Source organism: Nocardioides sp. NPDC092400 (assembly GCF_040684155.1).
In the GTDB taxonomy this organism is placed as follows: Bacteria; Actinomycetota; Actinomycetes; order Propionibacteriales; family Nocardioidaceae; genus Nocardioides.
Map to the genome: position 1 here is coordinate 57,672 of NZ_JBFBFJ010000006.1, position 54,535 is coordinate 112,206.

Consider the following 54,535-nt stretch of genomic DNA (forward strand, 5'->3'; position numbering starts at 1 on the left):
ATGTAGAGCACGGCGGCGGAGAGCAGCGAGACGGTGTTCGCCGCGAGGCGGGTCACCTTCGCACGCTTCCAGCCGGTCTCGACCGCGACGCGCATCGACTTGCCCTCGCGCATCTCGTCCCGGATGCGTTCGAAGAACAGGATGAAGGAGTCGGCGGTGACACCGACCGCGATGATCAGGCCGGCGATGCCCGGCAGGGTCAGCGTGAACCCGGCGGTCTCGCTGAGCAGCAGCACCAACGCGTAGGTGATCAGCGCGGCGACCGCCAGCGAGCCGAGGACCACGATGCCGAGCCCGCGGTAGTAGACCAGGCAGTAGAGCATCACCAGGCCGAGGCCGAGGCCACCGGCCCAGAGGCCCGCCGAGAGCTGGTCACCGGCCAGCGAGGGGCCGATCGTCTCGGCCGACACGTCGTCCTGGAAGGCGATCGGCAGCGCGCCGAACTTCAGGCTGGTCGCCAGGCTCTTGGCCGTCGACTCGGTGAAGTCGCCGTAGATCTGCGCCTCGCCGTTGGTGATCACGGCGTCCATGCCGGGCGCCGAGAGCACCTGGCCGTCGAGCACGACGGCGAACTGGCCGTCGTTGTTGAAGAGCTTGCGGGAGATGTCCGCGAAGGTCTCGGTGCCCTCACCGTTGAAGCTGAGCTGGACGACCCAGTTCACCTGGCCCTGCGGGATCGCCGCGCCGGCGTCAGTCAGCTGGGTGCCCTCGATGGCGGCGGGAGACAGCAGGTACTTGATGACCTGGCCGCGCTCGCCGGTGTCGCAGGTGACGAGGGGCTTGGCCGGGTCGTCGACGACGTTCGGCGCCGAGCCGTCGGCCGGGCAGGTGAAGTCGTTGTAGGCCTTGATCGCGGCCTCGTTCGGCGCGTCGGTCCAGGCCAGCGGGTCACCGGCGTCCGGGCCGCCCTCGGGGGCCGGGGTCGGGGCGTTGCTCGCCTCGTCGCTCGGCTCGGCGCTCGGGCTCTCCGAGCCGTCGGCCTGGGAGGGCTTGGCGGCGAAGCCGACCGGCGGGCGGTTGCTGCTGCCCTGCTGGCCGCCGTCGCCGTTCCCGGCACCGCCGTTGCCGGCACCACCGTTCCCGCCGGCGTTCGGGTCGACCTGGACCGTGCCCTCGGGGAGGCTGTTCGGGTCCAGGGCCGGCGCGCCGCCACCGGTGGCGCACGGCCCCGGGGCGTCCTCAGAGCAGGCCACGAGCCGGAACCGCAGCTGCGCCTGGCGCTTGACGGTGTCGAGCAGGTCGCGCCGCGAGCTGCCCGGGATCTCGACGACGATGATGTTGTCGCCCTCGGTGACCACGTCCGCCTCGGTGACACCGCTGCCGTTCACGCGGTCGTCGATGATCTGGCGCGCCTGCTCGAGGCTGTCGGCCGGCGGGTCCTCGTCGTCGGCGACCAGCGTGATCCGGGTACCGCCCTGGAGGTCCAGGCCGAGCTCGGGCTTCCAGCTGCCGCCGAGGGTCACCAGTCCGTAGAGGAGCACCAGGCCGAGGAAGAACACCCCGAGGGTGCGTCCCGGACGGGGCTTGCGTGCCATGTGTCAGATCTCCTTCGGCTCGTCGGCGACGGGCCCTGGCTGTGCGACGGTCCCGATCGCGCCGCGGGCGACGGTCACGACGACCCCCTCGGCGATCTCGATCCGGGCGGTGTCGTCGGAGAGCTCGCGGATCGTGCCGAGGAAGCCGGAGGTCAGGACGACCTCGTCACCCACCTCCAACGACGACTGCATGCGGACGAGTTCCTTCTGGCGCCGGGAAGCCGGCCTGATGAGCAGGAGCCAGAAGAGGAGTGCGATGCCGACCAGGGGCAACAAGGAGGCGAGCTCCGGCACGACGAGACCTCTCGAGCGATGATGGGGAGGCCGCGCACCCGGGCGAGTCCCGGGGCGGCCGACGAGGAAGCATACCTACGGCCTCGCCCGCACGGACGAATCCCGCGGACCGGCAGGTCGCCGCGGACACGCCGGGCGCGGCGGCCGCGGGACGGCCCCCGGGCTCACTCCTCGAAGAGCGTCGGCTCCCCCGTGGACGGCGGGACGGCGAGCCCGAGGTGCTCCCAGGCGGCGGGTGTGGCGATCCGGCCGCGCGGCGTACGGGCCAGGAAGCCGTTGCGGACGAGGAAGGGCTCGGCGACCTCCTCGACGGTCTCCCGCTCCTCGCCCACGGCGACCGCCAGGGTCGAGATGCCGACCGGTCCGCCGCCGAACCGGCGGCACAGGGCGTCGAGGACCGCGCGGTCGAGCCGGTCCAGGCCCAGCTGGTCGACCTCGTAGAGGTCCAGCGCCGCCTCGGCGACCGTCCGGGTGACCACGCCGTCGGCGCGGACCTGCGCGTAGTCGCGCACCCGGCGCAGCAGGCGGTTGGCGATGCGGGGGGTGCCCCGCGAGCGGGAGGCGATCTCGGCGCTGCCCTCGTCGGTCAGCTCGACCCCGAGCAGCCCGGCGGAGCGGTGGACGATCAGGTCGAGCTCGTGCGGCTCGTAGAACTCCAGGTGGGCGGTGAAGCCGAACCGGTCGCGCAGCGGACCCGGGAGCAGCCCGGCCCGGGTGGTCGCCCCGACCAGGGTGAACGGCGGCAGCTCGATCGGGATCGCGGTCGCGCCGGGCCCCTTGCCGATGACGACGTCGACCCGGAAGTCCTCCATCGCCATGTAGAGCATCTCCTCGGCCGGCCGGGACATGCGGTGGATCTCGTCGACGAAGAGCACCTCGCCCTCGTTCATCCCCGACAGGATCGCGGCGAGGTCGCCGGCGTGGGTGATGGCCGGGCCGCTGGTCAGCCGCAGCGGGGCCGCCATCTCGGCGGCGATGATCATCGCCAGGGTGGTCTTGCCCAGGCCCGGAGGACCGCTGAGCAGCACGTGGTCGGGGGCACGCCCCCGGCGACGCGCGGCCTCGAGCACGAGCCCGAGCTGGTCGCGCACCCGCGACTGCCCGACCACCTCGTCGAGCGTGCGGGGTCGCAGCGCCGCCTCGACCGCCCGCTCGTCGCCGTCGGCCTCGGCCGCCGTGATGGACCGGAGGTGGGACTCCTCGGCCTCGTCGAGCTCGTCCTCGTGGAAGGGCACGGCGCTCAGGCCTTGCTGAGCGTGCGGAGGGCCGCGCGGAGCAGCGTCGCGACGTCGGGCACGGCTCCAGCGTCGGGCGCGACCGCGTCGACGGCCTTCTCGGCGTCCTTCGCCGACCAGCCGAGGCCGACCAGGCCCTGGTGCACCTGGTCGCGCCACGGCTCGGCGCCGGCCGCTGCCGGGGCCGAGACGGCGCCCGTCGGAGGACCGATCCGGTCCTTGAGCTCGAGGATGATCCGCTGGGCGCCCTTCTGGCCGATCCCGGGCACGCGGGTGAGCGTCCTGACGTCGTCGGAGCCGATCGCGCGGCGCACGTCGTCGGGGCTGAGCACCGCGACCATCGCCTGGGCCACCTTCGGGCCGACGCCGGAGGCGGTCTGGACGAGCTCGAAGATGCTCTTCTCGTCCTCGTCGGCGAACCCGAAGAGGGTCAGCGAGTCCTCGCGGACGACCATGCTGGTCGCCAGTGTCGCGCTGTGGCCGGTGCGCAGCCCCGCGAGCGTGCCGGGCGTGCACATCAGCTCCAGACCCACCCCGCCGACCTCGAGGACCGCGCTGGTCAGCGTGACCCCCGCGACCTGTCCGCGGACGAACGCGATCAACCTCGACTCCTTGCTCTCGTCGGTGCCGGCGGGCGGGCCGGCGTGCGGGCGCCCGCGCGGGCCGGGGTCCGGGACGCCGCCAGGGCGGCCTCGATCCGGGCCTGCGCGCCACCGCGCCAGATGTGGGTGATGGCCAGCGCCAGCGCGTCGGCGGCGTCGGCCGGCTTGGGCATCGCGTCGAGCCGCAGGATCCGCGTCACCATCGCGCCCACCTGCGCCTTGTCGGCGCGGCCGTTGCCCGAGACGGCCGCCTTGACCTCGCTGGGGGTGTGCAGCGCGACCGGCAGGCCGCGGCGCGCGGCGCAGACCATCGCGATGCCGCTCGCCTGGGCGGTGCCCATGACGGTGCTGACGTCGGACCGGGCGAAGACCCGCTCGATCGCCACGGCGTCGGGTCGGTGCTCGTCGAGCCACGCGTCGACGCCCTTCTCGATGGTGACCAGCCGCTCGGCCACAGGCCGGTCGGCGCTGGTGCGCAGCACGTTGACGTCGACCAGGTCCAGCGGCCGCCCGACCGAGCCCTCGACCACGCCCATCCCGCAGCGGGTCAGGCCGGGGTCGATCCCGAGCACGCGCATGGCCAGCCTTCCGTCGAACGTCTGTTCGGGAGGAACGCTAGCCGCCGGGCGCCGCCGTACCCACGGCGACACGCCCGAGGCGCGCCGGTCACGCCGCTCAGGACCGTGGAGCCCGTCAGGCGTCCTCGAGCTCCGCGAGCACGTCGGCCGGGACGTCGACGTTGCTGAACACGTCCTGCACGTCGTCGAGGTCCTCGAGGGCGTCGACGAGCTTGAAGACCTTGCCGGCGGCGGTCGCGTCGACGGGGATGTCCATGGTCGCGACGAACTGGATGTCGGCGGAGTCGTAGTCCAGGCCGGCCGCCTGGAGCGCGGTGCGGACCGCCACGAGGTCGGTCGCCTCGGAGATGACTTGGAACTGGTCGTCGAGGTCGTTGACCTCCTCGGCACCGGCGTCGAGGGTCGCCTCGAGGACGTCGTCCTCGGTGACCTCCTTGCCCTCCTGCGCCTTCGGCACCAGGACGACGCCCTTGCGGTTGAACAGCCGCGAGACCGAGCCCGGGTCGGCCATGGTGCCGCCGTTGCGGGTGACCGCGGTGCGGACCTCCATCGCTGCCCGGTTCTTGTTGTCGGTCAGGCACTCGACGAGGATGCCGACGCCCTGGGCGCCGTAGACCTCGTAGGTGATGGTCGTGTAGTCGGCACCGCCGGTCTCGGCGCCCGACCCGCGCTTGACCGCGCGGTCGATGTTGTCGTTGGGGACCGAGGACTTCTTGGCCTTCTGGATGGCGTCGTACAGCGTGGGGTTGCCTGCCGGGTCACCGCCGCCCATCCGGGCCGCGACCTCGACGTTCTTGATCAGCTTGGCGAACATCTTGCCGCGCTTGGCGTCGATGGCGGCCTTCTTGTGCTTCGTGGTCGCCCACTTGGAGTGGCCAGACATACGTCCCTCTTCCCGCGCCGGTCGTGTGCTGCTGCATCCCCTGCAACGACCGTCGATCCTAGCGCCGGCAGCGGCGGTCGGCAGACACGGTCAGCCGACGAGGTCGAGGAACAGCCGGTGCAGGCGCCCGTCGCCACCGACCTCGGGGTGGAAGCTGGTCGCCAGCAGCGCCCCCTGTCGTACGGCGACGGGGTGGCCGGCCGCCTCCGCGAGCACCTCCACGCCGGCGCCCACCTCCTCGACCCACGGGGCGCGGATGAACACCGCGTGCACCGGGTCCGCCAGCCCGGACACGGGCAGGTCGGTCTCGAAGGAGTCGACCTGCCGGCCGAAGGCGTTGCGCCGCACCGTGACGTCCAGCCCGCCGACGGTCTCCTGGCCCACGGCGCCGTCGCGGACCCGCTCGGCGAGCAGGATCATCCCCGCGCAGGTGCCGAAGGCCGGCATGCCCGAGGCGACCCGACGGCGCAGCGGGTCGAGCAGCGCGAAGGTCCGCAGCAGCGTGGCCATCGTGGTCGACTCACCACCCGGCAGCACCAGTCCGTCGACCCGCTCCAGCTCCTCGGGGCGGCGCACGGTCGTCGCCGCCACGCCGAGGCCGGTGAGAGCGGAGACGTGCTCGCGGACGTCGCCCTGCAGGGCGAGGACACCGATGGTGGGTGGCACGGGTCGAGAGCGTAGGCGCGCGCCCGGCTCAACCACCGTGCAGGGTGACGACGGTGACCTCGGGCGCGGCGCCGGTGCGGACCGGCGGGCCGGAAATGCCGACCCCGCGCGAGGTGACGACCGTGACGCCGTCGACCCGGTCGACGCCGGCGGTCGTCGGCTGCTGCAGCGGCACCAGCCAGCCGAACGGCCAGATCTGCCCGCCGTGGGTGTGCCCCGAGAGCTGCAGGTCGATGCCGGCACCGGCGACGAGCTGCCGCGGCTCGTGCGCGACGTACACGACGAAGTCGTCGGGGCGGGTGCCCCCGAGCGCGGTGGCCGGGTCCGGCTCGAGGGCGCCGGTCCCGATCTCGTCGTGGACGCCGGCCACGACGAGGGGGTCTCCCCCGCGGGTCAGCACCACGCGCTCGTTGCGCAGGACGTCGATGCCGAGCCGGTCGAGGCGGTCGAGGTACGCCGGCGCGTCGCCGGACTCGATCTCGTGGTTGCCCGAGACCGCGAGCACGCCGAGGGGCGCCTGCAGGTCCGCGAGCGGGTCGAGGTCCGGACCGGTCCAGCGCTCGCGGCCGTCGACGAGGTCCCCGCCGAGGACCACGAGGTCGGGCCGCTGCTCGTTGACCAGGTCGACGACCCGGCGGGTCCAGGCCTCGCCGTGGACGACGCCGACGTGGAGGTCGGTGAGCAGCACGATGCGCGCGCCGTCCCACCCGGCGGGCACCGCCGCCGAGCCGATGTCGTACGACGTGGCCCGCGGCCGCTGCGCCACGACGGCGCCCACGGCCATGACGACCAGGGCGAGGGCGACGACGACCGGGGTGCCGACGCGCAGCAGCCGCTCCCGGCCGGCGGGCCGGCGCAGCAGCCGCAGCACGAGCGCGGCGACGGCGAGCAGCGCACAGCCGAGGGTGAGGTACCAGGCGAGCCCGAGCCAGGCCAGGCCCACCCACAGCACCGGCCGCAGCGGCGCGGGGTCGAGCGTGCGGTAGGCGAGGTTCGTCGCGGCGTACAGCAGCAGGCCCCCGACGACCACGGCGAGCGAGGTGCGGCGCGCCCAGCGGGGCGCGCCGGTGACGACCGCGAGCCTGCGGTGGAGCCAGCGGGCCCACCACCCGACCAGCGCGAGGAGCAGGAGGAGGGCCAGGACGCCGAGGACCTGGCCCACCCACGAGTCCTGCACGTCGGTCAGCTGGTCACCAGCCGCGCTCGGCGAGGCGGTGGGGCTGCGGGATCTCCTCGACGTTGATGCCGACCATGGCCTCGCCCAGCCCGCGCGAGACCTTGGCGACGATGTCGGGGTCGTCGTGGAACGTCGTGGCCTTGACGATCGCCTCGGCACGCTGCGCGGGGTTGCCGGACTTGAAGATCCCCGACCCCACGAACACGCCCTCGGCGCCCAGCTGCATCATCATCGCCGCGTCCGCCGGGGTCGCGATGCCGCCGGCGGTGAAGAGCACGACCGGCAGCTTGCCGGACTCGGCGACCTCCTTGACCAGGTCGTACGGCGCCTGCAGCTCCTTGGCCGCAACGTAGAGCTCGTCGCCCTCCAGCGCCGCCAGCCGGCGGATCTCCCCGCGGATCGTGCGCATGTGGGTCACCGCGTTGGACACGTCGCCGGTGCCGGCCTCGCCCTTGGAGCGGATCATCGCCGCGCCCTCGGTGATCCGCCGCAGCGCCTCGCCCAGGTTCGTCGCGCCGCACACGAACGGCACCGTGAAGGCCCACTTGTCGACGTGGTGGGCGTAGTCGGCCGGGGTCAGCACCTCGGACTCGTCCACGTAGTCCACGCCGAGCGCCTGCAGCACCTGCGCCTCGGCGAAGTGACCGATCCGAGCCTTGGCCATCACCGGGATCGAGACGGCCTCGACGATCCCGTCGATCATGTCCGGGTCGCTCATCCGCGACACGCCGCCCTGGGCACGGATGTCGGCGGGCACCCGTTCGAGCGCCATCACCGCGACGGCCCCGGCGTCCTCGGCGATCTTCGCCTGGTCGGGGGTGACGACGTCCATGATGACGCCGCCCTTGAGCATCTCGGCCATGCCTCGCTTGACGCGGGTGGTGCCGGTGCTCGGGGTGCTGGTGCTCTCGCTCATGGCCCGAGCGTAGGCGGATTTACCCGGCGGACGGATTCGGGTCCGTCACGGCCGCGAGCGCCTGCTGGCGCACCACCCAGATCCGCTGCACGACCGTGACGGTCGAGGCGATGGCGAGGGCCCACAGCGCGACGTGCATCAGGACCGGCAGGTCGAAGATCGCTCCGAGACCGGTCATCACGAGGATCGCCACGAGCCGGTCGGCGCGCTCGGCGATGCCCACCTTGGCGGTGTAGCCGAGGCCCTCCGCGCGGGCCCGGGCGTAGGAGGTCACGCTGCCCATCACCAGGCAGATCAGCGACAGCACGAGGTAGAGCCGGCTGTCGCCCTCCCACGCGAAGTAGAGGGCGAGACCGGCGAAGATGGCGCCGTCGCCGATCCGGTCGAGCGTGGAGTCGAGGAACGCCCCGAAGCTGCTCGAGCGGCCGGTCGTGCGCGCCATGTAGCCGTCGACGAGGTCGCTGAAGACGAAGGCGGTGATGACGAGCGTGCCGATGAGGAGCTCGCCCTGCGGGTAGAACACGAGCGCGCCGGCGCACACCCCGATCGTCCCGACGAGGGTCACGACGTCGGCGCTGACGCCGAGCCTGATGAGCAGGTGGGCGACGGGGGCGACGACCTTCGTCCAGAAGGCACGGAAACGATCCAGCATGGCGGGAGCAGGCTAGCGGTCGAGCAGCCGCGAGCAGACTTCGGCGACCGCGGTGGGCGGCCCGGCGACGTACCAGTCCTCCCCGGCGACCTCCACGTGCCGGGTCACTCCCCCGGCTCCGCGGATGATCGCGGCGCCGGGCAGCTCGTCCCACGGCGCCACGGAGTGCTGGAAGACCAGGCCGATGCGCCCGGTCGCCACGCCGACCTGGTCCATGCTCATCGACCCCAGCCACCGCAGCGCGGCCGCACCGCCCGCGGCGCGGCGCCAGGCGGCGCCGACCTCGCCCTCGAGGAAGGGCGGGTGGAGGTACGTCGCCACGCCGATCTCCGCGAGCGGCCGGTCGGCCAGCGGGGCCAGCGGCCGGCCGTCGCAGGTGCTGGGCAGCCCCGGCCCGCCGACGTACGTCGCGTCGCCCAGGGGGTCGTGGACCGCCCCGACGAGCAGGTCCTCGGTGTCGCGGAGGCCGACGGCCGAGCACCACCACGGCAGGTCGTTGACGAAGTTGTAGGTGCCGTCGACGGGGTCGACGACCCAGGAGCGGCCGTTCGTGCCGGCCGCGACGTGCCCGTGCTCCTCGCCCAGCACCGCGTCGCCGGGCCGCTCGGCGCGCAGCCGCCCGGTGACCAGCTCCTCCGCGGCCCGGTCCGCCGCGGTGACGACGTCGGAGATCGACGTCTTGTAGTCGGTCTCGAGGCCCTCGGACCGCATCCGCCGGGCGAGGGTCCCGGCCGCGCGCACCAGGTCCGCGGCCAGGCGGGCGTCCTCGGCGAGGTCGGGCGCGGGGTCGCTCACGCGCCCGTCCCGCCCGGCCAGGCCTCCGCGAGCATCGCTCGGGTGTCCCCGAGCAGCTCGGGGAGCGTCTTGGTGCGGCCGATGATCGGCATGAAGTTCTGGTCGCCCGGCCAGCGCGGCACGACGTGCTGGTGGAGGTGCGCGGCGATGCCGGCACCGGCGATGTGGCCCTGGTTCATGCCGATGTTGAACCCTCCTGCGCCCGAGACCCGGCGGACCACGCGCATGGCGTCGCGGGTGAGGTCGGCGATCTCGGCCGCCTCCTCGTCGGTGGTCTCGGTGTAGTCGGCGATGTGGCGGTAGGGGCAGACCATCAGGTGCCCCGGCGCGTAGGGGTAGAGGTTGAGGACCACGAACGAGAGCCGTCCGCGGTGCACGACCAGGCCCTCGTCGTCGGCCAGCGACGGGATGCGGCAGAAGGGGCACTCGCCGGACGAGGCGTCCGCCGGCTTGTTCTCGCCGCGGATGTAGGCCATCCGGTGCGGCGTCCAGAGCCGGTCCAGCTCGTCGGTGCGGCCGACGCCGTCCTGGTGCAGCACGCCCTCGACGCTCCCCTCGCTCACGGCACGACCTCTCCCCGGGCGACCGCCGCGGCCAGCAGCTCCTCGACCGGCTGGCGCGGGTCGAGCTCGATGCCCAGCGCCCGGCCGTGCCCCTCGAGGGTGAACCACACCGACCGGGTCACCAGCTCGACCATCTTCGGTGCCGCCGGCACCCGTTCGGGGCGGGCGACCCAGCGGCGCACGGCTCCGAAGACCGCACCGACGAGCCCGAAGACCAACGGGTCGATCGCGGCGCGCTCGTCCTCGGAGACCTCCAGGCCCAGCAGCTCGACGGCGGTCGTGATCAGCTCGCAGACCTGGCCCGCGATCCGCTCCAGACCCTGCTGCAGCGGCCCGGTGACGTCGGCCTCCTGCTCGGCGACCCGGTGCAGGGCCGGGTGGGCGACGGCCCAGCCGACGTACGTCGCGACGATCCGCTCCACGATCTGCGGGATCGTGCCGTCGAGGGTGACCGAGGGCAGCAGCTCGGCCCACAGCCCGTCGAGGATCTCGACCTGGACCGCACGGTCGAGGTCGCTGCGGTCGGCGAAGTGGCGGTAGACGACCGTCCGGTTCAGCCCCGCCCGCTCGGCGATCTGCTGCACGTGGAACTCCGCGCCCGGCTCGCCCGCCTCGATCACCGCGATGGCGGCGTCCAGGATCTGCTGGCGGCGCTGCTGGTTGTGCCGGTCCCAGCGCGCCTGGCGTCCGTCGGGACGCTCCTGCTCGCTGGACGACATCCTCAGCCCCGTTTCTCCCTGAACCGTTGGTCGGCGGAGGCCAGGGTATCCGGGGGGCGAGGGGCGTAGGCTCACCGGACGGGGCCGCCCAGGCCCTCCACCAAGGGATACCCCATGAGCGACAAGTCGCCGCGCCAAGGAATGTCGAAGAAGTCCGGCAAGTCGATCAAGGAGAAGCGGGGCGAGAAGCGCGCGAAGGCCGCCTCGGACACCGCGAGCTCCATGGACAAGCTCACCGAGAAGAAGCGCTGAGCCCCCGCCGGCCGCGACGGCCGGCGCTCATCACCGTCTCGACCATCTCGACCGGATCGGCCAGCTTCACGCGGGGACGGCCCGCGGCCTCGCCGCGGCGCCGCTCCTCGCGGTCGATCGCGCGCCAGCCGGCGAGGTCGACGACGTGCACGTCGCGCGCCGCGAGCAGGCGGCGCACGTCCTCGGTCGAGGTCACCCGCTCCTCGAGCAGCCCGGCGTCGAGGTCGTCGAGCAGGGCCTCGACGGTCTCCTGGGCGCACGCCTTGTTGGTGCCCAGGAAGCCGGTCGGACCGCGCTTGACCCAGCCGGCGACGTACGTCCCGGGCTCGACGCGGCCGTGCTCGTTCGGCACCGTCCCGGACACCGGCTCGTGCGGCAGCCCGGCGACGGGCCGGCCGCGGTAGCCGACCGAGCGCAGCACCATGCCGGCCTCCAGCACCTCGGTCTGGCCGGTCGCCTTCGCCCGTGGCACCCCGGCGGCGTCCGGCACCAGCTCGTTGCGGACCAGCTCGACGCCCTCGACGCGGTCGGACCCGAGCACGCGGGTCGGCGAGGCGAGGAAGCGGAGCACGATCCGCCGCCGTGAGGGGTCGGGGGTGCGGTGGGTGAGCTCGCGCAGCACGCGCGACCGCAGGTCGTCGCCCGCGGGACCCTCGGGCTCCGCCCCGTCTGCGTCGGCCCCGCCCGGGTCGACGACGACGTCGACGACGCCGGACCGGGCGAGCCCGGCGAGGCCCACCAGCTCGGGGGTCGTGAAGGACGCCTGGCCGGGCCCGCGGCGCCCGACCACGACGACCTCGCGGACGGCGCTGGCGCGCAGCGCCGCCAGCGCGTGGTCAGCGACGTCGGTGCGCGCGAGGTCGTCGGGGTCGGCGGTCAGGACGCGGGCGACGTCGAGCGCCACGTTGCCGTTGCCGATGACCACCACGCGCTCGTGGGAGAGGTCGACGGCGAGGTCGCGGTGGTCGGGGTGGCCGTTGTACCAACCGACCAGGGCCGTCGCCGAGCTCGAGCCGGGAAGGTCCTCCCCCGGCACCTCCAGCCGCCGGTCGGCCGACGCGCCGACGGTCCACACGACGGCGTCGTAGCGCTCGCCGAGCTCGGCGCGGGTGACGTCCCGGCCGACCTCGACGCCGAGGAGGTAGCGGAAGCCGGGCTGCTCCTCGATCGCCCGGAAGAGCCGCTCGGCCTCCTTGGTGTGCTGGTGGTCCGGGGCGACGCCGGCGCGGAGCAGGCCGTACGGCGTGGGCAGCCGGTCGAGCACGTCCACGGTGACCTCGGGGTGCTGGAGCAGCTCGTCGGCCGTGTAGAGCCCGGCCGGCCCGGCACCGACCACGGCGACGCGGACCGGCCGGGACCGCCGGAGCCGGCGCTGCGGGGGGACCAGCGCCAGCGGGGTGCGGTCGGCGTGCGGGAACGCGTCGTAGTAGGCCGCGTTGAGCTCGCGGAACGGCTCCTGCTCGGGGGTCAGCGCGGTGTCCGGGACGACCGCCCCGACCGGGCACGCCGTGGTGCACGCACCGCAGCCCACGCACGAGCGCGGGTCGACGTACAGCATCTCGGCGGTCGCGAAACCGGGCTCCCCCGGCGCGGGGTGGATGCAGTTGACCGGGCAGGCGACGACGCACGAGGCGTCGGCGCAGCAGGACTGCGTGACGACGTACGGCACGGGTCAGGAGGCCGCGGAGGCGGGCTGGCTGCGGAACCGGGAGCTGCGGCCGTCGATGCCCATCAGCCGCCACAGGACGCGGGAGACCGGGTTCATCATGCCGGTGCGCTCGGCGAGCATCCGGACGTCGGCGAAGAGGTCGCGCAGGAACTTCCGCGACTCCTCGCGCCCCCACCAGACCTCGCGGACGACCGAGCGCGGGATGCCCATGTCGCGGCGCGCCTTGCGGCCGGGGCGGAGGATCTGGTCGCAGAGCCAGCGCATGATCAGCGGCACGACGAGGCTCAGCACCACCCGCTCGACGCGACCGAGGCGCGGAGCCCGGTGCTCGAGGTACTGGTGGGCGAACCCGATGTGGCGGGCCTCCTCGGCCACGTGGATCTGCATGATCCTCCGCAGCAGCGGGTGCATGTCGTCTCCGGCGCGCAGCACCGACTTCTGGACGTGGTCGATCGGCTCCTCGCCGGCGAGCACGCCGTAGAAGAACCCGAACGGCGCCCACTTGGCGAACAGCGGCAGGAACGGCGCGACCGCGCGGAACGTCCAGGTGCCGCCCGCGACGTCCTGCCCGGAGCGGTTCACGAACTCCTGGAACATCTGGGTGTGGTGGCACTCCTCGGTCGCCTCGTGGGTGGAGTACCGGAACTCGGGGCTGCCGTTGCGCAGGCCGAAGGCGTAGTTCATCAGCCCGCTGATCAGGATCTGCTCGAACTGCAGGCCGACCTTGGTGATGTTGGCCTGGCGGTAGAGCCCGATCTCGACCTGTCGCTCGAGCGGCAGCGAGCGGTACCACTCGTGGCGGCCGAGGACGTCGGTCGCCGGCAGCACCCACCGGCGGTCGGTCGGGTCCACGGCGTACGCCGGGTCGTCCCACGCGATGTCGAGGAACGCGTCGAAGTGCTGGTGCACCGACGCCTCCGACAGCGTGCGGAGCGTGTCGTCGTACGAGCTGGGGCGCTGGTCCGTCGTCGCGGTCATGCGGCGAGGTTAGTGCGACACCACGTCCGATGTAAATAGGTGTGTGCGACGCGTGTCGCGGGTACTCGGGCTGCTGGTCGCCGCGCCCGCTTGTAACGCGCCGTTCGGTGCTCTGTCGGCATGGTGCAACGGGCGGGTAGTGCTCCGAACAGCGCGTTACAAGGCGCGCGACGCGCCGAGGCCCGCCCCAGGAGCTGGAGCGGGCCTCGACGAGGAGCAGGCGGCGCGGTACGCCGCGGGGCGGGTCAGACCTGGGTCAGACCTGGGTCCGCCCGGCGACGGCCTCCCGGACGCGGGCGATGGCCTCCTCGACCGGCACACCGTTGTCCTGGCGGCCGTCGCGGTAGCGGAAGGAGACCGCACCCGCGGCGAGGTCGTCGTCGCCGGCGATCATCATGAACGGCACCTTCTGCAGCTGGGCGTTGCGGATCTTTTTCTGCATCCGGTCGGTGGAGTCGTCGACCTCCACGCGCAGCCCCTCGGTCCGCATCCTCTTGGCGACGTCCCAGAGGTAGTCCTCGTGGCGCTCGGCGATCGGGATCGCCTGCACCTGGACCGGGGCGAGCCACGGGGGGAAGGCGCCGGCGTAGTGCTCGACCAGCACGCCGAGGAACCGCTCGATCGACCCGAACTTGGCCGAGTGGATCATCACCGGCTCCTGGCGGGTGCCGTCGGCGGCCTGGTACTCCAGCCCGAAGCGGTGCGGCTGGTTGAAGTCGTACTGGATCGTCGACATCTGCCAGGTCCGGCCGATCGCGTCGCGCGCCTGCACCGACACCTTGGGGCCGTAGAAGGCCGCACCACCCGGGTCGGGGACGAGCTCGAGCCCGGACTGCTCGCAGACGTCGCGCAGCACCGCCGTCGCGACCTCCCACTGCTCGTCGGAGCCGATGAACTTGTCCGGCTTGGAGTCGTCGCGCGTCGACATCTCCAGGTAGAAGTCGTCGAGGCCGAAGTCGCGCAGCAGGCCGAGCACGAAGTCGAGCAGGTGCTTGATCTCGCCGGGCGCCTGCTCGGGGGTGACGTAGGAGTGCGAGTCGTCCTGCGCGAACCCGCGGACCCGGGTCAGGCCGTGCACGACGCCGGACTTCTCGTAGCGGTAGACGTGGCCGAACTCGAAGAGCCGCAGCGGCAGCTCGCGGTAGGAGCGGCCGCGCGAGGAGTAGATGAGGTTGTGCATCGGGCAGTTCATCGCCTTCAGCTGGTACTTCGCGCCTTCGAGCTCCATCGGCGGGAACATCGTGTCGGCGTAGTACGGCAGGTGCCCCGAGGTGTGGAACAGCCCGTCCTTGCTGATGTGCGGCGTGCCGACGTACTCGAAGCCCTCCTCGATGTGCCGGCGGCGGACGTAGTCCTCCATCTCCCGCTTGATCACGCCACCGCGCGGGTGGAAGACCGGCAGGCCGGAGCCGAGCTCGTCGGGGAAGCTGAACAGGTCGAGGTCGCGCCCGAGCTTGCGGTGGTCGCGGCGCTCGGCCTCCTCGAGGCGGTGGAGGTACGCCTCGAGGTCCTCCTTGGAGGGCCAGGCGGTGCCGTACACGCGCTGGAGCTGCTTGTTCTTCTCGTCGCCGCGCCAGTACGCCGCGGCCGTGCGCATCAGCTTGAACGCCGGGATCCGCTTGGTGGTCGGCAGGTGCGGGCCGCGGCACAGGTCGCTCCAGGCGACGTCGCCGTTGCGGCGGATGTTGTCGTAGATCGTCAGCTCGCCCGCGCCGACCTCGACGCTCGCGCCCTCGGCGGCGTCCTCGGACTTCCCGGAGCCCTTCAGCCCGATCAGCTCGATCTTGTACGGCTCGTCGGCCAGCTCGTTGATCGCGTCGGCGTCGGTGGTGACGCGGCGGGAGAACTTCTGGCCCTCCTTGATGATCTTGCGCATCCGCGACTCGATCTTCTCGAGGTCCTCGGGCACGAACGGCGTCTCGACGTCGAAGTCGTAGTAGAAGCCGTCGGTGACCGGCGGGCCGATGCCGAGCTTGGCGTCCGGGAACAGCTCCTGGACGGCCTGCGCCATCACGTGCGCGGTGGAGTGGCGCAGCACGTCGAGGCCGTCGGGGCTGTCGATCGCCACGCCCTCGACCTCGTCGCCGTCGGCGAGCTCGTGGGAGAGGTCGCGCAGCTCCCCGTTGACCCGGGCCGCGATGACCGCGGGGTCCTCGGCGAAGAGCTCCCAGGCCTTGGTGCCCGTCGTGGTCGTCCGGTCCTGGCGCGCATCGGCGTGGACGAGGACGACTCTCATGTCGGACACAGTCTCTCCTGGAGGGTTGAGGTGGTCCCGGCCGTGCGGCCGGACCGCCCGATGCTATCGAGCGCTCCCCCGGCGGCTCGCGCGGATATCGCGCGACCGCAGGCACCTCCCGCGCCGCGGTGCGAGGATCGGGACCGTGACCGACGCGCCCGACGGGCTCCTGCTCGAGACCGACCGTCTGCGGGTCCGGCCCTGGCGCCACGAGGAGGCGCCCCGGCTGCTCGACGTCCTGAGCCGGGTCGAGGTGGTCCGCTGGCTCGGCGACGGGCCGCCGCAGCCGATGCGGGACCTCGCGGAAGCCCACGCCCGGATCGACCGGTACGTCGAACGGTCGGCCACCCCTCCGCTCGGGATGTGGGCGGTCGAGGTCCGGTCCACGGGCACCGTGGCCGGGACGGTGCTGCTGCTGACGCTGCCGGGCGCCGAGGCCGGCGAGGTAGAGATCGGCTGGCACCTGCACCCCGACTCATGGGGCCGCGGCTACGCCAGCGAGGCAGCGCGGGCCCTGCTCGACCACGCCTTCGCCCACGGGCTGCCCGAGGTGCTCGCGGTGACCGACCTGGACAACGTCCGCTCCCAGGCGGTCATGGCGCGGGTCGGCCTGGCCGACCGCGGGGTGGTGGAGAAGTGGTACGCCGGACCGTCCCGGCTGTACGGAGTCACCGCGGACGAATGGCGCGCCCGGACCACCTCGTCCGCCCCGTGAGGCTCCGGTCTCATCGAGCCGAGGCGGGCCGGCTCCGCGGTGCTCCGCTCAGCCGATCGACAGCGGAGTCGCGAGCTGGTTGGTCGTGCCGGCCGGGAGCCCGACGACGGCGGGCGTCGTCGATTGCATCTTCACGCCCAGGCGCGTGCCCACGCTGGAGCCGCAGGCGGGGTTGTCGATGGACTCCGAGGCGAACGACACCGCCGGCGCAGCACCCGCGGCGGTGGGGTCCGGGATGCCCAGCGTTCCCGGCGTCCCCAGGTACACCAGCGTCTTGCCGAAGACCGGGATGCCGCTGCTGGAGTTGAGGTACGGCGTGCCGGTGCACCCCGCCCCGGTGTAGTAGGTCTGCGAGGTCGGGATGGTCCCGTCCCAGCGGGCGGTGAGCATGTAGCCGGTCGAGGTCAGGATGGTGAAGGAGCTCCGGTCGGTGGAGAGCACCTCGCCGAGCGTTCGCCCCTGGCCGTCGACCACCGCGAACCCGCCGCCCACGCCGGCGGGACCCTGCGGCCCGGCGTCGCCCTTCGGGCCCTGCGGGCCGGTCTCGCCCTTCGGCCCCTGCGCGCCGGCCGCCCCGGTCTCGCCCTTCGGCCCGGCCGGGCCCTGCGCGCCGTCCTCACCGTCGACGCCGTCGACGCCCGGCAGCCCCTGCGGTCCCGTTGCGCCGGTCAGCCCCGTGAGTCCGATCGGTCCGGTGAGCCCGATCGGGCCCTGCGGGCCCGTCTCGCCCTTCTCCCCCGCCGGGCCCGCCACACCGGTCCTGCCCTGCGCGCCGGTGGCCCCCGCCGGTCCCGCGGGACCCATCGGGCCGACAGCTCCCGGAACGCCGTCCTCGCCGTCCACCCCGTCGACGCCGGGCAGGCCGTCCTCGCCCGGCTCGCCCTCCTGGTTCCAGGAGATGCGGCGCTCGCGCTTGGACCAGGCGGCGTTGACGCGGCAGGGCGCATCGTTGGTCTCGATGCGCAGGTTGCCGGTCGCGACGGCGTAGCAGCCGTCGATGGTCTTCGCGGACGCCTTCTGACCGGTGGTGGCGTAGGCGCCGCCGACAGCCGCGGTGAGTGCGACAGCGGCGACCGCGACGCCAGCGGCGCGCGAGCGGTTGATGCGAGAGAACACGAAGGGCCCTTCGGTCAGACGAGTACGACGACCGAGCGTCCCATCCCGAGGGGTGAGCCCGCAGCCGAACGCACGGCGCAGCAGACGGAGACCGTCGTGAAGACGACGGCCCCGGACCTGTACGGTCCGGGGCCGGTCTGGAGGTGGGCGATACTGGGTTCGAACCAGTGACCTCTTCGGTGTGAACGAAGCGCGCTACCACTGCGCCAATCGCCCGTGCTGCACCCTGAGGTGCGGCCGAAACTGTAGCCCATGCCGGGCCGCCGGGCCCAACCGGCCACCGACACCGGCGGACGGCCGGTCGGGCGCCTCAGCGGCCGAGGAGCTCCGGCTCGCGCCGGCGCCACACGCGTGCCGCCTCGGCGGTGACCGGGCCGGGAGCCGGGAGCTCGCGGTCGTCCCAGTGGGAGACGGCCTGGACGTCGCGGGTCGTGGAGACCAGGAAGACCTCGCTGGCGCGCTCGACCACGCCGATCGGCTCGTCGACCTCGCGCCCACCGCACCACTCGAGGACGAGGGCCCGGGTCACCCCGGCCAGGCAGCCGCTCGCGAGGGTGGGCGTCCGCAGCTCCCCGTCGACGACGTAGAAGACGTTCGAGCCGGTCCCCTCGCACAGGTGCCCGGCCAGGTTGGCGAACACCGCCTCGGTGGCGCCGCGGCGCCGAGCCTCGGCGAGCGCCACCACGTTCTCGGCGTACGACGTCGTCTTGAGGCCGGCGAGCGCGCCACGCTCGTTGCGGGGCCACGGGACGGTAGCGACCCGGGTGGTCGGCGCGGCGGGTCCCATGGCGTCGGCCACCACGACCAGGGTGGGGTCGGCGTCGCCGCGGCCGGACCCGAGCGGGGCCGGTCCGCCGGTGAAGGTGATGCGGAGCCTGCCGAGCGGGAGGTGCTCGGCGGCGAGGACCGCGTCGACCCCGCGGCGCACGGCGTCGACGTCGACGGGCGGTAGCCCGAGGCCCGCTGCGCTCCGCTCGAGCCGCTCCAGGTGTCGGTCCAGGGCGAACGCGCGACCGTCGACGACCTTCACCGCCTCGAACACCCCGTCGCCCACGGTGAACCCGTGGTCGGTCACCGGCACGGCCGGGGCAGTCGCGTCGGGGAGCAGGTGGCCGTCCATCCAGGCGTGCATGCAGCCACTCTAAGGAGGCCTCGTGGGCCCGTGGGGGCCTCCGAACGCCTGCGCGAAACGCCGGGGGGACCCCGATTTTGCGGCCCCCTGGCATTCGGCTAATGTTCTTCTCGCACGCCGGCCCCGGCCGGAAGCAAGCGGACGTAGCTCAGTTGGTAGAGCGCAACCTTGCCAAGGTTGAGGTCGCGAGTTCGAGCCTCGTCGTCCGCTCGCAAGGTCTTTCCACCGGGTCCTTCCATGGAAGGACCCGCATGGTGGGTTGGCCGAGAGGCGAGGCAACGGACTGCAAATCCGTCTACACGGGTTCAAATCCCGTACCCACCTCCACAACTCCATACTTGGGCGATTGGCGCAGTGGTAGCGCGCTTCCTTGACACGGAAGAGGTCACTGGTTCAAACCCAGTATCGCCCACCAGTCCCGAACCCCCTGGCCCCCGGCCAGGGGGTTCGCTGGTTCTCCGGCCCTCCCCCCTGGCCGGGGCCGAGCAGACGCGACCGGTCAGCCGGTGGTGCGCCGCATGGGGACCGCCCACCGCACGGTGGTGCCACGCCCGGGCGAGGAGGAGACCTCGCAGGAGCCGCCGAGCTCCTCGGCCCGCTGGCGCAGGTTGCGCAGGCCGCTCTCGCGCGTGTCGGCGGGCAGGCCACGGCCGTCGTCGGCGACGGTCAGCACGACCTCCCGCCCGGCCCGGACGTGCACCTCGACCGAGCGGGCGTCGGCGTGCCGGCTGGCGTTCGACAGCGCCTCCCCCAGGACGGCGAGCAGGTGCGGGGCGACCTCGGCCGGCACGAGCGTGCGGACCGGCCCGTCGAAGCTCAGCGCCGGGCGGAACTTCAAGGTCTGCGCGGCCCGGTCGACCAGGCGCGTCACCTCGGTCTGCAGGTCGGCGCGGGCATCGGTCGACCCGAGCGCGAAGATCGAGCGGCGGATGTCCTTGATGGTGGCGTCGAGCTCGTCGACCGCCTCCTCGAGCCGGGCCGCCAGCTCGGGCTGCTGCAGCTGGCGCGCCGTCCCCTGCAGCCCGAGCCCGACGGCGAAGAGCCGCTGGATGACCAGGTCGTGCAGGTCGCGGCCGATCCGGTCGCGGTCCTCGAAGACCACCAGGCGCTGCTGGTCCGCGCGGGCGGCGGCGACCTGGAGGGCGAGGGCCGCCTGCTCGGCGAAGGCCGTGGGGGCCGCCAGGTCGAGCTCGCGGTGCAGGTGGGCGCGCTCCGGTGACCACGCCAGGACGAGGACGCCGTGGACCTCCTCGCTCGCACGGACCGGCACCGTCACCGCCGGACCCAGCTCGAGCCACCCCGCACCGGTGAACCCCGCCTCGCCCACGTCCGGCACCGACGACGCCGCGTCGGCCGGCGGGTGCGCCGCGGCACGGGCGGGCACGGTGGGGCTCGGGACGTCGGGTGCCCGGCCCGAGGCCGCGACCACCACCGGGGCGTCCTCCGGTCCCGCGACCACCCAGACCAGGTCCGCGTCGGCGGCCTCGCGGGCCAGCGCGGCCACCGCACGCAGGGCGTCGGACTCCACCTCGTCGGCCGGCACGCCGTGCGGGTCGGCGCCGGCGAGGAGGCCGGTGACCTCCGCGGTGGCGGCCAGCCAGCGCTGCCGCACCGCGGCCTCGTGGTAGAGCCGGGCGTTCTCGATCGCGACACCCGCGGCGGCCGCGAGGGCGACGACCACCTCCTCGTCGGTGGCGGTGAAGTCGACCCCGCCCTCCTTCTCGGTCAGGTAGAGGTTGCCGAAGACGCGGTCCCGGATCCGGACCGGGACACCGAGGAACGAGCTCATCGGGGGGTGCCCCGGCGGGAAGCCGTACGACGCCGGGTGGGCCGCGATGTCGTGCAGCCGCAGCGGCTCGGGACGGTCGATGATCAGGCCGAGGATGCCGTGGCCGCGCGGGAGGTCACCGATGACGTGGACGACCTCGGTCTCCATGCCGTGGTGCACGAAGGTGCTCAGCGGGCGGTTCGGCCCGCCCCCGATGACGCCCAGCGCGGCGTACTGCGCCCCGACCAGATGGCTGGCGACCTCCACGATCCGCGACAGCACGCCGTCGAGGGAGAGGTCGGCGGCCATCGTCACGACCGCGTCGAGCAGCAGCCGCAACCGGTCCTGCTCGTCGATCGCGCCGCGCACCCGGTCCAGCACCTCGCGCAGCAGGTCGTCGAACGCCGCGGAACCGAGGTCGGAGGGATCGCGGTCCACCGTCATGGCCGCACCGTACCGCTGCTGCCGCCGCTGCTACCGCCGCTGCTTGGTGGCGTAGATCGCCGCCTGCGTGCGGCTCTCGAGCCCGAGCTTGGCCAGCAGCGAGGAGACGTAGTTCTTCACCGTCTTCTCGGCGATGAACATCCGCTCGCCGATCTGGCGGTTGGTCAGCCCCTCGGCGATGAGGGCCAGGATCTTCTGCTCCTGCCCGGTCAGCCCGTCGTGGCCCTCGTCGGTGGGCGGGCCGGACCGCAGCCGGTCGAGCACCTGCGCGGTCACCGCCGGGTCCAGCATCGACTTGCCCTCCGCGACGCGGCGGACGGTCTCGAGCAGGTCCGCGCCGCGCACCTGCTTGAGGACGTAGCCGGCCGCGCCGGCCATGATCGCGGCGAAGAGCGCGTCGTCGTCGTCGTACGAGGTCAGCACGAGCGCGCGGATGGAGGGGTCGACCGAGCGGACCTCCCGGCACACGTCGATGCCCGACCCGTCCGGGAGCCGGCCGTCGAGGATGGCGACGTCCGGGCGCAGCGCCGGGATCCGCCGGGTGGCCTCCTCGGCCAGGCCGGACTCCCCCACCACCTCGATGTCGCCCTCGCTCTCGAGCAGCTCGCGGATGCCGCGGCGGACGATCTCGTGGTCGTCGAGCAGGTACACCCGGATCTTCGTGGAGGTCTCCTCGGCCATGGACCGAACCTAACGCCAACAGGCCGGGTCGGCGCCGCCCACGGGCTCTTCGGCCCCGGACGTCGGGACCTTGGTCCCTGCCCCCGCGCCTCCGCAGCGCGCACGCTGGTGGGACCGCCCGTCGTCGAGGAGCACCCATGCCGTCCGTCACCCGCAGCGAGCTCGCCGCCCTGGTCGGCGTCGCCTGCCGGGCGCCGAGCGTCCACAACACCCAGCCGTGGCTGTGGCGGGTGGCGGTCGACGGCACGGACGGGCCCGGCACCGTCGAGCTGTACGCCGACCCCTCGCGCCGGCTCGCCGCGGCGGACCCGACCGGCCGCGAGCTGCTCCTCAGCTGCGGCGCCGCGCTGCACCACCTCCGGGTCGGCGCGGCCGCGCACGGGCTCACCGCCGAGGTCGACCGGCTCCCCGACGTACGCCGCCCCGAGCTGCTGGCGCGTGTCTCGCTGTCGCCGGGCGAGGTCCCGCCGACCGCGGCCGCCGACCTCGCGGCGATCGCGACGCGGGTCACCGACCGGCGGCGGTTCACGTCCTGGCCGGTCCCCGCGTCGCGGCTGGAGCACCTGGCGGCGACCGGGGCGCGCGAGGGCGCCGCCGTCGTGCCCCTCGTCGACCTGGCCCGCCGGCACCGGGCCGACCTGCTGCTCTCCCGCGCGCGCGAGCGCCAGGCCGCCGACAGCCGGCTGCGCGAGGAGCAGCGGCTCTGGGTCGACCACGGTGTCCGCGACGGGGTGCCCTCCGGGCTGGTGCCGGCTGGGGCCGGGAGCAGGTTCGAGGCCGGGCCGGTCCCCGACCGGACCGAGCACGACGTCGAGCACTCCGACGGCGTGCTGCTGCTCGCCACGGTGGACGACGGTCCGCTGGAGCGCCTGCGCACCGGCGAGGCGCTCAGCGCCCTGTGGCTGCGCGCCACCACCGAGCGGCTCTCGGTGGTGCCGCTGAGCCAGGTCGTCGAGGTCGAGGAGACCCGCAACGCGCTGCGCCACGAGGTGCTCGACGGGACGCTGCACCCGCAGCTGCTCGTGCGGATCGGGTGGCAGGAGATCGCGCGGAGCACGCTGCCGCGCACCCCGCGCCGCGACCTCGACGACGTCCTGCTCGGCTGATCCGGCCCGGGCGACGGGGCCGTGGGCCCGAGGGCCCGCGGGGCGCGGGACCAAGGTCCCGCGGGCTCGGGACCGCCGACCGTGACGGCCGGCCCGCCCTGGTTCCTAGCGTGGTGCACGCCGGAGGACCGGCGTCGGAACCACCCAGGAAGAGGGACCGTGGACCCGCTCGACATCGCCCGGTGGCAGTTCGCCATCACGACCGTCTACCACTTCATGTTCGTGCCGATCAGCATCGGTCTCTCGGCCATGGTGGCCGGCTACCAGCTCACCTGGTTGCGGACGGGCAACACCCAGTGGCTGCGGCTGACCCGCTTCTTCGGGAAGCTCTTCCTCATCAACTTCGCCATCGGCGTGGTCACCGGCATCGTCCAGGAGTTCCAGTTCGGCATGAACTGGAGCGACTACAGCCGCTTCGTCGGCGACGTCTTCGGAGCCCCGCTGGCCATCGAGGGCCTGCTCGCGTTCTTCCTCGAGTCGACCTTCCTCGGCCTGTGGATCTTCGGCTGGGACCGGCTGCCGGCCCGGCTGCACAACGGGTGCATGTGGCTGGTCCACCTCGGCACGCTGTTCTCGGCCTACTTCATCCTGGCCGCGAACTCCTGGATGCAGCACCCGGTCGGCTACGACTACAACCCCGAGACCGGGCGCGCGGAGATGACCGACTTCGCCGCGGTGATGTTCAACAAGGTCCAGCTCGTGACCTTCCCGCACGTGGTGCTGGCGGCGTACATGACCGCCGCCGCGTTCGTGGTCGGCATCGCCTTCTGGCACCTGCGCCGCCACCAGGCCGTCGACGCCACCAGCGAGGAGTCGGGGATGTGGCGCAAGGCCACCCGCACCGGCGCCTGGATGGTGCTGGTGACCGGCCTCGCCGTGGCCATCGTCGGTGACGTGCAGGGCAAGGTGATGACCGAGGTGCAGCCGATGAAGATGGCGGCCGCCGAGGCGCTCTACGAGACCGAGCAGCCCGCGTCGTTCTCGGCGCTCACGATCGGCACGCCCGACGGCGAGCACGAGAAGTTCTCCATCACGGTCCCCCACCTGCTCTCCTACCTGGCCACCGGCACCTGGGACGGGGAGGTCCAGGGCATCCGCGACCTCCGCGAGACCTACCGCGAGACCTACGGCCAGGACCCCGGCGCGGCGTACTACTCCGCGGGCGACTACACCCCCAACATCCCGACGACGTACTGGACCTTCCGGTTCATGATCGGCCTGGGGCTGCTCGCCATGGGCGTCGCGACCTGGTTGCTGTGGGCGACCCGCAAGGGACGGGCCCCGGCCGGCCGGCTGCTGTACGTCGCCGTCGTGCTGCTCCCCTTCATGCCGCTGTTCGCCAACTCGATGGGCTGGATCTTCACCGAGATCGGTCGCCAGCCCTGGGCCGTCTTCGGCCTGATGACGACCGCCTCGGCCGTCTCCCCCGGCGTCAGCGCCACCGAGATGCTCATCTCGCTGGTCACCCTCACCGCGGTGTACGGCGTCCTGGCCGTCGTGGAGATCCGGCTGCTGCTCACCTACATCCGCAAGGGCGCCGACCCGGTGACCGAGGCCGACCTGCCGTCGGTCCGCACCGACGACGACGCCGACAAGCCCTTCGCCTTCGCCTACTGAGCCTGGAGACCGCACACACCATGGAACTCACCACCGTCTGGTTCGCGCTCATCGCGATCCTGTGGATGGGCTACTTCGCCCTCGAGGGCTTCGACTTCGGCGTCGGCATGCTCCTGCCCGTCCTCGGCCGCGACGACCGTCGTCGCCGGGTCCTGATCAACACCATCGGCCCGGTCTGGGACGGCAACGAGGTCTGGCTGCTCGTCGCCGGCGGCGCGACCTTCGCCGCCTTCCCCGAGTGGTACGCCACCCTGTTCAGCGGCTTCTACCTGCCGCTGCTGCTGATCCTCGTCGCCCTGATCGTCCGGGGCCTGGCCTTCGAGTACCGCCACAAGCGCGACGACACCGCCTGGAAGGGCCGCTGGGACGCCGCGATCATCGTCGGCTCGGTCGTGCCGGCCTTCCTGTGGGGCGTGGCCTTCGCCAACATCCTGCGCGGGGTGGCGATCGACGCCGACCTGGAGTACGTCGGCGGGTTCTTCGAGCTGCTCAACCCCTACGCGCTGCTCGGCGGCGCGATGACGCTGCTGCTCTTCCTCACCCACGGGGCGGTCTTCGTCTCCCTGAAGACCGACGGCCCGATCCGCCTGGAGGCGCGGGCGCTCGCCGCCCGGACCGGCGTCGCGGCCGCCGCGGTCACGGTCGCGTTCCTGGCCTGGACCCAGCTCGAGACGGGCACCGGCGCCTCGCTCGTGGCCTTCGGCGCCGCCGCCGTCGCGCTGGTCGCCGGCCTGGTGGCGCTGGGCGCGGCCCGCGAGGGCTGGGCCTTCGTCGGCACCTTCGTCGCCATCGCGCTCGGCGTGGCCGGGCTGTTCCTGGCGCTCTTCCCCGACGTGATGCCCACGACGCTGGCCGACGGCACGAGCCTGACGACCACGAACGCCGCGGCGACGGCGTACACGCTCAAGATCATGACGGTGGTCGCCGCGATCTTCACGCCGCTGGTCCTGCTCTACCAGGCCTGGACCTACTGGGTCTTCCGGAAGCGGATCTCCGAGCACCACATCCCCGAGCCGGTCCTCGCCGGGCAGGGCTCGTGAGGCCCAGCGACCCGCGCCTGCGCCGCCAGCTGGCCCCCGCCCGGGGGCCGCTGGGCGGCGTGCTGGCCGCGGGCCTGCTCGGTGCGGTGCTGGTGGTCGCCCAGGCCTGGACGGTGACCGGCCTCGTCGTCGCCGTCGTGCGCCAGGAGCCGCTGCAGGGCTGGGCGCTCGCCGTCGCCGCCGTCCTCGGTCTCCGCGCGCTCACCGGATGGACCGGCGACGTGCTCGCTGCCCGCGCCGCGGCGCACGTGGGCACCCACCTGCGCCGCCAGGTGGTCGGCGCGCTCCTGCGGCGCGGCACCGCCGAGCCCGGCGACGCCGTCCTGCTCACCCGCGGGGTCTCGGCCGCCGAGCCGTACCTCACCCGCTACCTGCCGGCCGTCGTCCTCGCCGGCGTCCTGCCCCTGCTCACCCTGGCCGTCATCGCCACCCAGGACCTGCTCTCCGCCGTCATCGTCGGCGCCACCCTGCCGCTCGTGCCGGTCTTCGGCGCTCTCGTCGGCCTGGCCACCCGCGACAAGGCCGAGGAGCAGTGGCGAGCCATGTCCACGCTCTCGGGCCACTTCCTCGACGTGGTCCGCGGGCTGCCGACGCTGGTCGCCTACCGCCGCGCCCGCGCCCAGTCGCGCACCATCGGCGCCGTCACCGACCGGTACCGCCGGGCCTCCCTCGGCACCCTCCGCCTCGCCTTCGCGTCCTCGGCGGTGCTCGAGCTGGTCGCCACCCTCTCGGTCGCCCTGGTCGCCGTCACCGTCGGCGTCCGCCTCGCCGAGGGCGGGCTGGACCTGCCCACCGCGCTGCTCGTCCTGCTCCTCGCCCCCGAGGCGTACTGGCCGCTGCGCCGGGTCGGTGCGGAGTTCCACGCCGCCGCCGAGGGCGTCGCGACGTTCGAGGCCGTCGACGCGCTGGTCTCCGCCGCTCCCCCCGTCGAGCAGGCCGGCCGGCCCGCGCAGACCGGGCAACCGGGCACCGGGGACCTGGAGCTGGTCGACCTCACCGTGACCCACGCCGGCCGGACCGCGCCGACGGTCTCCGCGCTCAGCGCGACGCTCCCCGCCCGCGGCGTCACGGTCGTCACCGGCCCCTCGGGCTGCGGCAAGTCCACCCTGCTCGCCACCCTCGCCGGCCTGCTGGCGCGCGACTCCGGGGCCGTCTCGGCCGGCGGCCGGCCCGTCGGCGGCCGTGCCTGGCAGGAGCGGGTCGCCTGGCTGCCGCAGCGGCCGGTGTTCGTGTCCGGCTCGCTCGCCGACAACCTCCGTCTCGGCACGCCGGAGGCCACCGACGACCAGCTGTGGTCGGCCCTGCGCCGGGTCGCGCTCGCCGAGCGCGTGCTCGCGCTGCCCGAGGGCCTGGACACCCCGCTCGGGGAGGACGGGCTGACGCTGTCCGCCGGCGAGCGCGCCCGCCTCGCCCTCGCCCGCGTCGTGGTCGCGGACCGGGCCTGGGTGCTGCTCGACGAGCCCACCGCCCACCTCGACGACCTCACCGAGCAGGTCATCGTCGACACCGTCGCCGAGCTCGGCCGCACCAGCGGGGTCGTCGTCGTCGCCCACCGGCCCGCGCTCCTCGCGGTCGCCGACCGCCGGCTGGAGATGGCCGAGCCGGCGCGGCCCGCCGAGGTGGCGCCCCGGAAGGGCCGGGACGGCGCCCCCGCGCGGACCGCCCAGCCCGTGGGCAGCCCCGCCGAGCCGGACACGGCCGGCAGCCTCTGGCCGGCCACGGTCGTCGGCGCCCTGGCCTCGGCGTCCGGCGTCGCGCTGACCGCCACCGCGGGCTGGCTGATCGTCCAGGCCTCGACGCACCCGGCCGTGCTCACCCTCATGGTCGCGGTCGTCGGGGTGCGGGCCTTCGGCCTGGCCCGGCCGGTGCTGCGGTACGCCGAGCGGTTGCGGTCCCACGACGTCGCGCTGCGGCTGCTGGCCCGCCGCCGGGTCGAGGTGTACGACGCCCTCGTGCCGCTGACGCCCGGCCGGCTGGGCCGACGCCGCGGCGACCTGCTCGCCTCGGTCGTCGACGACGTCGACGGGGTGGTCGACGCCGAGCTGCGCGTGCGGATGCCGGTGCGGCAGGCCGCCCTCGTCGTGCTGCTGGCCGGTGCGGTCGCGACCTGGCTGGCCCCCGCGGCCGGCCCCGTCGTCACGGCGGCCGCGGCACTGGCCGGCAGCACCGCCTTCCTCCTCGCCCGGCTCGGCGCCGACGGCGCGGAGCGCGCGGCGGTGGTCCACCGCGCGGCCCTGTCCGAGGCCGCCGTCGAGGTCACCTCGGTGCTGCCCGACCTGGTCATGTGGCAGGCGGGCGACCGCGCCGCCGACCGGGTCGCGGCGCTCAGCGACCGGCTCGGCCGCTCGACCGTCCGCTCGGGCGCCTGGACCGGCGCCGCCCGTGCGCTCGTCCTCGCCACGACCGGCGGCGCCCTCGTGCTCACCGCCGTCGTCGCAGGCGACGCAGTGGGGGCCGGCACGCTCTCGGGCCCGATGGCGGCCCTGCTCGTCCTCCTCCCCCTGGCGCTCGCCGACGTCCTGCTCCCGCTGGCCGACGCCGGCGCGCTGTCGTCGCGGACGGCGGCCGCGGCGGCGCGGCTGCACGGGCTCGAGCACCGGGAGCCGGCCGTCCGGGCCACCCCGGCGTCCGCCGAGCCCGACGGGCACCGCGTCGAGGCCGACGGCCTCGGCGGCGGCTGGGACGACGCGCGGTCCGGCCTGCGCGGGGTCTCCCTCGACCTGGCCCCGGGCTCTCGGGTCGGCGTGGTCGGCCCCTCGGGCTCGGGCAAGAGCACCCTGGCCGCGCTGCTGCTGCGCTACCTCGACCCGGCCGCGGGCGAGGTCCGGCTCGGCGGTGCGCGCACCACCGACGTCGCGCCCGACGACGTACGACGCCTGGTCGGCCTGGTCGACGACGACCCGCACGTCTTCGCCAGCACGCTGGTGGAGAACGTCCGCCTGGCGCGGCCCGGTGCCGACGACGCGGAGGTGGAGGACGCCCTGCGGCGGGCCCGGCTCGGCAGCTGGCTGGACGCACTGCCGGACGGCCTCGACACGTGGCTGGGCGAGGGGCACGCCCAGGTCTCCGGCGGCGAGCGGGCGCGGATCGCCGTGGCCCGGTCCCTTCTGGCCGCGCACCCCGTGCTGGTCCTCGACGAGCCGACCGCCCACCTCGACCACGCCACCGCGACCGAGCTGGCGACCGAGCTGCTGACCGGCCCCCGGGACCGCAGCCTGGTGTGGATCACCCACGACGGCAGCGGGCTCGACCTCGTCGACGCCGTCGTCGACCTCGGCGCCCGGACGCGAGGGACCGCCGGTCAGGAGAGCCGGCGGTAGTCCTGCTCGGCGACCGGGTCCCACCCGGTCCCGAGGCGGCGCCCGGTCAGCTCCCACCAGAGCGGCCGGACCACGACCGTCCGCTCCCCCGGCCCCCAGGTCCGCGGCTGTCGGCTGGCCTCCATCGCGGCCACCGCTACGGGGTCGGCCAGCTCGTCGAGCGGTCCGCGGGCGAGCACGCTCCACCCGCGCTGGTCCTCGTGGTCGATCCCGTCGACCTCGAAGGCGACCGGCACCCCCGGCTGGTCGTGCACCAGCCGGGCCGGCGCGGAGGTCGGCAGGGTCCGCTCGAGCAGGGTGCGGCAGTCCCGGAGGTCCAGCACGGTCTCCGACCTCATGGCCCCGGATGAGGCCGCATCCACCAGGCGCACGTGGACCCGTCCGCGGGTCTTTGGTCCCGCCCGGTTCGGGCCGTCCGCCCGTGGGAGGGCCGCGCTCGCCGCGGGAGCGTGGAGGCATGACAGCAACCACCGACAGCCAGGTCCCCGCCGGCAGCGTCGTCGTCGGCGTCGACGGCTCCACCCACGCCGCCGACGCGGTCGCCTGGGCCGCCGAGCAGGCCGCCCTCGAGGGACGGCGGCTCGTCCTGCTGCACGCCGCCGACGCGGTGAGCGCCACGGCCAGCCTGTGGATGGCCTCGATGGCCGTCGACCCGGGCCAGGTCCGCCACGACATCGAGGTCGCCGGCCGCGAGGTGCTGGCCGAGGCGGCCGCGGGCGTCCGCGAGGCCCGGCCCGGTCTGGAGGTGGTCGAGCTCCTGCAGCTCGTCGACCCCCGCCAGGCCCTCCTCGACGCCTCCACCGCCGCCGCCGTGGTCGTCGTCGGCTCACACGGCCGCGGTCCGGTCAGCAGCCTCCTCCTCGGCTCGGTCGGCGTCGCCGTGGCCCGGCACGCGACGAGCCCCGTCGTGGTCGTCCGCCCGACCGCGCGGGGCGTCGCCCGACGCGGCGTCGTGGTGGGCGTCGACGGCACAGCCGGTTCGCTGCCGGCGCTCGAGGCGGCGTACCGCCAGGCGTCCGAGCGCCGGCTGCCGCTCACCGTGGTGCACTGCTTCTGGGACGTCGTCGCGGCGACCGGTCCCGCGGAGGTGCTCGCGCCCACCGCTGCGGACGTCGAGGAGATCCGTCTCCTCGTCGGGGAGAGCATCAGCGGGATGGCCGAGGAGTTCCCGGACGTCCCGGTCACCGTCGAGCTCGCCCGCGGGCTCGCCGAGGAGGTGCTCGGCCGCGGCTCCGCCGCCCACGACCTGGTCGTCGTCGGTCGCCAGCAGCACGGGCCCGTCAGCGCCCTCCTGCGCGGTTCGGTCAGCACCGCCGTCCTCGAGCGCGCCGCCTGCCCCGTCCTCGTCGTCCCCGGCGCGGATTGACCCGCTCCAACCGCCGCACCACCGACCGACCCACCACCCCGGCTCCCCAAGGAGGTCACGACATGACCACGATCGCCCGCTCCCACGCCCACCGCCCCGACGTCGCGCCGCTGCAGGAGGGTCAGGTCGTCACGCCCTTCGCCCGACGCGCCCTGGCCGTCACGCGGATCGGCTTCGGCCTCACCTTCCTGTGGGCCTTCCTCGACAAGCTCCTGGCGCTCGGCTTCTCCACCGGCCGCGACGAGACCGGGGCCGTGGACCGCCTCAGCGGCGCCGCCTGGGTCAATGGCGGCAGCCCCACCGAGGGATTCCTGACCTTCGGCGCCGACGGCCCCTTCCAGAGCCTCTACCACGACATCGCCGGCGCCTGGTGGGCCGACACCCTGTTCATGGTCGGCCTCGCCGGCATCGGCCTCGCGCTCACCCTCGGCATCGGGATGCGCCTCGCGACCGCCGCCGGCGCCCTGCTCTACGTCCTGATGTGGACCGTGGTCCTGCCCCCGGAGAACAACCCGGTCCTCGACGACCACCTGCTCGGCGCCGCCACCCTGGTCGCCCTCGGGGCACTCGGCGCCGGCGACACCTGGGGCTTCGGGAGGGCCTGGGCCCGCACGTCGCTGGTCCGGCGGTTCCCGGTCCTCCGCTGACGCCGCGGCACGCCCTCGAGGAGCCCTCGGACCGCACCGGTCCGGGGGCTCAGCCGCGCACGACCGCCGGCGGCTCGACCAGCGGGACGACGGACACGCGCTCGCTGGCGTCGTGCCACTCGCGGTGGAAGTGCATCAGGGCGCGGGGCACCAACGCCCAGCACACCTCACAGGTCATGTTCTCTCGTCCCCCCGGCATGTCCTCCAGGGTAGGTGGGCGACGGCGCCGACACCCGCGGACACGAGCCGGCGCGACGGCCGTCACTCCGCACTGGTCCGGACCAGCGGCCGCACACGGCACGGGCCGGTGGCCTCCCACGCTCAGCAGGCGGCCACCGGCCCGTCGCGAGCCCTCCGAGCGGTCCAGACCGGTCGGAGGCCTCCGGGGTCCGCGTCACTCGTCCTGCGGGATCTCCTTGGCCTCGAAGTCCGAGGGCTCGTCGGCGATCATGTAGTTGGGGTCCGCCTCGATCGCCGCGACCGTGCGGCGCAGCCAGTCCTCGTCGGCGGTCTCGATCTCGCGCTCCGCGAGCTGCTCGCGCAGGTAGCCGACCAGGTCGTCGCTCTGACCGGCGTCCTTGGCGATCGACGTCGCATCGACGGCGGCCTGGAGGTCGGAGTTGTAGATGGCCATGCGTGTCGTACCTCTTCCTTGCAGGGGCGGGGGCGCGCACTCAGCGCCGGCGCAGCACCGTCACGCCGGCCCACACCACGAGGGGCAGCCCCACGACCAGCACGACGATCTCCAGCCAACCGACACCGAACACGTCGGAGCGGTGCCCGCGCGACCCACCTGGGAAACACCGGGCCGGCCGGCGCCGCTGCCCGGTGGAGGTGGGGACCGACCCGGGGGCAGCGGCGTCCCCGGGTCGGCCCACCCCCACGATGACGTGGACGTGGTCGGAGGACCAGGCCCGCGCGCGGAGCAGCACCGGGGAGCAGCAGCCGCGTCCCCTCCGTTCCGTGGTCGGAGGGGGCTCGGGTCCTGCTGCGACGGCGCCGCGTGGGGGAACCGCGTGCCGCCCGTCCCCGAGGACGCACGGCCAGCTGCCGGTGCAACGAGGACCGACGCCGAGGGCTACGACTCCCGGCCGGGACGTCGGCGAACCGGGCCGGTGGTCTGGACAGTCACGGGTCTCCCGGGGCGCCGCTCATGTGACGGCGGCGCCCCGGGACCCGCGGCCCCGCCCTCCCCATGCCTGCGGGGCAGCACCGTCCATCGTGCCCGGCCGGGTCGGCGCCGCCCACGGCCCGCCGGCCGGACCGGCATGGCCCGGACGGGCCATCCGACCCCGGTCGTCCGGTCCGCCCCGGCGAACGGGGGGACACGGACCCGGGGCGCGCGCTACCGTCGTCGGTGTCGAGCCGCTGGTGACCCGAGACTCCAGCGGCTCGACACTTCTCCTCGGCGCCGCTCGCGTCCTCAGACGCCCCACCGGTCCCGACGCAGCGCTCACAGCGGCGTCAGCTGCGCCGCCGGCAGCCACTCCTCGACCAGGCCCCACACGCCTGGCCGCAGCAGCGCGCCGTACACGACCCGCCCCTCCCAGCCGGACGGCGTCTGGCGCCACTCGACGAGCAGGCCCGGCCGACGCGCTCCCCCGCCCGACCCGTCGGCCACCCAGCAGTGGCGCGACGGAGTGGACATGGGCCGATGATAGGCCAGGATCGAACACGCGTTCGAACGGGCCGTCGGCCCGACGACGCTCAGTCGGCGTCGGCGACGTCCTCGTTGTGCGTGCCCGGCCGCGGCGCCCACGGCAGCTCTTTGGCGGGGCGCACGACGATGAGCCGGTCACCACGGGCGAGCAGGGTGACGACCGGGTCGAAGTACCGGTAGACCTTCTCGTCGCGGACCACCGCGATGACCTGGTCCGGCAGCGTCTGCGGCTGCTTGCCGACCTCGGTGACGAGCAGCTCCCGCTCGGCGACCTCGAGGCCCTCGCCGTAGGACAGCAGGTCCTCCATCACGGTGCCGAGCGGCGGCGACAGCGTGGAGAGCCCGAGCAGCCGGCCCACCGCGTCGGAGGAGGTGATCACCGAGTTGGCGCCGGACTGCTTCATCAGCGGCGCGTTCTCCTGCTCGCGCGCCGCGGCGACGATCCATGCGGTGGGGTTGAGCTGGCGGACGGTCAGGGTCGCGAGCACGTTGGAGTCGTCGCGGTCGGTGGTGATGATGACCTGGTCGGCCTCGATGACGCCGGCGCGGCGCAGCACCTCCCGCCTCGTCGCGTCGCCGGTGACGACCGCGAGGCCGTCGGCGTGCGCCTCCTGCAGCGCCAGCGGGCTGGGGTCGACGATGACGACCGACTCGCGCGCGAGCCCGTTGTTGACGAGCGTCTCGACCGCGCTGCGGCCCTTGGTGCCGTAGCCGACGACGACGACGTGGTGGTCCATGTTCTTCCTCCAACGGGCGACGCGGAACATCTCGCGGCCCTGCGAGGCGAGGACCTCGAGGGTGGTGCCGATCAGCAGCACCAGGAACGCGATGCGTGCGGGGGTGATGACGAAGGCGTTGACCAGCCGTGCCGCGTCGGTGACGGGCGCGATGTCGCCGTACCCGGTCGTCGACAGCGTGACGGTCGTGTAGTAGATCGCGTCGATCAGGCTGATCGTGTTCGTCGGGTCGTTGCCGTCGCGGTAGCCCTCGCGGTCGAGGTAGACCAGCAGCACCGTCCCGACGAGGATCGCCAGGGCGGCGAGCAACCGGCGGCCGAGCTCCCACCACGGCGAGCGCGCGCGCTCCGGCAGCGAGACCAGGCCGCGCCCGCCCGGGGCGAGGGGCTGCCCGGAGGTCGGGTCGACGTCGCTGGGCACGCGAGGAACCTACCGGTCCCGCGCACCCAGGTGACGCAGGCGGGTCATCAGCTCCAGCCGCGCACGGGTCGTCGACTTCTGGGGGAACACGGTGTCGAACGCCGCGTTGACCGCGGCGCCGATCAGGACGGCGATCGCGACGATGTAGAGCCACAGCAGCACCGCGATCGGGGCGGCGAGCGGACCGTAGATCGACTTGGAGTCCGCGGCGGTCACCGTGAGCACCCACCGCAGCACGTAGGAACCCAGGATCCAGGCCACGAGCGAGAACGTCGCGCCGGGCAGGTTGAAGCTCCAGTTCGTCCGCACCGGCACCGACACGTGGTAGAGCGTGGCGAGGAAGCAGATGCACACGATCGAGACCGCGGGCCAGTAGAACGACAGCAGGAAGTCCAGGGACTCCGGCAGGGCGTCGCGCACCAGCGACGGGCCGGCGACCATGAGCGGGATCGAGAAGACGCCCGTGACCAGCGCCAGCACGTAGAGCACGAACGACAGGGCGCGGGTCTTGATGATCCCGCGGTGCCCGCCGAGCCCGTGCATGATCGTGATGGTGTCGACGAAGACGTTGAGGGCGCGGGACCCCGACCACAGCGCCAGCACGAAGCCGAGCGAGATCACGTCGAACCGGCCGCCGCGCAGCACGTCGTTCATCGTCGGCACGATCACCCCGTCGACGGCCCGCTCGGTGAGCAGGCGGGAGGACAGGTCGACGACCGCCTGCCGCACGTCCTCGACCTGCGCCGGGCTGAACCGGTCGGTCACGTAGCCGATCGCTCCCGCCATCGCGAAGATCAGGGGCGGCACCGACAGCACGGCGAAGAACGCACCCTCCGCCGCCAGACCGGTGACCCGGTAGCGCATGCACGAGCCCACGGTCGCGACCACGAGGCGCCAGATCGTGTGCCCCACGCGCGCCAGCCAGCCGACCACGCGGTCCCGGGCACCCGGCTCCGCCCGGCCCTCCCGCCGCCCCGCCGTCCGGGGCCCGGTCGCCGGGTCCATGGTCCTACGGTATCCGCATGCGCACCGAGATCCGGGTCACCACGAACCAGGCGCCGCCACTGGTGGGTCACAACGTCGTCACGGCCGACCGGGCACTGTCCGAGGCGGTCCTCCGCCACGGTTCGCAGGAGGTCCTCGACGACCTGGTCGAGCTGGGTGCGCAGGCCGGCTCGGCCGAGGCCCGCGAGCACGGGCAGCTCGCCAACGAGCACCACCCGCGGCTCACGCCGTACGACCGCTTCGGCAACCGGATCGACGAGGTCGTCTTCCACCCGTCCTGGCACTGGCTGATGGAGCGGGCCGTCGGTCATGGGCTCGCCGCGGCCCCCTGGGAGCAGCAGGAGGCCGGCGCGCCGCACGCCCACCTGCGGCGCGCGGCCGGCTTCATGGCGTGGTCGCACACCGAGCCCGGCCACGGCTGCCCGATCTCGATGACGTACGCCGCGGTGCCGGCGCTCCGCGCCGACGACGCGCTCGCCAAGGAGTGGGCCCCGCTGCTCGCCAGCACGACCTACGACCCGGGCGTCCGCCTCGCCTCGGAGAAGCGCGGCGCGCTCGCCGGCATGGGCATGACCGAGAAGCAGGGCGGCTCGGACGTGCGGGCCAACACCACCTCGGCCCGCCCGACCGGCACCGACGGCACCTACACGCTGCACGGGCACAAGTGGTTCACCTCGGCGCCGATGAACGACGTCTTCCTCGTGCTCGCCCAGACCGACGGCGGGGTCACCTGCTTCGTCGTCCCCCGCGTCCTGCCCGACGGCACGCGCAACCAGCTCGACGTCGTACGGCTCAAGGACAAGCTCGGCAACCGGTCGAACGCCTCCTCCGAGCTCGAGCTCGACGGGACCGTCGCGCACCGCCTCGGCGACGAGGGCCGCGGTGTGCGGACGATCATCGAGATGGTGGCCGCGACCCGGCTCGACTGCGTGCTCGGGTCGGCGGGCCTGATGCGCCGCGCGGTCTCCGAGGCCTCCTGGCACGCCGCGCACCGCTCGGCGTTCGGCTCGGTGCTCGCCGAGAAGCCGCTGATGCAGAACGTCCTGGCCGACCTCGCGGTCGAGACCGAGGCCGCCACCGTCCTGGCGATGCGGCTCGCCACCGCGGTCGACCGGCTGCACGATCCGCACGAGGCGGCACTGCGCCGCATCGCCCTGCCGCTCGCGAAGTTCTGGGTCTGCAAGCGCACCCCGGCCATGGTCGGGGAGGCGCTGGAGTGCCTCGGCGGCAACGGCTACGTCGAGGAGTCGGTCATGCCGCTGCTCTACCGCGAGGCCCCGCTCAACTCCGTGTGGGAGGGCTCGGGCAACGTCAACGCCCTCGACGTGCTGCGGGCGCTCGGCCGCGAGCCGGAGGTCCTCGACGCCTGGATCACCGAGGTCGGACTGGCCCGCGGCGGCGACGCCCGTCTCGACCGCGCGATCGACGACGTGCTGGCGATGCTCGGCTCGCTCATGGGCGACCCCTCCCAGCTCGAGGTCGGCGCCCGGCGGCTGGCCGGCCGGATGGCCGCGGTGCTCCAGGGCTCGCTGCTCGTCCGCTCCGGCTCCCCCGAGGTCGCGGACGTCTTCTGCGCCTCGCGCCTGGGCGGCTCCTACGACGGCACGTACGGCGCCCTCGCCGGCGGCGACCTCCGCGCGATCGTCGAGCGGACCACCCCGGTCGTCTGAGGCGGCCGGCCCTGTGGACGACCGGAGCGGCGAGGAGCGACCTGCGACAGCCTGGGGACGTGCTGACGGAGCTGGTGACCAGGTTGGGCGGGACCGCCACGCGTGCCCAGCTGCTCACCCTCGCCACCCGGACCGACCTGGCGCGTTCGCTGGGCCGGGGCGAGGTCGTCCGCGTGGCGCGCGATCGCTACGTGCTGGCGTCGACCGACGCGGCGGTGTCCACCGCCCATGCGCTGAGCGGTGTCCTGTGCCTGACGAGCGCTGCGCTCCACCACGGGTGGGCGGTCAAGACCCTGCCGGAACGCCCGCACGTGGCCGTCGCCCGCAACCGTCGACTCTCCCCGGGGCAACGGGCTCAAGCCGAGGTGCACCGCGCCTCCCACCAGTCCGACGACCTCGCCGGGGGCGTCGCAACGAGCAAGGACGTCACGCTCGTCCAGTGCCTCCGCTCGCTGCCGTTCGACAAGGCGCTAGCCGTGGCCGACTCGGCAGCCCGGGCCGGTGACGTCGCGGCCCTCCGACGGGCGGCCCGGACGGCCCGAGGAGCGGGAGCCGCCCGGGTCCGAGCCGTCGCAGCGGCGGCGAGCGCCGAGGCCGCGAACCCGTTCGAGTCCGTGCTGCGCGCCATCGCGCTGGACGTGCCGGGGCTGACGGTCGAGCCGCAGCGCCTGATCACCTCGGTCACGCCGTGGGTGCGCCCCGACCTCGTCGACCTCCGGCTGCGCATCGTGCTGGAGGCCGACTCCTTCGAGTGGCACGGGAGCCGGGCCGCGCTGCGCCGCGACGCCCGCCGCTACAACCTGCTGGTCGCCGACGGGTGGATCGTGCTGCGGTTCTCCTGGGAGGACGTGATGCACGACCCCACCCACGTGCGGACCGTCCTCACTGCCGTGACCGCCCGACGTACCGAAGTCGCCTGCGCCGCCTGCCCGGCCGCTTGACGGTGATGCCGGAGGCACTTCGGTACGTCCGCAGGTCGACGCCCGGTCGCTCAGCCCGCGGGCGTGGTCACCCGCTCGTCGGTCGGGGCGTTGCCGCCGGTCTCCACCGGCTCGTCGTCGTCGAGCATCGTGGTCTCGTCGAAGGGGGCGTCGCCGGCCAGGACGCGGTCGAGCCGCTCGTGGTCGAGGCCGCCGGTCCAGTGGCCGACCAGCACGGTGGCGACGGCGTTGCCGGCGAAGTTGGTGAGCGCGCGCGCCTCCGACATGAACCGGTCGATGCCGACGATCAGGCCGACCCCGTCGAGGAGCTCGGGCCGGTGGGAGCTGAGCCCACCGGCGAGGGTGGCGAGGCCGGCGCCGGAGACGCCCGCGGCTCCCTTGGAGGCGATGATCATGAACAGCAGGAGGGAGATCTGCTCGCCGATCGAGAGCGGGTCGCCCAGCGCCTCGGCGATGAAGAGCGACGCCATGGTCAGGTAGATCGCGGTGCCGTCGAGGTTGAAGGAGTAGCCGGTGGGCACGACGACGCCCACCGTGGGCTTGTCGATGCCGGCGTGCTCCATCTTCGCGATCAGGCGGGGCAGCGCGGTCTCCGAGGACGACGTCGACACGATCAGCAGGAACTCCCGGCCGAGGTACTTCAGGAGCTTGAGGATGTTCACCCCGGCGAACACCCGCAGCAGGGTGCCGAGCACGAGCAGCACGAAGATCAGGCAGGTGGCGTAGAAGCCGATCATGATCACCGCCAGGCTCTTCAGCGCGTCGACGCCCGTCTCCCCCACGACGCCCGCCATCGCGCCGAACGCCCCGACCGGCGCGGCCCACATGACCATCGCGAGCACGCGGAACACGAGCTTCTGGAGGTGGCCGAAGACCGCGAGCACCGGCTCGCCGGAACGGCCCATCGCCTGGAGGGCGAACCCGACGAGCAACGCGACCAGCAGCGTCTGCAGCACCTCGCCCGAGGTCAGCGCCGAGAACAGCGAGTCGGGGATCATCCCGAGGAGGAAGTCGGTGGTCGACTCCTTCTCCCCCGCCTGCTCCTGGCCGGCGGCCGCCACCTCCTCGTCCAGGTCCAAGCCCTCGCCCGGCTTCAGCAGGTTGCCGACGACCAGGCCGATCGCCAGCGCGACCGTCGACATCGTCAGGAAGTAGCCCAGCGCGAGGCCGCCGACCTTGCCGACCCGGGCCGCGCTGGCCACGGAGCCGACGCCGATCACGATCGTCACGAAGATGACCGGCTGGATCATCATCTTGATCAGCGCGACGAACGCCTCGCCGAGGAACGCCAGCTCGGTGGCGAAGTCCGGCGCCACGAGCCCGACGACGATGCCTGCGACCACGGCCGCGATCACCGCGATGTAGAGGTAGTGCGTGCGGCTCTTCGGGGGCGCCTGGCCACCCGACCCGTCAGGTCGGTCGCTCGGAGCGGCGTCGGTGGTGGCGGACATGGCGGCTCCCGGGCTCGCGGACGGCGACCGGAGCAGGTACCCGCCTGTGATCCACCCGACACCGCGCCGGCGCCCGCCCCCGACGCGGGGCGGGCAGGCCGGGGACCGGGGTCAGGACAGCTCGAGGCCCGGGTAGAGCGGGTGCTTGTCCAGCATCTCGGCCGAGGCGCCCTTGACCCGGTCGGCCACCCCGTCGCCCAGGACGTACGACGCCTTCGACGGCCCGCCCGCCTTGGTGGTGCCCGGCTGGGTGTTCCCCAGCACGTCGACGATCAGCTCGGCGACGCGGTCGAACTCGTCGTGGCCGAAGCCGCGGGTCGTCAGCGCGGGCGTGCCGAGGCGGATGCCGGAGGTGTACCAGGCGCCGTTCGGGTCCTGCGGCACCGAGTTGCGGTTGGTCACCACGCCCGCGTCGAGCAGGGCCGACTCCGCCTGCCGGCCGGTGAGGCCGAAGGAGGACACGTCGAGCAGCACGAGGTGGTTGTCGGTGCCGCCGGTGACCAGGTCCGCGCCCCGCGAGAGGAAGCCCTCGGCGAGCGACTTGGCGTTGTCGGCGACCTGCTGGGCGTAGGTGCGGAAGGAGTCCTGGCGCGCCTCGGCCAGCGCGACGGCCTTGGCGGCCATCACGTGCGAGAGCGGGCCGCCGAGGACCATCGGGCAGCCGCGGTCGACGCTCGGGGCGTACTCCTCGGTCGCCAGCACCATGCCGCCACGGGGACCGCGCAGCGACTTGTGCGTGGTCGTGGTGACGACGTGCGCGTGCGGCACCGGGTCCTCGTCCCCGGTGAAGACCTTGCCCGCGACCAGGCCGGCGAAGTGCGCCATGTCGACCATGAGCGTCGCGCCGACCTCGTCGGCGATCTCGCGCATCTTCGCGAAGTCCACGCGGCGCGGGTACGCCGAGTAGCCGGCGACCAGCACGAGCGGCTTGAACTCGCGGGCCTTCGCGGCGACCGCGTCGTAGTCGAGCAGCCCGGTCGTGGGGTCGGTGCCGTACTGCTGCTGGTGGAACATCTTGCCGCTGATGTTCGGACGGAAGCCGTGGGTCAGGTGGCCGCCGGCGTCGAGGGACATGCCGAGCAGCCGCTGGTTGCCCAGGTCCTTGCGCAGCGACTCCCAGTCGGCCTCAGTCAGCTCGCTGACGTTCTTCGCGCCCAGCCGCTCCAGGGCGGGCGACTCGACGCGGTGGGCCAGGATCGACCAGAAGGCGACCAGGTTGGCGTCGATGCCGGAGTGCGGCTGGACGTAGGCGTACTCGGCGCCGAACAGCTCGCGGGCGTGCTCGGCGGCGAGCGACTCCACCGTGTCGACGTTCTGGCAGCCGGCGTAGAAGCGGTGCCCGACGGTGCCCTCGGCGTACTTGTCGCTGAACCAGGTGCCCATGGTCATCAGCACGGCCGGCGAGGCGTAGTTCTCGCTCGCGATCAGCTTCAGGGAGGCCCGCTGGTCGGCGAGCTCCTGACGGGTGGCCTGCGCGATCCGCGGCTCGACCGAGGCGATGACCTCGAGGGCCTGCGAGTACGCGCTGCTGGAGAGGCGGGAGAGGTCGTCGCTCATGCGGCCCACCCTAGTGAGGTCTGCGGCCGGCGACCGCTTCCCCGCGGGTGCACCGGCGGTGTGACGTGGGACGCACCGCGACCGCAGGCCCGCGGCGCCGCGGGCGTAGCGTCTCGCATCATGGACAGCCGTCCCACCACATGAGATGTCGCCTTGTGAGCAGCACGTCCGGCCCTTGAGACTCCTTGACATGGTCTCCGCTGCAACGCACGCCTTCCTCGTGGTCCGCCGCCACGTGGACCTCGGGCGTACCCGCAGCTCGATGTGTCGCCAGCGCTGACGACGCCGACCCACGACCGACCGCCGCGCCGCCCCCGAGGCCGCGCCGCACACCAGCGCGAAGGACACACCTGTGACCGAGACCCCCGCCCGCCCTGCGCCGAAGCCCCGCCCCAAGCGTGGTGAGGGCCAGTGGGCCCTGGGCTACCGGGAGCCGCTCAACAAGAACGAGCAGTCGAAGAAGGACGACAACCCTCTGAACGTGCGGGGTCGGATCCTCTCGATCTACTCCAAGCGCGGGTTCGACTCCATCGATCCCGCCGACCTCCGCGGCCGGTTCCGCTGGATGGGCCTCTACACCCAGCGCGCCCCCGGCTTCGACGGCGGCAAGACCGCCACGGTGCCGGAGGAGGAGCTGGACGACCGCTACTTCATGCTGCGGGTCCGCTCCGACGGCCGGCTGCTCTCCCCCGCGGCGGTCCGCGCGCTCGGCACCATCGGCCAGGACTTCGCCCGGGACACCGCCGACGTCACCGACCGCGCCAACATCCAGTACCACTGGATCCGCATCGAGGACGTCCCGGCGATCTGGGACCGCCTCGACGAGGCCGGCCTCAGCTCGCTCGAGGCCTGCGGCGACTCCCCCCGCCCGTTCCTGGGCTCCCCCGTCGCCGGCGTGGCCACCGACGAGATCATCGACGGGACCTCGGCGCTCGAGGAGATCTTCGAGCGCTACATCGGCAACCCGGACTTCTCGAACCTGCCGCGCAAGTTCAAGACCGCCGTCACCGGCCACCCCTCGCACGACGTGTCGCCGGAGACCAACGACGTCTCCTTCGTCGGCACCGTGCACCCCGAGCACGGGCCCGGGTTCGACCTGTGGGTCGGCGGCGGCCTCTCCACCAACCCCATGCTCGCCCAGAAGCTGGGCGTGTGGATCCCTCTCGCGGACGTCCCGGACGTCTGGGAGGGCGTCGCCTCGATCTTCCGCGACTACGGCTACCGCCGGCTGCGCTCGCGGGCGCGGCTGAAGTTCCTCGTCGCCGACTGGGGCACCGAGAAGTTCCGCGAGGTCCTCGAGACCGAGTACCTCCGGCGCGAGCTGGTCTCCAACCCCTCGCCCGCCTCGCCGGTCGGGCACCGCGACCACATCGGCGTCCACGACCAGAAGGACGGCAAGAAGTACGTCGGCGTCGCGCCGACCGCCGGCCGGGTCTCCGGCACGATGCTGGCGCAGCTGGCCGACCTGATGGACACCCACGCCATCGCGGGCGCCCGCCTGACGCCGTACCAGAAGATCGTGCTCATCGGCGTCGAGCCCGCCGCCGTGGAGGAGGTCGTCGCCCGCCTCGACGAGATCGGCCTCTCGGCGCGCCCCTCGAACTGGCGTCGCAACACGATGGCCTGCACCGGCATCGAGTTCTGCAAGCTGGCGATCGTCGACACCAAGGAGCGTGCGCGCCGCCTGGTGGACTCCCTCGAGCAGCGCTTCCCCGACCTCGACACCCCGATCACGGTCAACGTCAACGGCTGCCCCAACGCCTGCGCCCGCACCCAGGTCGGCGACATCGGCCTCAAGGGCCAGCTGGTCATGCACGACGGCGAGCAGGTCGAGGGCTTCCAGGTCCACCTGGGCGGCGCGACCGGGCTGGAGGCCAACTTCGGCCGCAAGCTGCGCGCCCACAAGGTGACCAGCGCCGGGCTCGACGACTACATCACCGCGGTCGTCACCAACTACCTCGCCGACCGCACCGACGGGGAGACCTTCTCCGCGTGGGTGCACCGGGCCGACGAGGAGCTGCTGCGCGGCGAGCGACAGCTGGCGGCGAGCGCGTCATGAGCGAGCGCGCAGGAACGCCGTACCACTGCCCGTTCTGCGGCGAGGAGGACCTGCGCCCGCACGAGGTGGTCGCGGAGTCCGGCGAGGTCAGCAGCCCGCACGGCACCTGGGAGTGCCGCGGCTGCCTGCGCGCCTTCTCCCTGAAGATGCTCGGCATGGTCCGTCCCGGGTCGTCGGGGGTGGTCTCGTGACCGCCGCGACCACGACCTCGGCGCGCAACTACCGCGGCATCGAGACCGAGGGCCGCACGCCCGAGGAGCTGCGCGAGCTCGTCTCCCACTGGGGCGCCGAGCTCGAGCTGGCACCGGCCGAGGTGATCATCGAGTGGGCCGCCGCGACGTTCGGCGAGCGGTTCTGCGTGACCTCCTCGATGGGCGACGCCGCCCTCGCGCACCTCGCCTCGAAGGTCGTCCCCGGCATCGACGTGGTCTTCCTCGACACCGGCTACCACTTCGTCGAGACGATCGGCACGCGCGACGCCGTCGAGGCGACGATGGACGTCACCCTCCTCACCATCACGCCGCGCCAGACCGTCGCCGAGCAGGACGCCGAGCACGGCAAGGACCTCTACCGGACCGACCCGGACCTGTGCTGCAAGCTGCGCAAGGTCCAGCCGCTCGCCGACGCGCTGTCGGGGTACGACGCGTGGGCCACCGGCCTGCGACGCGCCGAGACCCACAACCGGGTGATCGCCCCGGTGATCGGCTGGGACGCCAAGAAGAGCAAGGTGAAGGTCTCGCCGCTCGCGCGCTGGAGCGACGAGCAGATGGAGCGCTACATCGCCGAGAACGGCGTGCTGGTCAACCCGCTCGTCTACGACGGCTACCCCTCCATCGGCTGCGCGCCGTGCACCCGCAGGGTCGCCCCCGGCGAGGACCCGCGCAGCGGCCGCTGGGCCGGCACGAACAAGACCGAGTGCGGGATCCACACGTGATCGCCCCTCGCACTCTCCCCACCCGGACCCCCGACAGCGTGGTCGGTCGTTCTCCCGTCATCGCCCCGTCCCGAAGGAGGCCGTCGTCATGACCGCTCCTGCCCTGGTGGCGCTGGCTCACGGCAGTCGTGACCCGCGCTCCGCCGCCACGATCACCGACCTCGTCGCCGAGGTCCGCTCCATGCGCCCGGACCTCCGCGTCGAGCAGGCGTTCCTCGAACTGTCCAAGCCGACGTTCGCGAAGGTCGTCGACAAGCTCGTGCGCGCCGGGCACGACGAGATCGTCGTCGTGCCGCTGCTGCTGACCGAGGCCCACCACGCCACCGTCGACGTGCCCCGCGCCATCGCCGAGGCGACCGAGCGGCACCCCGGCCTCCAGGTCCGCGCGACCGACGTCCTCGGCCTCGAGCCGTGCTTCCTCGAGGTCCTCGACGTGCGGATGCGCGAGGCGCTGCGCGCGGCCCGGGTCCGTGAGCTCGACGCGCTCGTGCTGGCCGCGGCCGGCACCTCCGACGCCCTGGCCAACCAGTCCGTCGCCCGTCTGGCGCGGCTGTGGGGCGCCCACCACAAGCTGCCGGTCACGGCCGCCTTCGCCTCGGCCGCTCCCCCGGCCGCCGGCGAGGCAGTCCGCGCGTTCCGCGCCGAGGGCCGTCGCCACATCGCGGTGGCGTCGCTCTTCCTGGCCCCGGGCTTCCTGCCGGACCGGGCAGCCGAGCTCGCCCTCGAGGCGGGCGCCGTCGCCGTCTCCGAGCCGCTCGGCGCGCACCCGGAGGTGGCCCGGACGATCCTCGCCCGGTACGCCGTCGGCGCCGTGGAGCTCGTGCCGGTGTGAGCAGGTGCGGTCGGGTGGTCGAGACCGCCCGACCGCCGGCACGACCGGATCCGCTGGGTTTCCGCAAGTCCCGGCGAAGTCGATGGTGCGCGGTGTCGCCCGGCCCTACGGTGGGGCGTCCGTTGTTCGCCAGCCCGGGTGCGTGTCGTTCACACCCGTTCCTGGCCGGGCCTCGGGCGTGAGCGCGCTGCTGCGGCAGACCTCACGGGCGGCCCGTCCCTCCGGGGGGCAGAGGTCGGGCCGCCCACCCAGCCACCGGAGCGCCGGTCGGTCCCTTCCGCTCCCCGGGATGACGGCCGCGGGGCGGCTCAGCCGACCAGGCAGCCCAGCAGGTGTGCGAGCTGGGCGGCCGGATCGCTGGTGACCCCGCCGTGGACCGGTCCGGGCTGGATCACCGTGCTCTTCGGCGCCTTCAGGAACCCGAAGCGCTGGCCGATCGGGTGGGCACCCGCCGCTCCCCCGCGGTCGTCCCCGGCGCAGACGCCCTCCACGAACCGCAGGGCGTCGCGCACCTGGTCGACGTCGATGCGCGGGTCCAGCGCACGGAGCCGGCCGGCGTCGACCTGCCACGCCACGTCGAGGTAGTCCGCAGCCTGGCAGTAGACCACCACGCCGACGTTGAGGAACTCCTCGCGGTCCACGCGCGGGACGCAGCGGAGCACGACGTACTGGTAGGCGAGGCGCGTCATCGGGCCCCCTCCCCGCTGCCGGGGAGCCAGGCCCGGGTGGCCAGGCGGGCGGTGAGGAACTCGACGTACGCCGCGCGCACGGCGTCCGGCGTCGACGCCCCCGGCACCGGCTCCAGCCAGGCGTCCGGCACCAGCGCCAGCACCTCGGGCAGGTCCTCGGGGCCGAGCAGGCCGCGGACCTCCGCGTCGGCGGCCGGCAGGTCGCCGGCGTGGGCGGAGAGCACGTGGTCGTCCATCCGCCACGGCTGCGCAGCGAAGCGCTCCGCGGCGCCGTCCTTCTCCAGCGCGCCGCCCGGCCACCCGTGGTGGAAGTAGAGCGACGCCCCGTGGTCGATCACCCACAGGTCGCCGTGCCAGACCAGCAGGTTCGGGTTGCGCCAGCTGCGGTCCACGTTGGCGCAGAACGCGTCGAGCCACAGCACCTTCGCGGCCACGTCCGCGGCGCTCGCCCCGCCCGCGGCCGGCTGGTCGTGGCCGGCGTCGTAGCCGAAGGAGCCGGGCAGGAAGTCCACACCGAGGTTGAGCCCGACGCTGGCGACCAGCAGGTCCTGCACCTCCTCGTCGGCCTCGTAGCGCGCGATCTCGGCGTCCAGGTCAAGCACCACCAGGCGCGGGGTGCGCAGCCCGATGCGGCGAGCCAGCTCCGCCACGACCACCTCGGCCACGAGCACCCGGACGCCCTGGCCGGCGCCGCGGAACTTGATGACGTAGGTGCCGAGGTCCTCGGCCTCGACGATCCCGGGGAGGCTGCCGCCCTCGCGCAGCGGCGTGACGTACCGGGTCACCGCGACGACCGGCAGGCCGGCCGCCATCAGTGGGCGAGGCCGCGGTCGCGGGTGACCAGCGGCGGCAGCGAGGACCACGGGAAGTCGATCCAGCGATCGGTACGGCGCCAGACGTACTCGGGGTTGACCACCGTCCACGGCTTCTCGTAGATGACGATCGAGCGCGCCTCGGCGACGTGGTCGGCGCAGAACTCCTGGACGACCCGCAGCGTCTTGCCGGTGTCGGCGACGTCGTCGGCGATGAGCACCTTGAGCCCCGAGAGGTCGACCGCCTCGGGGGTCGGTGGCAGCATCACCGGCATCTCGAGGCGCTCGTCGACGCCGGTGTAGAACTCGACGTTGATCGCGGAGAGGTTCTTGATGTCGAGGGCGTACCCCAGCCCCATCCCCAGGCCCAGTCCCCCGCGTGCGATGGAGAGGACGAGGTCCGGCTCGTACCCGTCGTCGACCACCTGCTGGGCCAGCTCGCGCACCGCGGTGCCGAACAGCTCGTAGGTCAGGACCTCGCGCTCGCGCTCGTCTGCCACGACGAGCATTCTGCACGGTCCGCCCGTCGACCGGTCAGTCCAGGTCCGCGTCGTCGGGCTCGTCGCGCCCGGCCCGGGCCAGCTCCTCGCGCACGACGCTGAAGGCCATCCCGCCGCCGTACCCCTTGCGGGCGAGCATCCCGACCAGCCGTCGGGTCGCGGTGGCGTCGTCGACGCGGGACAGCGACCGGAGCTTCTTGCGCACCAGGGCGCGGGCGGCCTGCTCCTCGTCCGCGGGGTCGATCTCGTCGAGCGCCTCGCGGGCGATCTCGTCGTCCACGCCCTTGCGGCGCAGCTCCTGGGCGAGCGCCCGGCGGGCCAGGCCCTTGCCCGGCTGGCGGCTGGCGATCCAGGCGCGCGCGAACGCCTCGTCGTCGACGAGACCGACCTCCTCGAACCGGTCGAGCAGGCGGTTCGCGAGCTCGACCGGCACGTCCTTGGCCTCGAGCTTGTCGGCCAGCTGCTTGCGCGAGCGGGCCTGGCCGGTCAGCTGGTCGAGCAGGATCTTGCGGGCCACCGCCTCCGGGTCGGCCGGCGGCCCGGCCGCCACCTCGTCCTCGGGCGGCGGCGCCGTCCGCGAGCGTCCGCGACCACCGCGCTGCCCGGTCCTGCCGGACCTCGCCCCGGACCTCGCTCGGCCGCGGGTCGAGCGCTGCGCGGCCTGCTCGGCCGGTCGGGAGCCCTGCTCGGCCTCCTCGGCCGTCCGCTCCGTCGGGGTGGATGCGCGCTGGGTCCAGGCATCCACCCCGTCGGAGACGTCACCGAGCCACGACGGGGGTGGCCGCTCGTCACGGAAGTCGGGCACGAGCCCTCCTCAGCGATCCGCTCAGAAGTCCTCGACGCCCACCGGCTGCGCCGGGAGCTCGGCCTCGGCATCGACGGTCGGGCCGACGCCGAGCTTCTCGAGGATCTTCTTCTCCAGCTCGTTGGCGAGGTCGGGGTTGTCGCGCAGGAAGTTCCGCGCGTTCTCCTTGCCCTGGCCGAGCTGGTCGCCCTCGTAGGTGTACCAAGCGCCGGCCTTGCGGACCAGGCCCGCCTCGACGCCGACGTCGATGAGGCCGCCCTCGCGGCTGATGCCCTTGCCGTACATGATGTCGAACTCGGCCTGCTTGAACGGCGGGGCGACCTTGTTCTTCACGACCTTGACCCGGGTCCGGTTGCCGACCATGTCGGTGCCGTCCTTGAGGGTCTCGATGCGCCGCACGTCGAGGCGGACCGAGGAGTAGAACTTCAGCGCGCGACCACCGGTCGTGGTCTCGGGCGAGCCGAACATCACGCCGATCTTCTCGCGCAGCTGGTTGATGAAGATCGCGGTGGTCTTGGAGTTGTTCAGCGCACCGGTCATCTTTCGCAGCGCCTGGCTCATCAGTCGGGCCTGCAGACCCACGTGGCTGTCGCCCATCTCGCCCTCGATCTCGGCACGCGGCACGAGCGCGGCGACCGAGTCGATGACGATCAGGTCCAGCGCGCCGGAGCGGATCAGCATGTCGGCGATCTCCAGGGCCTGCTCACCGGAGTCGGGCTGGGAGACGAGGAGGGCGTCGGTGTCGACGCCGAGGTTCTTGGCGTACTCCGGGTCGAGCGCGTGCTCGGCGTCGATGAACGCCACGATGCCGCCGGCGCGCTGGGCGTTGGCCACCGCGTGCAGGGCGACCGTCGTCTTTCCGGAGGACTCAGGACCGTAGATCTCCACCACGCGGCCGCGCGGCAGACCGCCGAGGCCGAGGGCGACGTCCAGGGCGATCGCCCCGGTCGGGATCACCTCGAGCGGGGCACGCGTCTCGTCACCGAGCCGCATGACCGAGCCCTTGCCGAACTGCCGCTCGATGTTGGCGAGCGCTGTGTCCAGCGCCTTGTCGCGGTCTCCACCAGCCATGGGGGTCTTCCTCGTCTCTCGTCGGGTTGCAGGCACGTCGACGACGCTAGAGCGAGCCACCGACAACGCCTGGTCAGCGTGCCGACTGCTGTGGACGACCTCGTCCAGCGTCATGCCTGTGGAGAGAATCTAGCCCGAACACCTGTTCGATCCACGCCCGCCACGCCGGTCCCGCGGGATCCGTCCGATCGTGCCGGCCACCACCCCCACCGCGACGAGGGCGGCGAGCACCAGCCACCCGGCGGTGTAGTCACGGTCCAGCAGCGTCGGGTTGTCCTCCCGCGCGCCGAACCGGCCGAGCACCGGCACGGCGAGCAGCGTGACCGAGCCGAGGACCACCAGGCCGACCGCCGCCGGCGCCCGGGCCGGTCGGGGCAGCCACCGGCTCGCGACCAGCCCGAGGACCAGCACGAGCGGGACGAGCAGCGCGTCGTGCAGGACCGCCCCGCCGAGCAGCCAGGTGCCGACGTCGACCAGGTCGGACTCGCGGGAGACGAGCAGCCACGCGCCGTACGTCGCCAGCAGCACGCCCACCGCGGCCAGCACGACCCGGACGCCGGCGGTCACGCCGACACCTCCAGCCGGTCGAGCCACTTGGTCTGCAGGACGCCGGGGCGGTTCGGCGCGATCAGCCGTGCCGGGAACCCGTGGTCGAGGGCCAGGGGCTCCCCGTCCAGCGCCAGCGCGACCAGTGTCCGGTCGTCGTCGGCGAAGCCGGCCTGCAGCACGGTCGTCCGGTAGGGGCCGGACTCCTGCAGCGACCGGACGAAGACGTCGCTGCCCTGCGGTACCCCGACGGCGTCGAGCAGGTCGCGCACCCGCACGCCGGTCCACGTGCCCGAGGCGCTCCACCCCTCGACGCAGGCGATCGGGAGCTCCTCTGTGCGCTGCTCGAGGCCGAGCAGTTCCTCGCGGGTCAACCGGACCGTCCGGTCGCCGTGGGCGACGGTCAGCGCCCAGCCCGGCGCGGTCGCGGTCGCGGTGACCCCGGCCGCGACGGCGGACTTGTTGACCGGCAGGTCCTGCGGCCCCTCCCCCGAGCGCACCCCCAGCACGGAGACGCGACGCAGCAGCGGCACCGCCGAGCCCGCCGTGGCTAGCGCGGCGACACCGACGGCGAGCCAGGTCGTGCGCAGCAGCCCGCGGCGGCTCAGCACCGCACCACCCGGCTCCTCCTCGAGCCGGCGTCCCAGCTCCGTGCGGATGAGCGGCAGCTTGACGGCGATGTGGAGCACGAGCGCGCCGACGGCCACCCAGGCGACGGCGTAGTGGCTGGTCCGGAAGGAGAACGACCACGGGTACCACTGCGCGGAGTTGGCCAGCCCGGTGACGAGCATGAAGACCGCGGAGGCCACCAGCACGAGGATCGAGAGCCGCTCGAGCGCGGTCACCGCCAGCCGGCGCAGGCCCCGCGGCGGACGCTGGAAGAAGCGCGGGTAGACCGTCCAGAGCTTGACGAGCAGCAGCGGGACCGCGACGGTCCCGGTGACCACGTGCAGCCCCTGGGTGACGCGGTAGCCCCACGACGGGCTCGTCGGGAACGGCACCGGCTGGGCGGGCTGCTGCGCGTAGTGGCTGAGCAGGCCGGTCAGGAAGCAGACGCCGAAGCAGACGCCGAGCGCGGAGCCGACCCGCGCCGCGACGGCCGGGCCGTGCAGCGGCGAGGTGAAGTCCTCCGGGGCCGGGGCCTTCACGAGCCGGTTCGTGCCGGTCCCGAGGGCGTCAGCACCGCGACCCACCGGCCGCCGTGCTCGGCGGTCTCGTGCACCTCCAGCCCGGCGGCCGCGGCGACCCTGTCGACGTCGTCCATGCCGAGCACGGCCCACCGGAAAGGCCGGCTGAGCGTACCGTCGCACTGCAGGCGCGCCCACGCCGCCGAGGACGGCACCCCCGGCGCGGCCAGCTCGACGACCACGCGGCCACCGGGCCCGAGCAGGTCGGCCGCGCGGGCGAGCAGCGCCTCGGGGTCGCCGCCGATGCCGACGTTGCCGTCAGCGAGCAGCGCGCTGCGCCAGCGGCCCTCCCCCGGCAGCGGGTCCGCCAGGACGTCGCGCCGCAGCGCGGCCACGCCCCGGTCGCGGGTCTGCCCCACGGCCTCGTGGACGACGTCGATGCCGAGGACGACGTGCCCCAGCCCGGCGAGCGCCGCCGCCATCCGGCCGGGGCCGCAGCCGATGTCGAGGGTCGGACCCTCGCAGTGGCCCAGGATCGCCAGGTCGTCGGCGTCGGCCTCGGCCGTCCAGGACTCCACCGGCAGCAGCTCGGGAGCCTCTCCGAGGCCCACCACGGCGCAGGGTTCGCCGCGCAGCGCGTGGGAGAAGACGGTCGAGAAGGAGTCGTCGCTCAAGGTCACCGGGCCACCTCCTGCCAGGTGTGGGCGAAGTGCGAGGACGGCGCCCCGGCCGCCACCGCCTCGGCGTCCGCGACGGTGTCCACGTCGCGCAGCACCGGCGCGAGCCCCACCGTCACGCCGGCGGCGACCAGCGCGGCCCGCGTGTCGTCGTACGTCGTCGGCGTGGACATCTCGACACCGACGAGCGCGCGGGCGTGCGCGGGGTCGCGGAGACCCAACACCCACCAGCCGCCGTCCTCCGCCGGCCCGAGCACGCCGTGGTGGGCGCCCAGCCCCTCGGCGACCTCCAGCAGCAGGTCGGCGGTGACCTGCGGGGTGTCCATGCCGACCTGCACGACCGGCCCGGGTCCCTCGGCGTGGGCGTGGGCGAGCCTGGCGGCGAAGTCCTCGCCGACCTGCGGCGTCACCCACCAGTCGGCCAGCCGGCGCTGGATCCGCTCACCGTGCACCGCCTCGTCGAGGTCGCCGGAGAGCGACAGGTGGCACTGCCGCGGACCGACGGCGTCAGCGCAGGCGGCGAGAGTGTCGAGCAGGGAGGCGGCGGCCACCTCGGCCGCTGCGTCCGCGCCGATGTCCTTGCCGAGCCGGGTCTTGACCAGGCCGGGGACGGGGGCCTTGGCGACGACGAGCACACGCGTCACTTCTCGAGCACCTTCCAGAAGTCTCGTGCGGCACGCAGCGTGCCGCGCACGGAGCCGGACACCTTCGACCGGGTGCCCTCGGCTCGGGGGTGGTAGGAGACGTCGCGCTCGGACACGCGCCACCCTGCGAGCGCCACCTTCTGCAGCAGCTCGACGGGGTAGCCGAAACGGCGGTCCTGGACGTCCAACGCGAGTAGTTCGGAGCGACCGGAGACCCGGATGGGTGCGATGTCGTGGACGTCGGTGCCGATCCGGCGCCGCAGCCAGGCGAGGATCACCGCGTTCCCGGCCCGGGCGTGCCAGGGCCAGACCCCGCGGCCCACCGGCCGGCGTCGTCCCACCGCCATGTCGTAGCGGCCCGAACGGACGTCCTCGAGCAGCGGGAGCAGCTCGGCGGGGTCGAACGACCCGTCGCCGTCCATGAACGCCACGTAGTCGTGGGTCGCCGCGAGCAGGCCGGAGTGCACAGCCGACCCGTACCCCGGCACCGGCTCGTGCACGACCGTCGCCCCCAGGCGCCGGGCCACGTCGGCGGTCCCGTCCGAGGAGCCGTTGTCCACGACGACGACGGCGAACTCCTCGGGGACGCGGGGCAGGAGGTCGGCGAGCGCAGGCGCCTCGTCACGGCAGGGAAGGACCAGGTCGCACACGGGCATGGGGGACAACCTAGGCGGACTGCTCAACGTGCGGGCCCGTCCGTAGGGTCTGGCCATGACCGCGACACGCCGTGCCGCCCTCGGACTCGTCCTCGCCGTCGCGCTCGTCGCGGTCGCCTTCGCAGTACCTCGCTGGGCCGACTGGGAGGTGTGGCCGCGCGCCCCGCGCTCGATGTCGGACCTGGCGATCCCGCCGCTGCACGGGCTGTGGGAGCCGAAGTGGTTCGGCCCGGGCACGGTGCCGGCGCTCGTGCTCGCCCTGCTGGGGTGCCGGTACGCCGTCGGCCTCGCGGGCCGGCTGCCCTGGCGGCGCCTGCTGACGGCGTCGTACGTCGCGGCGCTGGCGTGGATGCTCGCCCTCGCGCTCGTCGACGGCGAGTCGGGGCTGACCCGGGTGCTGGGCAGCGACGTGGAGTACCTCCCCACCGCCCGCGACGTCGACGACGTCGGCGAGCTGCTGCGCACCTACGTCGACCGGATCCCGTACGACGCGGCGCCGGACAACTGGCCCACGCACGTCGCCGGGCACCCGCCGCTGGCGCTGCTGTTCTTCGTCGGCCTGGTGCGGATCGGGCTCGGCGGGGACCTGGCCGCGGCACTGGTCGTCGTGGTGCTCGCCGCCGCGACCGCCCCGCTGGTGCTGGCGACGGTCCGCGTGCTCGGCGCCGAGGGGGCCGCCCGACGGGCGGCGCCGTTCCTGGTGCTCACCCCGGCCGCGGTCGTCATGGCGGTCTCGGCAGACGCGCTCTTCGGGGCGGTGGCGGCCGCGGGACTGCTGTGCCTGGCGCTCGGCGCCACCCGCCCCGCCGACCGGCGCCGGGCGGCCGTCGCCTGGTCGGTGCTCGCCGGTCTCCTGCTCGGCTGCTGCGTGATGCTGTCCTACGGCCTGGGGCTGCTCGCGTTCCTCGCGGTCGCCGTCCTCGTGCTCGCCCGCTCCTGGCTGCCGCTGCCGGTGGCGGCCGCGTCGGCGCTGGTGGTGGTGCTCGGCTTCGCGGCGGGCGGATTCGCGTGGTGGGAGGCCTACCCGGTCCTCAACGACCGGTACTGGGAGGGCATCGCGGCGGACCGCCCGGCGGCCTACTGGATGTGGGGCAACCTCGCCGCCCTCCTCGTCTGCACCGGTCCCCTGCTCGGCGCCGGGCTCGCGTCGGTGCGCCGCACGTCGTTCCGGCGGCCCGACCTGGTCGTGGTCCTGCTCGCCGGCGCCGCGCTGCTCGCCGTCGCCGCGGCCGACCTGTCCCGGATGAGCAAGGCCGAGGTCGAGCGGATCTGGTTGCCGTTCGTCCCCTGGATGGTGCTCACCACCGCGCTCCTGCCGGAGCGGTGGCGGCGCTGGGGCCTGGGGCTGCAGGTGGCGTTCGCGCTGCTCGTTCAGCACCTGCTCTACACGAGCTGGTGAGGCCTGCTTCCCGGGGGAATCCGGTGCTTCTCAGGGGATGCATCGCCTGAGGAGTGCCAGAATCCCCGGGGCCCCGGGGATTCCGACACCCGCCTCACGCCCGCAGCGGCGCCGTCGCGAACTCCGCCAACCCGTCCTCGGGGCGGACCTGGGCGGAGAAGCCGAGCCCGGAGCGCGCCCGCTCGGGCGAGGCGACGACGTGGCGGACGTCGCCGAGCCGGTAGCCGCCGGTCACCTCGGGCTCGATGGCGTCGCCCGTCCGGGCCGCCGTGCCGCGCGCGACGAGCCGGGCGACGTCGAGGATCGGCACCGGCTCCCCCGAGCAGACGTTGTACGCCGCCCAGTGGCCGCCGCCCGCACCGGCGACCGCGTCGACCGCCGCCACGTTGGCGCGGGCGACGTCGTCGACGTGGACGAAGTCACGCATCTGGCCGCCGTCCTCGAAGACCTTCGGAGCCACGCCGCGCTCGAGCGACGAGCGGAACATCGCCGCGACCCCGGAGTACGGCGTGTCCCGCGGCATGCCGGGCCCGTAGACGTTGTGGTAGCGCAGCGCCACCGCGGCGGCGTCGGCCTGCCGCACCCACGCGGCGGAGTAGTGCTCCTGGGCGAGCTTGCTGGCGGCGTACGTGCTGCGTGGTTCGAGCCGGGCGTCCTCGTCGACGGTCTCCCAGGTCAGCGGGCGGCCGCAGGTGGCGCAGTGGTTCTCGAAGTCGCCGCCGTCGAGCGCCTCGCGGCTGCGGGGCGGCGGGGTCTGCACGCCGTGCTCGGGGCAGGCGTAGCGGCCCTCGCCGTAGACGACCATCGAGGAGGCCAGCACCAGCCGGTCGACGCCCGCCTCGTGCATGGAGGCGAGCAGCGCGGCCGTCCCGAGGTCGTTGTGGCCGGCGTAGAGCGGCAGGTCGGAGACGGTGACGCCGGCCCCGACCAGGGCGGCCTGGTGGCACACGACGTCGACGCCGCGCAGCAGGTCGGTCCACTCGGCGGCGTCGCGGACGTCGAGCCGGTGGGTGCCCTCGGGCGGCTCCGCCTCGCCGTGGGCGTTGTCGAGCATCACGTCGACCCGGACGATCTCGTCGCCGCGCTCCTCGAGCCGACGACCGATGGCGGTGCCGATGAACCCGGCCGAGCCGGTGAGCAGGACGCGCATCACGGCACCTCGTAGGTCAGGTCGATGCCGTCGGCCCAGGTGCTGCACTCGCACCCGTCCGGGTCGGGCAGGGAGCCCACGACGCCGGTCAGCAGCCCCTTGAGCCGCTCGAGGTTGGCCTTGAACAGCGCGAAGACCTCCTCCTGCCCGACACCGGAACCGGACTCGACGCCGGCGTCCATGTCGGTCACCAGCGCGATCGCGGTGTAGCACTGCCGCATCTCGCGCGCGAGCGCCGCCTCGGGGGCGCCGGTCATGTTGATCAGGTCCCAGCCCTGCGCCGCGTAGTGCTGCGACTCGGCGCGGGTGGAGAACCGCGGGCCCTCGACGACCACCATGGTGCCGCCGTCGCGGATGCCGTCGCCGGCCGCGACGACGGTCTCGCGGAGCCGTGAGCAGTAGGGGTCGGCGAAGGGCAGGTGCACGGCCCCGCTGTCCACGAAGCTGCCCACCCGGCGGTGCGTGCGGTCGACGAGCTGGTCGGGCACGAC

General features: G+C 73.8%; 55 protein-coding genes and 4 tRNA genes (2 of these 59 only partly in view). 18 read left to right on the forward strand and 41 right to left on the reverse strand.

Annotation, left to right across the window (positions count from 1 at the left end):
- The 13 genes from secD to AB0N29_RS17035 all read right to left on the reverse strand — a co-directional run.
- Nucleotides 1–1,535, reverse strand: the 5' portion of a protein-coding gene (gene secD / locus AB0N29_RS16975; protein ID WP_364868505.1) for a protein translocase subunit SecD. The gene continues 202 nt to the left of window position 1, outside the view; the window shows 1,535 of its 1,737 coding nt (coding positions 1–1,535); its start codon is at nt 1,533–1,535; its stop codon lies beyond the left edge, outside the window.
- Between the two features lie 3 nt (nt 1,536–1,538).
- Nucleotides 1,539–1,829, reverse strand: coding sequence for a preprotein translocase subunit YajC (gene yajC, locus AB0N29_RS16980; RefSeq protein ID WP_302266860.1), 291 nt, complete (start codon nt 1,827–1,829; stop codon nt 1,539–1,541).
- 164 nt (nt 1,830–1,993) lie between these two features.
- On the reverse strand, nt 1,994–3,064 hold the full coding sequence (gene ruvB, locus AB0N29_RS16985; protein WP_302266861.1) for a Holliday junction branch migration DNA helicase RuvB: 1,071 nt from the start codon (nt 3,062–3,064) through the stop codon (nt 1,994–1,996).
- 5 nt (nt 3,065–3,069) lie between these two features.
- Nucleotides 3,070–3,666: a Holliday junction branch migration protein RuvA gene (ruvA, locus tag AB0N29_RS16990; protein WP_364868508.1), complete on the reverse strand. Its 597-nt coding sequence runs from the start codon at nt 3,664–3,666 to the stop codon at nt 3,070–3,072.
- Entirely contained in the window at nt 3,663–4,244 is a 582-nt protein-coding gene (gene ruvC / locus AB0N29_RS16995; RefSeq protein ID WP_364868510.1) for a crossover junction endodeoxyribonuclease RuvC, read from the reverse strand. Before ruvC ends, ruvA begins: the two co-directional genes overlap by 4 nt.
- A gap of 115 nt (nt 4,245–4,359) precedes the next feature.
- Nucleotides 4,360–5,127, reverse strand: a complete 768-nt coding sequence (locus AB0N29_RS17000; protein ID WP_364868512.1) for a YebC/PmpR family DNA-binding transcriptional regulator — start codon at nt 5,125–5,127, stop codon at nt 4,360–4,362.
- 90 nt (nt 5,128–5,217) lie between these two features.
- A complete protein-coding gene (pdxT, locus tag AB0N29_RS17005; RefSeq protein ID WP_302266865.1) occupies nt 5,218–5,793 on the reverse strand; it encodes a pyridoxal 5'-phosphate synthase glutaminase subunit PdxT in 576 nt (191 codons plus the stop codon).
- Nucleotides 5,794–5,821: 28 nt separating this feature from the next.
- Complete coding sequence (locus tag AB0N29_RS17010) at nt 5,822–6,970, reverse strand: metallophosphoesterase (RefSeq protein WP_364868514.1); 1,149 nt, start codon at nt 6,968–6,970, stop codon at nt 5,822–5,824.
- Between the two features lie 13 nt (nt 6,971–6,983).
- Nucleotides 6,984–7,886 carry a pyridoxal 5'-phosphate synthase lyase subunit PdxS gene (gene pdxS, locus AB0N29_RS17015; protein WP_364868516.1) on the reverse strand — a complete coding sequence of 301 codons (903 nt, stop codon included), beginning with the start codon at nt 7,884–7,886 and terminating at the stop codon, nt 6,984–6,986.
- A 19-nt stretch (nt 7,887–7,905) separates the two neighbouring features.
- Nucleotides 7,906–8,538: a phosphatidylinositol phosphate synthase gene (pgsA, locus tag AB0N29_RS17020; RefSeq protein WP_364868519.1), complete on the reverse strand. Its 633-nt coding sequence runs from the start codon at nt 8,536–8,538 to the stop codon at nt 7,906–7,908.
- 12 nt (nt 8,539–8,550) lie between these two features.
- Complete coding sequence (locus tag AB0N29_RS17025; protein ID WP_364868521.1) at nt 8,551–9,333, reverse strand: inositol monophosphatase family protein; 783 nt, start codon at nt 9,331–9,333, stop codon at nt 8,551–8,553.
- Nucleotides 9,330–9,896: an HIT domain-containing protein gene (locus tag AB0N29_RS17030; RefSeq protein ID WP_302266870.1), complete on the reverse strand. Its 567-nt coding sequence runs from the start codon at nt 9,894–9,896 to the stop codon at nt 9,330–9,332. The genes AB0N29_RS17025 and AB0N29_RS17030 overlap by 4 nt, the downstream gene beginning before the upstream one ends.
- Nucleotides 9,893–10,615, reverse strand: coding sequence for a TetR/AcrR family transcriptional regulator (locus AB0N29_RS17035; protein WP_302266871.1), 723 nt, complete (start codon nt 10,613–10,615; stop codon nt 9,893–9,895). Before AB0N29_RS17035 ends, AB0N29_RS17030 begins: the two co-directional genes overlap by 4 nt.
- Nucleotides 10,616–10,729: 114 nt before the next feature.
- On the opposite strand from AB0N29_RS17035, the gene AB0N29_RS17040 reads away from it, so the two are divergent.
- Nucleotides 10,730–10,867 carry a hypothetical protein gene (locus tag AB0N29_RS17040; RefSeq protein ID WP_300954693.1) on the forward strand — a complete coding sequence of 46 codons (138 nt, stop codon included), beginning with the start codon at nt 10,730–10,732 and terminating at the stop codon, nt 10,865–10,867.
- On the opposite strand, the gene AB0N29_RS17045 is transcribed toward AB0N29_RS17040, so the two are convergent.
- The 3 genes from AB0N29_RS17045 to thrS all read right to left on the reverse strand — a co-directional run bounded on the left by AB0N29_RS17045 (nt 10,848) and on the right by thrS (nt 15,759).
- Nucleotides 10,848–12,536, reverse strand: a complete 1,689-nt coding sequence (locus AB0N29_RS17045; protein ID WP_364868525.1) for an FAD-dependent oxidoreductase — start codon at nt 12,534–12,536, stop codon at nt 10,848–10,850. The genes AB0N29_RS17040 and AB0N29_RS17045 overlap by 20 nt on opposite strands.
- 3 nt (nt 12,537–12,539) lie before the next feature.
- On the reverse strand, nt 12,540–13,514 hold the full coding sequence (locus tag AB0N29_RS17050; RefSeq protein WP_302266874.1) for a diiron oxygenase: 975 nt from the start codon (nt 13,512–13,514) through the stop codon (nt 12,540–12,542).
- A gap of 256 nt (nt 13,515–13,770) precedes the next feature.
- Nucleotides 13,771–15,759 (reverse strand): threonine--tRNA ligase, encoded by a 1,989-nt coding sequence (gene thrS, locus AB0N29_RS17055; RefSeq protein ID WP_302266875.1) that lies wholly within the window; start codon nt 15,757–15,759, stop codon nt 13,771–13,773.
- Between the two features lie 136 nt (nt 15,760–15,895).
- On the opposite strand from thrS, the gene AB0N29_RS17060 reads away from it, so the two are divergent.
- Complete coding sequence (locus tag AB0N29_RS17060; protein WP_364868528.1) at nt 15,896–16,465, forward strand: GNAT family N-acetyltransferase; 570 nt, start codon at nt 15,896–15,898, stop codon at nt 16,463–16,465.
- A 48-nt stretch (nt 16,466–16,513) separates the two neighbouring features.
- On the opposite strand, the gene AB0N29_RS17065 is transcribed toward AB0N29_RS17060, so the two are convergent.
- From AB0N29_RS17065 to AB0N29_RS17075, 3 genes are all read right to left on the reverse strand, one after another.
- Nucleotides 16,514–17,581, reverse strand: coding sequence for a hypothetical protein (locus AB0N29_RS17065; RefSeq protein ID WP_364868530.1), 1,068 nt, complete (start codon nt 17,579–17,581; stop codon nt 16,514–16,516).
- A gap of 144 nt (nt 17,582–17,725) precedes the next feature.
- Nucleotides 17,726–17,797: transfer RNA gene (locus AB0N29_RS17070), tRNA-Val, on the reverse strand.
- A gap of 94 nt (nt 17,798–17,891) precedes the next feature.
- The gene (locus AB0N29_RS17075) at nt 17,892–18,713 is read right to left on the reverse strand and encodes an aminodeoxychorismate lyase (protein ID WP_364868532.1); all 822 of its coding nucleotides are present in this window, start codon (nt 18,711–18,713) and stop codon (nt 17,892–17,894) included.
- Nucleotides 18,714–18,850: 137 nt separating this feature from the next.
- Between AB0N29_RS17075 and AB0N29_RS17080 the strand changes: the two genes are divergently transcribed.
- From AB0N29_RS17080 to AB0N29_RS17090, 3 genes are all read left to right on the forward strand, one after another.
- Nucleotides 18,851–18,923: transfer RNA gene (locus tag AB0N29_RS17080), tRNA-Gly, on the forward strand.
- A 43-nt stretch (nt 18,924–18,966) separates the two neighbouring features.
- A tRNA-Cys gene (locus tag AB0N29_RS17085) sits at nt 18,967–19,040 on the forward strand.
- Nucleotides 19,041–19,053: 13 nt separating this feature from the next.
- Nucleotides 19,054–19,128 (forward strand) — tRNA-Val (locus tag AB0N29_RS17090).
- 84 nt (nt 19,129–19,212) lie between these two features.
- Here the strand turns inward: AB0N29_RS17090 and AB0N29_RS17095 are convergent.
- Nucleotides 19,213–20,925: a GAF domain-containing protein gene (locus tag AB0N29_RS17095; protein ID WP_364868534.1), complete on the reverse strand. Its 1,713-nt coding sequence runs from the start codon at nt 20,923–20,925 to the stop codon at nt 19,213–19,215.
- A 30-nt stretch (nt 20,926–20,955) separates the two neighbouring features.
- On the reverse strand, nt 20,956–21,606 hold the full coding sequence (locus tag AB0N29_RS17100; RefSeq protein WP_364868536.1) for a response regulator transcription factor: 651 nt from the start codon (nt 21,604–21,606) through the stop codon (nt 20,956–20,958).
- Between the two features lie 137 nt (nt 21,607–21,743).
- On the opposite strand from AB0N29_RS17100, the gene AB0N29_RS17105 reads away from it, so the two are divergent.
- The 4 genes from AB0N29_RS17105 (at nt 21,744) to cydD (ending at nt 28,689) form a co-directional block, all read left to right on the forward strand.
- Nucleotides 21,744–22,712: a hypothetical protein gene (locus AB0N29_RS17105; RefSeq protein ID WP_364868538.1), complete on the forward strand. Its 969-nt coding sequence runs from the start codon at nt 21,744–21,746 to the stop codon at nt 22,710–22,712.
- A 159-nt stretch (nt 22,713–22,871) separates the two neighbouring features.
- Nucleotides 22,872–24,329 (forward strand): cytochrome ubiquinol oxidase subunit I, encoded by a 1,458-nt coding sequence (locus AB0N29_RS17110; protein WP_302266882.1) that lies wholly within the window; start codon nt 22,872–22,874, stop codon nt 24,327–24,329.
- A gap of 20 nt (nt 24,330–24,349) precedes the next feature.
- Nucleotides 24,350–25,369, forward strand: coding sequence for a cytochrome d ubiquinol oxidase subunit II (gene cydB / locus AB0N29_RS17115; RefSeq protein ID WP_364868541.1), 1,020 nt, complete (start codon nt 24,350–24,352; stop codon nt 25,367–25,369).
- Nucleotides 25,366–28,689 (forward strand): thiol reductant ABC exporter subunit CydD, encoded by a 3,324-nt coding sequence (gene cydD / locus AB0N29_RS17120; RefSeq protein WP_364868543.1) that lies wholly within the window; start codon nt 25,366–25,368, stop codon nt 28,687–28,689. Before cydB ends, cydD begins: the two co-directional genes overlap by 4 nt.
- Here the strand turns inward: cydD and AB0N29_RS17125 are convergent.
- Entirely contained in the window at nt 28,671–29,027 is a 357-nt protein-coding gene (locus AB0N29_RS17125; protein ID WP_364868545.1) for a pyridoxamine 5'-phosphate oxidase family protein, read from the reverse strand. The genes cydD and AB0N29_RS17125 overlap by 19 nt on opposite strands.
- 119 nt (nt 29,028–29,146) lie before the next feature.
- On the opposite strand from AB0N29_RS17125, the gene AB0N29_RS17130 reads away from it, so the two are divergent.
- The gene (locus tag AB0N29_RS17130) at nt 29,147–30,055 is read left to right on the forward strand and encodes a universal stress protein (protein WP_364868547.1); all 909 of its coding nucleotides are present in this window, start codon (nt 29,147–29,149) and stop codon (nt 30,053–30,055) included.
- A gap of 62 nt (nt 30,056–30,117) precedes the next feature.
- Entirely contained in the window at nt 30,118–30,702 is a 585-nt protein-coding gene (locus AB0N29_RS17135) for a hypothetical protein (protein ID WP_364868549.1), read from the forward strand.
- Between the two features lie 49 nt (nt 30,703–30,751).
- On the opposite strand, the gene AB0N29_RS17140 is transcribed toward AB0N29_RS17135, so the two are convergent.
- The 5 genes from AB0N29_RS17140 to AB0N29_RS17160 all read right to left on the reverse strand — a co-directional run bounded on the left by AB0N29_RS17140 (nt 30,752) and on the right by AB0N29_RS17160 (nt 34,524).
- A complete protein-coding gene (locus AB0N29_RS17140) occupies nt 30,752–30,901 on the reverse strand; it encodes a hypothetical protein (protein WP_302266888.1) in 150 nt (49 codons plus the stop codon).
- A 195-nt stretch (nt 30,902–31,096) separates the two neighbouring features.
- Nucleotides 31,097–31,336 (reverse strand): hypothetical protein, encoded by a 240-nt coding sequence (locus AB0N29_RS17145; protein WP_302266890.1) that lies wholly within the window; start codon nt 31,334–31,336, stop codon nt 31,097–31,099.
- A gap of 819 nt (nt 31,337–32,155) precedes the next feature.
- Nucleotides 32,156–32,350 carry a hypothetical protein gene (locus AB0N29_RS17150; RefSeq protein ID WP_302266892.1) on the reverse strand — a complete coding sequence of 65 codons (195 nt, stop codon included), beginning with the start codon at nt 32,348–32,350 and terminating at the stop codon, nt 32,156–32,158.
- 59 nt (nt 32,351–32,409) lie between these two features.
- Nucleotides 32,410–33,519: a potassium channel family protein gene (locus AB0N29_RS17155; protein ID WP_302266894.1), complete on the reverse strand. Its 1,110-nt coding sequence runs from the start codon at nt 33,517–33,519 to the stop codon at nt 32,410–32,412.
- A gap of 9 nt (nt 33,520–33,528) precedes the next feature.
- Nucleotides 33,529–34,524, reverse strand: a complete 996-nt coding sequence (locus AB0N29_RS17160; RefSeq protein WP_364868553.1) for a YihY/virulence factor BrkB family protein — start codon at nt 34,522–34,524, stop codon at nt 33,529–33,531.
- Between the two features lie 17 nt (nt 34,525–34,541).
- Here AB0N29_RS17160 and AB0N29_RS17165 point away from each other — a divergent pair, with 17 nt between their 5' ends.
- Nucleotides 34,542–36,194 carry an acyl-CoA dehydrogenase family protein gene (locus AB0N29_RS17165; protein ID WP_364868555.1) on the forward strand — a complete coding sequence of 551 codons (1,653 nt, stop codon included), beginning with the start codon at nt 34,542–34,544 and terminating at the stop codon, nt 36,192–36,194.
- A gap of 59 nt (nt 36,195–36,253) precedes the next feature.
- Nucleotides 36,254–37,135: a DUF559 domain-containing protein gene (locus AB0N29_RS17170; protein WP_364868557.1), complete on the forward strand. Its 882-nt coding sequence runs from the start codon at nt 36,254–36,256 to the stop codon at nt 37,133–37,135.
- Nucleotides 37,136–37,185: 50 nt separating this feature from the next.
- Here the strand turns inward: AB0N29_RS17170 and AB0N29_RS17175 are convergent, their stop codons facing one another.
- Both AB0N29_RS17175 and AB0N29_RS17180 read right to left on the reverse strand, forming a co-directional pair.
- The gene (locus AB0N29_RS17175) at nt 37,186–38,586 is read right to left on the reverse strand and encodes a cation:dicarboxylase symporter family transporter (protein WP_364868559.1); all 1,401 of its coding nucleotides are present in this window, start codon (nt 38,584–38,586) and stop codon (nt 37,186–37,188) included.
- Nucleotides 38,587–38,697: 111 nt separating this feature from the next.
- Complete coding sequence (locus AB0N29_RS17180; RefSeq protein ID WP_364868561.1) at nt 38,698–40,143, reverse strand: glycine hydroxymethyltransferase; 1,446 nt, start codon at nt 40,141–40,143, stop codon at nt 38,698–38,700.
- Nucleotides 40,144–40,495: 352 nt separating this feature from the next.
- Here AB0N29_RS17180 and AB0N29_RS17185 point away from each other — a divergent pair, with 352 nt between their 5' ends.
- From AB0N29_RS17185 to AB0N29_RS17200, 4 genes are all read left to right on the forward strand, one after another.
- Entirely contained in the window at nt 40,496–42,202 is a 1,707-nt protein-coding gene (locus AB0N29_RS17185) for a nitrite/sulfite reductase (protein WP_302266901.1), read from the forward strand.
- Nucleotides 42,199–42,393 carry a hypothetical protein gene (locus AB0N29_RS17190; RefSeq protein ID WP_364868564.1) on the forward strand — a complete coding sequence of 65 codons (195 nt, stop codon included), beginning with the start codon at nt 42,199–42,201 and terminating at the stop codon, nt 42,391–42,393. Before AB0N29_RS17185 ends, AB0N29_RS17190 begins: the two co-directional genes overlap by 4 nt.
- Complete coding sequence (locus AB0N29_RS17195) at nt 42,390–43,136, forward strand: phosphoadenylyl-sulfate reductase (RefSeq protein WP_302266903.1); 747 nt, start codon at nt 42,390–42,392, stop codon at nt 43,134–43,136. Before AB0N29_RS17190 ends, AB0N29_RS17195 begins: the two co-directional genes overlap by 4 nt.
- A gap of 88 nt (nt 43,137–43,224) precedes the next feature.
- Nucleotides 43,225–43,968, forward strand: a complete 744-nt coding sequence (locus AB0N29_RS17200; protein ID WP_302266904.1) for a sirohydrochlorin chelatase — start codon at nt 43,225–43,227, stop codon at nt 43,966–43,968.
- A 308-nt stretch (nt 43,969–44,276) separates the two neighbouring features.
- Here the strand turns inward: AB0N29_RS17200 and AB0N29_RS17205 are convergent, their stop codons facing one another.
- From AB0N29_RS17205 to AB0N29_RS17250, 10 genes are all read right to left on the reverse strand, one after another.
- Nucleotides 44,277–44,657: a DUF3037 domain-containing protein gene (locus AB0N29_RS17205; RefSeq protein WP_364868567.1), complete on the reverse strand. Its 381-nt coding sequence runs from the start codon at nt 44,655–44,657 to the stop codon at nt 44,277–44,279.
- Nucleotides 44,654–45,469 carry a HipA family kinase gene (locus AB0N29_RS17210; RefSeq protein ID WP_302266906.1) on the reverse strand — a complete coding sequence of 272 codons (816 nt, stop codon included), beginning with the start codon at nt 45,467–45,469 and terminating at the stop codon, nt 44,654–44,656. Before AB0N29_RS17210 ends, AB0N29_RS17205 begins: the two co-directional genes overlap by 4 nt.
- Nucleotides 45,469–45,969: a phosphoribosyltransferase family protein gene (locus AB0N29_RS17215; protein WP_302266907.1), complete on the reverse strand. Its 501-nt coding sequence runs from the start codon at nt 45,967–45,969 to the stop codon at nt 45,469–45,471. Before AB0N29_RS17215 ends, AB0N29_RS17210 begins: the two co-directional genes overlap by 1 nt.
- Before the next feature lie 34 nt (nt 45,970–46,003).
- Complete coding sequence (locus AB0N29_RS17220) at nt 46,004–46,774, reverse strand: regulatory protein RecX (RefSeq protein ID WP_364868570.1); 771 nt, start codon at nt 46,772–46,774, stop codon at nt 46,004–46,006.
- A gap of 21 nt (nt 46,775–46,795) precedes the next feature.
- Nucleotides 46,796–47,845 carry a recombinase RecA gene (gene recA / locus AB0N29_RS17225; RefSeq protein ID WP_302266910.1) on the reverse strand — a complete coding sequence of 350 codons (1,050 nt, stop codon included), beginning with the start codon at nt 47,843–47,845 and terminating at the stop codon, nt 46,796–46,798.
- Nucleotides 47,846–47,974: 129 nt separating this feature from the next.
- A complete protein-coding gene (locus tag AB0N29_RS17230) occupies nt 47,975–48,412 on the reverse strand; it encodes a hypothetical protein (RefSeq protein ID WP_364868573.1) in 438 nt (145 codons plus the stop codon).
- Nucleotides 48,409–49,539, reverse strand: a complete 1,131-nt coding sequence (locus tag AB0N29_RS17235) for a molybdopterin-dependent oxidoreductase (RefSeq protein ID WP_364868575.1) — start codon at nt 49,537–49,539, stop codon at nt 48,409–48,411. The genes AB0N29_RS17230 and AB0N29_RS17235 overlap by 4 nt, the downstream gene beginning before the upstream one ends.
- Nucleotides 49,536–50,198: a methyltransferase domain-containing protein gene (locus tag AB0N29_RS17240; protein ID WP_302266913.1), complete on the reverse strand. Its 663-nt coding sequence runs from the start codon at nt 50,196–50,198 to the stop codon at nt 49,536–49,538. The genes AB0N29_RS17235 and AB0N29_RS17240 overlap by 4 nt, the downstream gene beginning before the upstream one ends.
- On the reverse strand, nt 50,195–50,839 hold the full coding sequence (locus AB0N29_RS17245; RefSeq protein WP_364868578.1) for a DUF2064 domain-containing protein: 645 nt from the start codon (nt 50,837–50,839) through the stop codon (nt 50,195–50,197). The genes AB0N29_RS17240 and AB0N29_RS17245 overlap by 4 nt, the downstream gene beginning before the upstream one ends.
- Complete coding sequence (locus AB0N29_RS17250) at nt 50,836–51,495, reverse strand: glycosyltransferase family 2 protein (protein WP_364868580.1); 660 nt, start codon at nt 51,493–51,495, stop codon at nt 50,836–50,838. Before AB0N29_RS17250 ends, AB0N29_RS17245 begins: the two co-directional genes overlap by 4 nt.
- 55 nt (nt 51,496–51,550) lie before the next feature.
- Here AB0N29_RS17250 and AB0N29_RS17255 point away from each other — a divergent pair, with 55 nt between their 5' ends.
- On the forward strand, nt 51,551–52,894 hold the full coding sequence (locus AB0N29_RS17255) for a hypothetical protein (protein WP_364868582.1): 1,344 nt from the start codon (nt 51,551–51,553) through the stop codon (nt 52,892–52,894).
- A 94-nt stretch (nt 52,895–52,988) separates the two neighbouring features.
- Here AB0N29_RS17255 and AB0N29_RS17260 read toward each other — a convergent pair whose 3' ends face one another.
- Nucleotides 52,989–54,044, reverse strand: a complete 1,056-nt coding sequence (locus tag AB0N29_RS17260) for an NAD-dependent epimerase/dehydratase family protein (protein WP_364868584.1) — start codon at nt 54,042–54,044, stop codon at nt 52,989–52,991.
- Nucleotides 54,044–54,535, reverse strand: the 3' portion of a protein-coding gene (locus AB0N29_RS17265; RefSeq protein WP_302266919.1) for an S-methyl-5'-thioadenosine phosphorylase. The gene runs 300 nt beyond the window's last position; only the last 492 of its 792 coding nucleotides appear in the window; its start codon lies beyond the right edge, outside the window — the gene reads right to left on this strand; its stop codon occupies nt 54,044–54,046. Before AB0N29_RS17265 ends, AB0N29_RS17260 begins: the two co-directional genes overlap by 1 nt.

What these genes read in the sequence shown, in the direction of transcription:
- ruvC (WP_364868510.1), bottom strand. Translation starts at nt 4,244, where the DNA reads ATGCGCGTGCTCGGGATCGACCCCGGCCTGACCCGCTGCGGGATGGGC.
- AB0N29_RS17000 (WP_364868512.1), bottom strand. Translation starts at nt 5,127, where the DNA reads ATGTCTGGCCACTCCAAGTGGGCGACCACGAAGCACAAGAAGGCCGCC.
- pdxS (WP_364868516.1), bottom strand. Translation starts at nt 7,886, where the DNA reads ATGAGCGAGAGCACCAGCACCCCGAGCACCGGCACCACCCGCGTCAAG.
- pgsA (WP_364868519.1), bottom strand. Translation starts at nt 8,538, where the DNA reads ATGCTGGATCGTTTCCGTGCCTTCTGGACGAAGGTCGTCGCCCCCGTC.
- AB0N29_RS17035 (WP_302266871.1), bottom strand. Translation starts at nt 10,615, where the DNA reads ATGTCGTCCAGCGAGCAGGAGCGTCCCGACGGACGCCAGGCGCGCTGG.
- AB0N29_RS17040 (WP_300954693.1), top strand. Translation starts at nt 10,730, where the DNA reads ATGAGCGACAAGTCGCCGCGCCAAGGAATGTCGAAGAAGTCCGGCAAG.
- AB0N29_RS17050 (WP_302266874.1), bottom strand. Translation starts at nt 13,514, where the DNA reads ATGACCGCGACGACGGACCAGCGCCCCAGCTCGTACGACGACACGCTC.
- AB0N29_RS17075 (WP_364868532.1), bottom strand. Translation starts at nt 18,713, where the DNA reads ATGCACGCCTGGATGGACGGCCACCTGCTCCCCGACGCGACTGCCCCG.
- AB0N29_RS17095 (WP_364868534.1), bottom strand. Translation starts at nt 20,925, where the DNA reads ATGACGGTGGACCGCGATCCCTCCGACCTCGGTTCCGCGGCGTTCGAC.
- AB0N29_RS17100 (WP_364868536.1), bottom strand. Translation starts at nt 21,606, where the DNA reads ATGGCCGAGGAGACCTCCACGAAGATCCGGGTGTACCTGCTCGACGAC.
- AB0N29_RS17105 (WP_364868538.1), top strand. Translation starts at nt 21,744, where the DNA reads ATGCCGTCCGTCACCCGCAGCGAGCTCGCCGCCCTGGTCGGCGTCGCC.
- cydB (WP_364868541.1), top strand. Translation starts at nt 24,350, where the DNA reads ATGGAACTCACCACCGTCTGGTTCGCGCTCATCGCGATCCTGTGGATG.
- AB0N29_RS17125 (WP_364868545.1), bottom strand. Translation starts at nt 29,027, where the DNA reads ATGAGGTCGGAGACCGTGCTGGACCTCCGGGACTGCCGCACCCTGCTC.
- AB0N29_RS17130 (WP_364868547.1), top strand. Translation starts at nt 29,147, where the DNA reads ATGACAGCAACCACCGACAGCCAGGTCCCCGCCGGCAGCGTCGTCGTC.
- AB0N29_RS17135 (WP_364868549.1), top strand. Translation starts at nt 30,118, where the DNA reads ATGACCACGATCGCCCGCTCCCACGCCCACCGCCCCGACGTCGCGCCG.
- AB0N29_RS17140 (WP_302266888.1), bottom strand. Translation starts at nt 30,901, where the DNA reads ATGCCGGGGGGACGAGAGAACATGACCTGTGAGGTGTGCTGGGCGTTG.
- AB0N29_RS17145 (WP_302266890.1), bottom strand. Translation starts at nt 31,336, where the DNA reads ATGGCCATCTACAACTCCGACCTCCAGGCCGCCGTCGATGCGACGTCG.
- AB0N29_RS17150 (WP_302266892.1), bottom strand. Translation starts at nt 32,350, where the DNA reads ATGTCCACTCCGTCGCGCCACTGCTGGGTGGCCGACGGGTCGGGCGGG.
- AB0N29_RS17160 (WP_364868553.1), bottom strand. Translation starts at nt 34,524, where the DNA reads ATGGACCCGGCGACCGGGCCCCGGACGGCGGGGCGGCGGGAGGGCCGG.
- AB0N29_RS17165 (WP_364868555.1), top strand. Translation starts at nt 34,542, where the DNA reads ATGCGCACCGAGATCCGGGTCACCACGAACCAGGCGCCGCCACTGGTG.
- AB0N29_RS17175 (WP_364868559.1), bottom strand. Translation starts at nt 38,586, where the DNA reads ATGTCCGCCACCACCGACGCCGCTCCGAGCGACCGACCTGACGGGTCG.
- AB0N29_RS17180 (WP_364868561.1), bottom strand. Translation starts at nt 40,143, where the DNA reads ATGAGCGACGACCTCTCCCGCCTCTCCAGCAGCGCGTACTCGCAGGCC.
- AB0N29_RS17190 (WP_364868564.1), top strand. Translation starts at nt 42,199, where the DNA reads ATGAGCGAGCGCGCAGGAACGCCGTACCACTGCCCGTTCTGCGGCGAG.
- AB0N29_RS17200 (WP_302266904.1), top strand. Translation starts at nt 43,225, where the DNA reads ATGACCGCTCCTGCCCTGGTGGCGCTGGCTCACGGCAGTCGTGACCCG.
- AB0N29_RS17205 (WP_364868567.1), bottom strand. Translation starts at nt 44,657, where the DNA reads ATGACGCGCCTCGCCTACCAGTACGTCGTGCTCCGCTGCGTCCCGCGC.
- AB0N29_RS17210 (WP_302266906.1), bottom strand. Translation starts at nt 45,469, where the DNA reads ATGGCGGCCGGCCTGCCGGTCGTCGCGGTGACCCGGTACGTCACGCCG.
- recA (WP_302266910.1), bottom strand. Translation starts at nt 47,845, where the DNA reads ATGGCTGGTGGAGACCGCGACAAGGCGCTGGACACAGCGCTCGCCAAC.
- AB0N29_RS17250 (WP_364868580.1), bottom strand. Translation starts at nt 51,495, where the DNA reads ATGCCCGTGTGCGACCTGGTCCTTCCCTGCCGTGACGAGGCGCCTGCG.
- AB0N29_RS17255 (WP_364868582.1), top strand. Translation starts at nt 51,551, where the DNA reads ATGACCGCGACACGCCGTGCCGCCCTCGGACTCGTCCTCGCCGTCGCG.
- AB0N29_RS17260 (WP_364868584.1), bottom strand. Translation starts at nt 54,044, where the DNA reads ATGCGCGTCCTGCTCACCGGCTCGGCCGGGTTCATCGGCACCGCCATC.